The sequence below is a fragment of the Streptomyces sp. NPDC059897 genome, assembly GCF_042730865.1.
Classification (GTDB): Bacteria; Actinomycetota; Actinomycetes; order Streptomycetales; family Streptomycetaceae; genus Streptomyces.
This window is the reverse complement of the sequence record NZ_JBHWKQ010000026.1, coordinates 1-57,671: the sequence shown is the minus strand read 5'-3', so window position 1 is coordinate 57,671 and position 57,671 is coordinate 1. Positions and strand designations below refer to the sequence as shown.

43 protein-coding genes and 3 pseudogenes (1 of these 46 running past the window's edge) are annotated in these 57,671 nt (G+C 68.8%); 24 read left to right on the top strand and 22 right to left on the bottom strand.

What is annotated here, in order from left to right; all coding sequences use genetic code 11:
* On the top strand, positions 1-396 hold the 3' portion of the coding sequence (locus tag ACFV9W_RS26085) for an MFS transporter (RefSeq protein ID WP_385765010.1). 1,236 nt of this gene lie to the left of the window's left edge; only the last 396 of its 1,632 coding nucleotides appear in the window; its start codon lies off the left edge, out of view; its stop codon occupies positions 394-396.
* A gap of 30 nt (positions 397-426) precedes the next feature.
* On the opposite strand, the gene ACFV9W_RS26080 is transcribed toward ACFV9W_RS26085, so the two are convergent.
* A complete protein-coding gene (locus ACFV9W_RS26080; RefSeq protein WP_385765008.1) occupies positions 427-876 on the bottom strand; it encodes a cell division protein SepF in 450 nt (149 codons plus the stop codon).
* 329 nt (positions 877-1,205) lie between these two features.
* Between ACFV9W_RS26080 and ACFV9W_RS26075 the strand changes: the two genes are divergently transcribed.
* The 5 genes from ACFV9W_RS26075 (at position 1,206) to adhE (ending at position 8,794) form a co-directional block, all read left to right on the top strand.
* Positions 1,206-2,474: a DUF5685 family protein gene (locus ACFV9W_RS26075; RefSeq protein WP_385765006.1), complete on the top strand. Its 1,269-nt coding sequence runs from the start codon at positions 1,206-1,208 to the stop codon at positions 2,472-2,474.
* 214 nt (positions 2,475-2,688) lie between these two features.
* A complete protein-coding gene (locus tag ACFV9W_RS26070; protein ID WP_385765004.1) occupies positions 2,689-3,591 on the top strand; it encodes a S1 family peptidase in 903 nt (300 codons plus the stop codon).
* A gap of 162 nt (positions 3,592-3,753) precedes the next feature.
* Positions 3,754-4,686 carry a slipin family protein gene (locus tag ACFV9W_RS26065; protein WP_385765002.1) on the top strand — a complete coding sequence of 311 codons (933 nt, stop codon included), beginning with the start codon at positions 3,754-3,756 and terminating at the stop codon, positions 4,684-4,686.
* A gap of 230 nt (positions 4,687-4,916) precedes the next feature.
* Positions 4,917-5,999, top strand: a complete 1,083-nt coding sequence (locus ACFV9W_RS26060; RefSeq protein ID WP_385765000.1) for a S1 family peptidase — start codon at positions 4,917-4,919, stop codon at positions 5,997-5,999.
* Between the two features lie 167 nt (positions 6,000-6,166).
* A complete protein-coding gene (gene adhE / locus ACFV9W_RS26055) occupies positions 6,167-8,794 on the top strand; it encodes a bifunctional acetaldehyde-CoA/alcohol dehydrogenase (protein ID WP_385764998.1) in 2,628 nt (875 codons plus the stop codon).
* 49 nt (positions 8,795-8,843) lie between these two features.
* On the opposite strand, the gene ACFV9W_RS26050 is transcribed toward adhE, so the two are convergent.
* Both ACFV9W_RS26050 and ACFV9W_RS26045 read right to left on the bottom strand, forming a co-directional pair.
* The gene (locus ACFV9W_RS26050) at positions 8,844-9,074 is read right to left on the bottom strand and encodes a hypothetical protein (RefSeq protein ID WP_385764996.1); all 231 of its coding nucleotides are present in this window, start codon (positions 9,072-9,074) and stop codon (positions 8,844-8,846) included.
* A 50-nt stretch (positions 9,075-9,124) separates the two neighbouring features.
* The gene (locus ACFV9W_RS26045; RefSeq protein ID WP_385764994.1) at positions 9,125-10,213 is read right to left on the bottom strand and encodes an ABC transporter permease; all 1,089 of its coding nucleotides are present in this window, start codon (positions 10,211-10,213) and stop codon (positions 9,125-9,127) included.
* A 198-nt stretch (positions 10,214-10,411) separates the two neighbouring features.
* Between ACFV9W_RS26045 and ACFV9W_RS26040 the strand changes: the two are divergent.
* Positions 10,412-12,064, top strand: a pseudogene (locus ACFV9W_RS26040) (PHP domain-containing protein); the annotation flags it as partial.
* Positions 12,065-12,395: 331 nt separating this feature from the next.
* Here the strand turns inward: ACFV9W_RS26040 and ACFV9W_RS26035 are convergent.
* The gene (locus tag ACFV9W_RS26035; protein WP_385764992.1) at positions 12,396-13,277 is read right to left on the bottom strand and encodes a hypothetical protein; all 882 of its coding nucleotides are present in this window, start codon (positions 13,275-13,277) and stop codon (positions 12,396-12,398) included.
* A gap of 872 nt (positions 13,278-14,149) precedes the next feature.
* Between ACFV9W_RS26035 and ACFV9W_RS26030 the strand changes: the two genes are divergently transcribed.
* The 4 genes from ACFV9W_RS26030 to ACFV9W_RS26015 all read left to right on the top strand — a co-directional run bounded on the left by ACFV9W_RS26030 (position 14,150) and on the right by ACFV9W_RS26015 (position 20,980).
* Entirely contained in the window at positions 14,150-16,396 is a 2,247-nt protein-coding gene (locus ACFV9W_RS26030; protein ID WP_385764990.1) for a protein kinase, read from the top strand.
* A 1,593-nt stretch (positions 16,397-17,989) separates the two neighbouring features.
* Positions 17,990-18,253, top strand: coding sequence for a helix-turn-helix transcriptional regulator (locus ACFV9W_RS26025; RefSeq protein WP_385764988.1), 264 nt, complete (start codon positions 17,990-17,992; stop codon positions 18,251-18,253).
* A gap of 169 nt (positions 18,254-18,422) precedes the next feature.
* Positions 18,423-19,241, top strand: a complete 819-nt coding sequence (locus tag ACFV9W_RS26020) for a DUF6083 domain-containing protein (protein WP_385764986.1) — start codon at positions 18,423-18,425, stop codon at positions 19,239-19,241.
* Between the two features lie 290 nt (positions 19,242-19,531).
* Positions 19,532-20,980 (top strand): UvrD-helicase domain-containing protein, encoded by a 1,449-nt coding sequence (locus tag ACFV9W_RS26015; RefSeq protein ID WP_385764984.1) that lies wholly within the window; start codon positions 19,532-19,534, stop codon positions 20,978-20,980.
* Between the two features lie 98 nt (positions 20,981-21,078).
* On the opposite strand, the pseudogene ACFV9W_RS26010 reads toward ACFV9W_RS26015, so the two are convergent.
* Together ACFV9W_RS26010 and ACFV9W_RS26005 are read right to left on the bottom strand one after the other, a co-directional pair.
* Positions 21,079-22,153, bottom strand: a pseudogene (locus ACFV9W_RS26010) (NAD(P)/FAD-dependent oxidoreductase).
* The gene (locus ACFV9W_RS26005; RefSeq protein ID WP_385764982.1) at positions 22,154-22,555 is read right to left on the bottom strand and encodes a hypothetical protein; all 402 of its coding nucleotides are present in this window, start codon (positions 22,553-22,555) and stop codon (positions 22,154-22,156) included. It lies immediately after the preceding pseudogene.
* A 1,304-nt stretch (positions 22,556-23,859) separates the two neighbouring features.
* Between ACFV9W_RS26005 and ACFV9W_RS26000 the strand changes: the two genes are divergently transcribed.
* Positions 23,860-24,723 (top strand): hypothetical protein, encoded by an 864-nt coding sequence (locus ACFV9W_RS26000; RefSeq protein WP_385764980.1) that lies wholly within the window; start codon positions 23,860-23,862, stop codon positions 24,721-24,723.
* A 510-nt stretch (positions 24,724-25,233) separates the two neighbouring features.
* On the opposite strand, the gene ACFV9W_RS25995 is transcribed toward ACFV9W_RS26000, so the two are convergent.
* The 3 genes from ACFV9W_RS25995 to ACFV9W_RS25985 form a co-directional block, all read right to left on the bottom strand.
* Positions 25,234-25,761 carry a DUF6221 family protein gene (locus ACFV9W_RS25995; RefSeq protein WP_385764978.1) on the bottom strand — a complete coding sequence of 176 codons (528 nt, stop codon included), beginning with the start codon at positions 25,759-25,761 and terminating at the stop codon, positions 25,234-25,236.
* A gap of 36 nt (positions 25,762-25,797) precedes the next feature.
* The gene (locus ACFV9W_RS25990) at positions 25,798-28,308 is read right to left on the bottom strand and encodes a S8 family peptidase (RefSeq protein WP_385764976.1); all 2,511 of its coding nucleotides are present in this window, start codon (positions 28,306-28,308) and stop codon (positions 25,798-25,800) included.
* Between the two features lie 124 nt (positions 28,309-28,432).
* Complete coding sequence (locus ACFV9W_RS25985; RefSeq protein WP_385764974.1) at positions 28,433-29,419, bottom strand: AAA family ATPase; 987 nt, start codon at positions 29,417-29,419, stop codon at positions 28,433-28,435.
* Between the two features lie 362 nt (positions 29,420-29,781).
* On the opposite strand from ACFV9W_RS25985, the gene ACFV9W_RS25980 reads away from it, so the two are divergent.
* Positions 29,782-33,228 (top strand): DNA polymerase III subunit alpha, encoded by a 3,447-nt coding sequence (locus tag ACFV9W_RS25980; RefSeq protein WP_385764972.1) that lies wholly within the window; start codon positions 29,782-29,784, stop codon positions 33,226-33,228.
* A complete protein-coding gene (locus ACFV9W_RS25975; RefSeq protein WP_385764970.1) occupies positions 33,225-34,202 on the top strand; it encodes an ImpB/MucB/SamB family protein in 978 nt (325 codons plus the stop codon). Before ACFV9W_RS25980 ends, ACFV9W_RS25975 begins: the two co-directional genes overlap by 4 nt.
* Positions 34,203-34,340: 138 nt before the next feature.
* Here ACFV9W_RS25975 and ACFV9W_RS25970 read toward each other — a convergent pair whose 3' ends face one another.
* The 4 genes from ACFV9W_RS25970 to ACFV9W_RS25955 form a co-directional block, all read right to left on the bottom strand.
* On the bottom strand, positions 34,341-34,790 hold the full coding sequence (locus tag ACFV9W_RS25970; RefSeq protein ID WP_385764968.1) for a hypothetical protein: 450 nt from the start codon (positions 34,788-34,790) through the stop codon (positions 34,341-34,343).
* Positions 34,787-37,075, bottom strand: a complete 2,289-nt coding sequence (locus ACFV9W_RS25965) for a TniQ family protein (RefSeq protein ID WP_385764966.1) — start codon at positions 37,073-37,075, stop codon at positions 34,787-34,789. The genes ACFV9W_RS25970 and ACFV9W_RS25965 overlap by 4 nt, the downstream gene beginning before the upstream one ends.
* Positions 37,072-38,019: an ATP-binding protein gene (locus ACFV9W_RS25960; protein WP_385764964.1), complete on the bottom strand. Its 948-nt coding sequence runs from the start codon at positions 38,017-38,019 to the stop codon at positions 37,072-37,074. Before ACFV9W_RS25960 ends, ACFV9W_RS25965 begins: the two co-directional genes overlap by 4 nt.
* A 178-nt stretch (positions 38,020-38,197) precedes the next feature.
* Positions 38,198-39,037 carry a hypothetical protein gene (locus ACFV9W_RS25955; protein ID WP_385764962.1) on the bottom strand — a complete coding sequence of 280 codons (840 nt, stop codon included), beginning with the start codon at positions 39,035-39,037 and terminating at the stop codon, positions 38,198-38,200.
* Positions 39,038-39,077: 40 nt separating this feature from the next.
* Here ACFV9W_RS25955 and ACFV9W_RS25950 point away from each other — a divergent pair, with 40 nt between their 5' ends.
* Complete coding sequence (locus tag ACFV9W_RS25950) at positions 39,078-40,319, top strand: IS256 family transposase (RefSeq protein ID WP_385764960.1); 1,242 nt, start codon at positions 39,078-39,080, stop codon at positions 40,317-40,319.
* 24 nt (positions 40,320-40,343) lie between these two features.
* Here the strand turns inward: ACFV9W_RS25950 and ACFV9W_RS25945 are convergent.
* Positions 40,344-41,816: pseudogene (locus ACFV9W_RS25945) on the bottom strand (integrase); the annotation flags it as partial.
* Positions 41,813-42,463 carry a TnsA-like heteromeric transposase endonuclease subunit gene (locus ACFV9W_RS25940; RefSeq protein WP_385765110.1) on the bottom strand — a complete coding sequence of 217 codons (651 nt, stop codon included), beginning with the start codon at positions 42,461-42,463 and terminating at the stop codon, positions 41,813-41,815. The gene ACFV9W_RS25940 and the pseudogene ACFV9W_RS25945, both read right to left, overlap by 4 nt.
* 385 nt (positions 42,464-42,848) lie before the next feature.
* Here ACFV9W_RS25940 and ACFV9W_RS25935 point away from each other — a divergent pair, with 385 nt between their 5' ends.
* On the top strand, positions 42,849-44,672 hold the full coding sequence (locus ACFV9W_RS25935) for an OB-fold nucleic acid binding domain-containing protein (protein ID WP_385764958.1): 1,824 nt from the start codon (positions 42,849-42,851) through the stop codon (positions 44,670-44,672).
* Entirely contained in the window at positions 44,669-45,640 is a 972-nt protein-coding gene (locus ACFV9W_RS25930) for a hypothetical protein (RefSeq protein WP_385764956.1), read from the top strand. The genes ACFV9W_RS25935 and ACFV9W_RS25930 overlap by 4 nt, the downstream gene beginning before the upstream one ends.
* A gap of 104 nt (positions 45,641-45,744) precedes the next feature.
* On the opposite strand, the gene ACFV9W_RS25925 is transcribed toward ACFV9W_RS25930, so the two are convergent.
* On the bottom strand, positions 45,745-46,695 hold the full coding sequence (locus tag ACFV9W_RS25925; protein WP_385764954.1) for a lytic polysaccharide monooxygenase: 951 nt from the start codon (positions 46,693-46,695) through the stop codon (positions 45,745-45,747).
* A gap of 179 nt (positions 46,696-46,874) precedes the next feature.
* Complete coding sequence (locus ACFV9W_RS25920) at positions 46,875-47,564, bottom strand: response regulator (protein ID WP_385765108.1); 690 nt, start codon at positions 47,562-47,564, stop codon at positions 46,875-46,877.
* A gap of 154 nt (positions 47,565-47,718) precedes the next feature.
* On the opposite strand from ACFV9W_RS25920, the gene ACFV9W_RS25915 reads away from it, so the two are divergent.
* From ACFV9W_RS25915 to ACFV9W_RS25900, 4 genes are read left to right on the top strand one after another with little or no spacing between them, the layout of a single operon-like run.
* On the top strand, positions 47,719-48,702 hold the full coding sequence (locus ACFV9W_RS25915; protein ID WP_385765106.1) for a Bug family tripartite tricarboxylate transporter substrate binding protein: 984 nt from the start codon (positions 47,719-47,721) through the stop codon (positions 48,700-48,702).
* A complete protein-coding gene (locus ACFV9W_RS25910; RefSeq protein ID WP_385764952.1) occupies positions 48,699-49,253 on the top strand; it encodes a tripartite tricarboxylate transporter TctB family protein in 555 nt (184 codons plus the stop codon). The genes ACFV9W_RS25915 and ACFV9W_RS25910 overlap by 4 nt, the downstream gene beginning before the upstream one ends.
* 4 nt (positions 49,254-49,257) lie before the next feature.
* On the top strand, positions 49,258-50,766 hold the full coding sequence (locus ACFV9W_RS25905; protein WP_385764950.1) for a tripartite tricarboxylate transporter permease: 1,509 nt from the start codon (positions 49,258-49,260) through the stop codon (positions 50,764-50,766).
* Positions 50,763-51,239, top strand: a complete 477-nt coding sequence (locus ACFV9W_RS25900; RefSeq protein WP_385764948.1) for a GNAT family N-acetyltransferase — start codon at positions 50,763-50,765, stop codon at positions 51,237-51,239. Before ACFV9W_RS25905 ends, ACFV9W_RS25900 begins: the two co-directional genes overlap by 4 nt.
* A gap of 10 nt (positions 51,240-51,249) precedes the next feature.
* Here ACFV9W_RS25900 and ACFV9W_RS25895 read toward each other — a convergent pair whose 3' ends face one another.
* Positions 51,250-51,387 carry a hypothetical protein gene (locus ACFV9W_RS25895; RefSeq protein WP_385764946.1) on the bottom strand — a complete coding sequence of 46 codons (138 nt, stop codon included), beginning with the start codon at positions 51,385-51,387 and terminating at the stop codon, positions 51,250-51,252.
* 108 nt (positions 51,388-51,495) lie between these two features.
* On the opposite strand from ACFV9W_RS25895, the gene ACFV9W_RS25890 reads away from it, so the two are divergent.
* Positions 51,496-52,131: a class I SAM-dependent methyltransferase gene (locus ACFV9W_RS25890; RefSeq protein ID WP_385764944.1), complete on the top strand. Its 636-nt coding sequence runs from the start codon at positions 51,496-51,498 to the stop codon at positions 52,129-52,131.
* 4 nt (positions 52,132-52,135) lie between these two features.
* On the opposite strand, the gene ACFV9W_RS25885 is transcribed toward ACFV9W_RS25890, so the two are convergent.
* Positions 52,136-52,648: a DUF402 domain-containing protein gene (locus tag ACFV9W_RS25885; protein ID WP_385764942.1), complete on the bottom strand. Its 513-nt coding sequence runs from the start codon at positions 52,646-52,648 to the stop codon at positions 52,136-52,138.
* Positions 52,626-53,561 (bottom strand): GNAT family N-acetyltransferase, encoded by a 936-nt coding sequence (locus ACFV9W_RS25880; protein WP_385764940.1) that lies wholly within the window; start codon positions 53,559-53,561, stop codon positions 52,626-52,628. Before ACFV9W_RS25880 ends, ACFV9W_RS25885 begins: the two co-directional genes overlap by 23 nt.
* 71 nt (positions 53,562-53,632) lie before the next feature.
* Between ACFV9W_RS25880 and ACFV9W_RS25875 the strand changes: the two genes are divergently transcribed.
* The gene (locus ACFV9W_RS25875) at positions 53,633-53,998 is read left to right on the top strand and encodes a GntR family transcriptional regulator (protein ID WP_385764938.1); all 366 of its coding nucleotides are present in this window, start codon (positions 53,633-53,635) and stop codon (positions 53,996-53,998) included.
* A gap of 568 nt (positions 53,999-54,566) precedes the next feature.
* On the opposite strand, the gene ACFV9W_RS25870 is transcribed toward ACFV9W_RS25875, so the two are convergent.
* Positions 54,567-55,661 (bottom strand): DUF5925 domain-containing protein, encoded by a 1,095-nt coding sequence (locus ACFV9W_RS25870; protein WP_385764936.1) that lies wholly within the window; start codon positions 55,659-55,661, stop codon positions 54,567-54,569.
* 161 nt (positions 55,662-55,822) lie between these two features.
* On the opposite strand from ACFV9W_RS25870, the gene ACFV9W_RS25865 reads away from it, so the two are divergent.
* On the top strand, positions 55,823-57,244 hold the full coding sequence (locus ACFV9W_RS25865) for a xylan 1,4-beta-xylosidase (RefSeq protein ID WP_385764934.1): 1,422 nt from the start codon (positions 55,823-55,825) through the stop codon (positions 57,242-57,244).
* A gap of 8 nt (positions 57,245-57,252) precedes the next feature.
* Here the strand turns inward: ACFV9W_RS25865 and ACFV9W_RS25860 are convergent.
* On the bottom strand, positions 57,253-57,671 hold a 419-nt coding region (locus tag ACFV9W_RS25860), incomplete at its 5' end, for an IS5 family transposase (RefSeq protein ID WP_385764932.1).

The following is a 57,671-nucleotide window of genomic DNA, read 5'->3' as shown; positions in this document are numbered from 1 at the left end:
GGCGAGACCTCGTACCAGCTGGGCGCCGGCATGGGCATCGCGCTGCTCGGCTCCGTGATGAACGCGGCGTACGCGCCCGGGCTCGGCAATGTGCCGGGGGTCTCCGACGGCGCGTCGACCGCCGCGGGGCACTCACTGGGGGAGGCGTACCAGATCGCCGCGCGGCTCGGGGGCGCGGCGGGGGACGCGCTGCGGGATGCCGCACGCGCCGCGTTCGTGCACGGCCTGCACGTCACGCTGGTGGTCAGCGCGGTCCTGCTGTTCGTCGGGGCGCTCGCCGCGCTGCGGCTGCCCCGGCGGATGGAGTGCGAGACGCCCGCGGCGGACGACGCGGACGTGGCGGCGCCGCGGCGGGCCGCGTCACAGGCTGAGTCCTCGGCGTCCTCGGCCGCGTGACGTGCGGTTCGGGGGAGGCCCCCGAACCGCTCAGCTCTGGTTGAAGAAACCGTCCGCCGGGGCCTTGGTGTCACGGCCCGAGACGATCTGCGTGTCCGCGGGGCTCAGCAGGAACACCCGCGTGGCGACCCGGTCGATCGAACCCCGCAGGCCGAAGATCAGGCCCGCCGCGAAGTCCACCACGCGCTTGGCGTCGGCCGGCTCCATCGACGTGAGGTTCATGATGACCGGGACGCCGTCCCGGAACATCTCGCCGATGCGCCGCGCGTCCCGGAAGGTGTCGGGGGTCACCGTGCCGATCCGGCGGCCCTTCTCCTGGGCCTCCTCGGAGGCGACCTTCACGCGCGGGTCCGTGACCCAGGCCGCGTCGCCGGCGGCGGCGGGCTCGGGCCCCTCGTCGTAGTCGTCGTCGTAGTAACGCTCGTCATCGTTGTCGTCGACGAGGCCAAGCCAGGCACTCGCCTTGCGCACCGATCCCATGGACGCCTCCTCTCACAGCGGTTCCTCTGCGTTCCGCATGTCGTGCATCCCCAATGTTCGTCCATGATGCAGATGCGACGCCAAGGGGATAGTCGCCGCGCGGGGGTTTCGTGACGGTACTGGTGCACAGTCTGCGTGACGTTGTCCCCCAGTTCCCAAGGGTTGTACGGGATACGGCTGCTGATGGTGAGTGAAATATGATTCTTCACGGCGTATGGGTGACCTTCGGTGCGTACGGGTGAACGGGAGGCTCGCGCAAGGGGTCGATACGATGCCGGGGACGGCCACCCGAGTTGACGGGCCGTCATTCGGTGCACGGGGGAGTCTTCTTGTTCGGCATGGTTCGGCCCTGCTCTCATCGGCTCGGCGAGAGCCTCAGGACCCAGTGGATGGCGCACCTCTGCGGGCTGTGTCTGGCGCTGCGCGGCGACCACGGGCAGTTCGCCCGCGTCGTCACCAACTACGACGGTCTGCTCATCTCGGTTCTGACGGAGGCTCAGAGCGGGCGGGCGGGCGCGGGAGGCGGTGCGTGGCGGCGGCAGGCCGGTCCGTGCCCGCTGCGCGGCATGCGCGGCGCCTCCGTAGCCCAGGGCGAGGGCGCGCGGCTCGCCGCCGCCGTCTCGCTCGTTCTCGCCTCGGCGAAGGTGCGCGACCACGTCGAGGACCGCGACGGACTTTTCGCGCGCAGGCCGGTGGCCGCCGCCGCGCGGAAGGTCGCCGCGGGCTGGACAAGGGCCGGGGCCCGTACGGGATCTGACGTCGGGTTCGACACGGCGGTCCTGGTCGACGCCGTCGAGCGGCAGGCCGGAGTCGAGACGCTCGCCGGGCCCGGCAGCAGCGTGCTCGCCGTGACCGAGCCGACCGAGACCGCGACCGCCGCCGCCTTCGCGCACACCGCGACGCTCGCCGGGCGGCCCGCGAACGCCGAGCCGCTCGCCGAGGTGGGGCGGCTGTTCGGGCGGCTCGCGCATCTGCTCGACGCCGTCGAGGACCGGGAGGCCGATGCCGCCTCCGGGGCCTGGAACCCGCTCACCGCCACCGGCACATCGCTCGTGGTGGCGCGGCGCCTCGCCGACGACGCGCTGCACGGCGTCCGGCTCGCCCTGCGCGACGTCGAGTTCGTGGACGGCAAGCTGGCGCACCTGCTCCTCGCGCACGAGCTGGGCCGCTCGGTGGACCGGGCGTTCGGGACCGAGGGCTGCGCCACCGCCCACGCGCACTCCGGGTCGGCGTCGACGCCGCAGCACGGCGACGACGCGCCGTACGGCTCCGGGGGCCCGGGGTCGTACGGGCCCCACCATCCGTACGACGGCGGCAATCCGTACGGCGGCGGTGGCTCCGGCGGCTCCGGTGGGCCGGGCGGTCCCGGCGGCCCCGGGGGCGACCCGTTCGGGAAGTCGCCGAAGCCGGGGAAGCGGGGGCTGCTCGCCGGGTGCGCCGTCGCGATCGGGCTGTGCTGCACGTGCAAGGCGTGCTGCGCCAAGGAGTACGAGGGGGCCTGGTCCCGGAAGAAGCGCGAGGGCTGCTGCCGCAGCTGCGACGGATCGGACTGCTGCGACTGCTGTGACTGCTGCTCGTGCTGTGACTGCGGTTCCTGACGCACCGGTCGCGCACAGAGCGGGGGCGATTGCGGAGAAGTGGCGGAAGTCCGAAAGGCGCTCTTGTGCGCGGCGGCCGGACCGGCGAATACTCCCGTCAGCGATTGTCAGGGGCACGGCGGGTTCGGAATCCGGACAGCCGCCCGTCCCCTGACTGCGCCTCACGGGCCCCACCCCACGAGGGCCCCCGACTTCCCTACGGGAGGAACGAGCAGTGAGGATCAAGCGCAGCACCCCCCGCAGCGGCAGAACCAGATCGACCCGGCTGATCGCCGTCGGTTCCGGTCTGCTCGCCGTGGCAGCATTCGCGATTCCCTCCGCCAACGCGTCCGACGCATCGCAGACGTTCAGCGCCTCCGAACTCACCCAGACCCGGGACGCCGTCCGCACCGCGGATGTCGCCGGTACCGCCTGGGCCGTCGACTCCAAGACCAAACAGGTCGTCGTCACCGTCGACAGCACGGTCTCGCAGGCCGAGATCAGCAAGATCAAGAAGGCGGCCGGCGACACCGCGGGCGCCCTCAAGATCGAGCGCACGGCGGGCACCTTCAAGAAGCTGATATCCGGCGGTGACGCCATCTACGCGAGCAGCTGGCGCTGCTCCCTCGGCTTCAACGTCCGCAACAGCGCGGGGACCTACTACTTCCTGACCGCCGGTCACTGCACCGACGGCGCCGGGACCTGGTGGTCCAACTCCGCGCGCACCGCGACCGCCGGCACCACCACCGGGTCCAGCTTCCCCGGCAACGACTACGGCATCGTCAGGTACGCGAGCGGGGTCGCCCACCCCGGCACCGTAGGCAGCGTGGACATCACGCGCGCGGCCACGCCGTCCGTCGGCACCACCGTCACCCGCAAGGGCTCCACCACCGGCACGCACAGCGGCCGGGTCACCGCCCTCAACGCCACCGTGAACTACGGCGGCGGCGACATCGTCTCCGGCCTCATCCAGACCACGGTCTGCGCCGAGCCCGGCGACTCCGGCGGCCCGCTCTACGGCGGCTCCACCGCCTACGGCCTCACCTCCGGCGGCAGCGGCAACTGCTCCTCCGGCGGCACCACGTTCTTCCAGCCGGTGACCGAGGCGCTCAGCGCGTACGGAGTGAGCGTCTACTGATCCGGCCGCTCCACCCCGAGTCACGTTCCGCAGTCGCAGCCAGCAGTTGAGCCCCCGTCCGGCCATTTCGGCCGGGCGGGGGCTCTCCCTAAGCGCCCCTTACGGGATTACCTTCGAAGTACACGCCTTTTGCGCCCACTTCGGACCCTGGGGGGCCGTGAGATGGTCGAGGAACTGGTGGCGGCGGGAGTGGCCGTCGCATGTGCCGGCGGGGTCTACGTGATGTCCGCGGCGCGGGTCGTCAAACAGTACGAGCGCGGGGTGGTGTTCCGGCTCGGCCGGCTCACCAAGTCCGTGCGCGGCCCGGGGTTCACGATGATCGTGCCGTTCGTGGACCGGCTCCGTAAGGTCAATCTGCAGATCGTGACGATGCCGGTGCCCGCGCAGGACGGCATCACGCGGGACAACGTCACGGTGCGGGTGGACGCCGTCATCTACTTCAAGGTCGTCGACGCTGCCGAGGCCGTGGTGCAGGTCGAGGACTACCGGTTCGCGGTCTCGCAGATGGCGCAGACGTCGCTGCGTTCCATCATCGGCAAGAGCGACCTCGACGATCTGCTGTCGAACCGGGAGAAGCTCAACCAGGGCCTGGAGCTGATGATCGACAGCCCGGCCGTGGGCTGGGGCGTGCAGATCGACCGCGTCGAGATCAAGGACGTGTCGCTGCCGGAGACCATGAAACGCTCGATGGCCCGGCAGGCCGAGGCCGACCGTGAGCGCCGCGCCCGTGTCATCAACGCCGACGCCGAGCTGCAGGCCTCGAAGAAGCTCGCCGAGGCGGCCGGTGTGATGTCGGACCAGCCCGCCGCGCTCCAACTGCGCCTCCTGCAAACCGTGGTGGCGGTCGCGGCCGAGAAGAACTCGACGCTGGTGCTGCCGTTCCCGGTCGAACTGCTGCGCTTCCTGGAGCGGGCCACGCCGGGGGACGCCGAGCGCGCGGCGCGCTCCGCCGTCACCCAACTCGCCGAAGGGGCACTGCCGGGGCTGACCGAGGCATCGGCGCGGCCGCCCGGGTCCGAGGAGGAAGGGGCGGCGGAGGCCCCCGAATCAGCCGTGAACGGTGGGCAAGCAGGGGCGAAATCCGGACAGGACTAGACCTCACCCTCCGCCCACCCCCGGGTGCCCGGTGTGTTTGCAATGGGGATCGACGTGCGGTGCGGGGGCGCCCCCAAGGTGCGCGGGGCGTACGACGGTTGGCGAACGCGCGTCCGGAAGTCGACCTTGTGTGTTCCCTGTGACGGTCGGGATAGTGGCCAAGTCAGCCTCACGGATCCGGTCCGTCCCCACACGAACCGGTATCCCAACCCCCCACAGGAGGACGTGAGTTGAAGCACCGACGCATACCCAAGCGGCGTGCCGCCGTGGTCGGAGCGGGAATCTTCGCCCTGGCCGCAGCGGGCATCACCTTCCAGACCGCGAACGCCAGCACCGACGCTCCCGACCTGGCGCCCCGGACACTGTCGATCGCCAAGGCCGGAACTCTCGCCTCGAGCCTGACCAAGGACCTGGGCGCGGAATCGGCGGGCAGCTACTACGACGCCAAGACCAAGCAGCTCGTCGTCAACGTCCTGAACGACGACGCCGCGCAGACGGCGCAGGCCGCAGGCGCGAAGGCCAGAGTCGTGCAGAACTCCCTCGCCGAGCTCAAGGGCGCGCGCACGGCCCTGAAGCAGGACGCGACCATCCCGGGCACGTCCTGGGCCGTCGACCCCGCCACCAACAAGGTCGTCGTCACCGCCGACCGCACGGTCAAGGGTGCCGACTGGAACCAGCTCACCGGCGTCGTCGAGAAGCTCGGCGGCAAGGCCGAGCTCAAGCGCAGCCAGGGCGAGTTCAAGCCGTTCATCGCGGGCGGCGACGCCATCACCGGTGGCGGCAGCCGCTGTTCCCTCGGCTTCAACGTGACCAAGGGCGGCGAGCCGGCCTTCCTCACGGCGGGCCACTGCACCGAGTCGATATCCACCTGGGCGGACGCCGACGGGCAGGAGATCGGCACCAACGCCGACTCCAGCTTCCCGGACAACGACTACGGCCTGGTGACGTACACGGCGGACGTCGAGCACCCCAGTGAGGTCAACCTCTACAACGGTTCCTCGCAGCAGATCACCAAGGCCGCGGAAGCGACCGTGGGCATGCAGGTGACCCGCTCCGGCTCCACCACGCAGGTGCACGACGGCACGGTGAAGGGCCTCGACGCCACCGTGAACTACGGCAACGGCGACGTCGTCAACGGCCTCATCCAGACCGACGTCTGCGCCGAGCCCGGTGACAGCGGCGGCTCGCTCTTCTCGGGCGACTCGGCGATCGGGCTCACCTCGGGCGGCAGCGGCGACTGCACGTCCGGCGGCGAGACGTTCTTCCAGCCGGTGACGGAGGCGCTCTCCGCCACGGGCACGGAAATCGGCTGACCGGCCGACGCCTTTTGGGCCCCGCCCCCGGGAGACCGGGGGCGGGGCCTTCGTCTTTGGGTGCGGGACCTTGGTCCCACGGGCCGAGGACGTTCTCCGACACCTCAGTGGAACGTAAAGGTGTGGAATTGAGGCATCAGCGAAAAGGCACGAAAAGGGAGCCTGCCGTGGATGTCGAGGGTGTCGAGGGTGCCGAGGGTATCGAGGGGACGGTCGACGAACTGGTCGCTGGAGCGCGCGAAGCGCTCGCGGCGTTCGAGACCTACGACCAGGAACAGGTCGACCACATCGTCAAGAAGGCGTCGCTCGCGGCGCTCGCCCACCACGGCGACCTGGCGAAGGCCGCCGTCGAGGAGACCGGCCGCGGCCTGTTCGAGGACAAGGCGGTCAAGAACCTCTTCGCCTGCGAACACGTCGTGAACTCGCTGCGCGGCCTGAAGACGGCCGGTGTCGTCTCCCGCGACGAGCTCAACGGCATCACCGAGATCGCCGAACCGGTCGGCGTCATCTGCGCGATGACCCCCGTCACCAACCCCACGTCGACCACCGTCTTCAAGGCGCTGATCGCCCTGAAGACCCGCAACCCGATCATTTTCGCCTTCCACCCCAGCGCCCAGAACTGCTCCGCCGAGGCCGCGCGCATCGTGCGCGACGCCGCGATCGAGGCCGGGGCGCCGGAGAACTGCGTGCAGTGGACAGCGGAGCCGTCCATGGCGGCGACCGGCCTCCTCATGAACCACGAGGGCGTCTCCACGATCCTCGCCACCGGCGGAAACGCCATGGTCAAGGCCGCCTACTCGTGCGGCAAGCCCGCCCTCGGCGTCGGCGCGGGCAACGTACCCGCGTACGTCGCCAAGGACGCCAAGCTCCAGCGCGCCATCCACGACATCGTGCTCTCCAAGGCCTTCGACAACGGCATGATCTGCGCCTCCGAGCAGGCCGTGATCCTCGATGCGGAGATCTACGAGGACGGGATCGCCGAGCTGCGACGGCTCAAGGCGCACGTGGTGACGGCCGCAGAGAAGGCCAAGCTGGAGGAGTTCGTCTTCGGCGCCACCGCCCACGGCCACGACTGCGCGGGCGCGAAGCTCAACGCGTCCGTCGTCGGCAAGTCCGCGACCTGGATCGCCGAACAGGCCGGTTTCGAGGTCCCCGAGGACACCTCGATCCTCGTCGCCGAGTGCACGGAGGTCGGCCCCGGCGAACCGCTCACCCGCGAGAAGCTCTCCCCGGTCCTCGCCGCCCTCAAGGCGAACGACACCGGGCACGGCCTCGAACTCGCCGCCCAAATGGTCGAGTTCAACGGCCTCGGCCACTCCGCCGCCATTCACACCGAATCCCCGGAACTGGCCGAGGAGTTCGGGCGCCGCGTCAAGGCGGTCCGCGTCATCGTCAACGCGCCCTCCACCTTCGGCGGCATCGGCGACGTCTACAACGCCTTCGTCCCCTCGCTGACCCTCGGCTGCGGCTCCTACGGCCACAACTCGGTCTCCAACAACGTCTCCGCGGTCAACCTCGTCAACATCAAGCGGATCGGGCGGCGCAACACCAACATGCAGTGGTACAAGATCCCGCCGAAGATCTACTTCGAGCGGGGCGCCGTCAAGTACCTCGCCGAGATGGACGACGTGCACCGGGTCACCGTCGTCACTGACCGGACGATGAGCGACATCGGCTTCGTACGGAAGATCACCGACATTCTCAACTCCCGGCCCACGGCGGTGACCTTGCAGGTCATCGACAACGTCGAGCCGAACCCGGAGCTGGCGACCGTGCAGGCGGGCGCCGCCGCGATGCGGGAGTTCCGGCCCGACACGATCGTCGCGCTCGGCGGCGGCTCCCCGATGGACGCCGCGAAGATCATGTGGCTGATGTACGAGCGCCCCGAGGTCGAGTTCGCGGACACGAAGGAGAAGTTCTTCGACATCCGCAAGCGGGCCTATAAGTTCCCGCAGCTGGGGGAGAAGGCGAAGCTCGTCGCGATCCCGACCACCTCGGGGACCGGCTCCGAGGTCACCCCCTTCGCCGTCATCTCCGACCCGGCCGCCGCCCAGAAGTACCCCCTGGCGGACTACGCGCTCACCCCGAACGTCGCGATCGTCGACCCGACGCTGCCGATGAACCTGCCGCCGGCCGTCACCGCCGACTCCGGCTTCGACGCGCTGACCCACGCCACCGAGGCGTACGTCTCCGTGTACGCGAACGACTTCACCGACGGCCAGTGCCTCCAGGCGATCAGGCTCATCTTCGAGAACCTGGAAGCCTGCGTGAAGGACGGCGCGAAGGCCCCCGAGGCGCGCGAGAAGATGCACAACGCCTCGACCATCGCGGGCATGGCCTTCGCCAACGCCTTCCTCGGCCTCGTCCACGCCATGGCGCACACCCTCGGCAACACCTTCCACGTCGCCCACGGCCGCACCAACGCGCTGCTCCTGCCGCACGTCATCCGGCACAACGGCACCGTCGCGTACAAGGCGACGCCGTGGCCGAAGGCCGAGACGTACCGGGCGCCCGAGCGGCTCCAGGACATCGCCAGGATGCTCGGCCTGCCCGCCGCCACCCCCGAGCAGGGCGTGGAGTCGTACGCGAGGGCCGTCGAGGAGCTGCGCGAGCGGTGCGGCATCCCGGCGTCCTTCCAGGCGGCGGGCGTCGACGAGGCGGCCTTCCTGGAGGCCCTGCCGCAGCAGGCCATGAACGCCTACGCCGACCAGTGCGCGCCCGCCAACCCACGGATGCCGATGATCGACGACATGAAGCGGCTGATGCGGCAGGCGTACTACGGAACCACCGCGTAACACCGCCGCCCGGCGGCCCCGGAGCGAGCCCGTCGAGTCGTGTCCCCCGTCACGCCTCGGCGGGCTCCCGCGGTGCCAGGAACCGGCCCATCGGCAGCACCGCCCGCCCCCACGTCGACGCCATCACCTGCCCGGCCGGCAGATACAGCGCCCCGGCCGTCGCGGCGAGCCCGGACCAGCCCGCGACCCGGTTCCAGCCGACGAGGCCCGTGAAGCCGTTGCAGGTCATCGCGACCCACAGGCCGAGCGGACCGAGCTGGGCCTGCGCGGTCGGCTCCATCCGCTTGACGGAGCTGGCCTGCCCGGCCGGGCCCGAGCGGTGCGGAAGGTTTACGCGGAGGGCCCGGCGGTGGATCCGGCGCCGCCCACGGCGGGTCCGGCGTGGGACCCGGCGGTCGGCGCCGTCGCCCGCGCGCCCCGGCGCTTCTCGCGCAGCCCCGACACCAGCAGCGTCGCCGCGATGCCCACCACCGCCCACGCCGACAGGACGAGCAGGGACTGGGTGAGGTCGTTGCCCTTGAAGTAGGCGATGGAGCGGGCCGCCCAGGTGCCCGCGCCCGGCGGCAGCCAGGGGCCGATCGCCTCCCAGAACGGCGGCAGCATCGGCAGCGGGAAGGCGCCGCCCGCGCTCGGGTTGCCCGCGATGACGATGAGGAGCACCGCGAGGCCGATGCCGACGACACCCGTGAGTTCCTCCAGGGCCAGCGTGATCGCGCCGACCGCGAGGGTGATCAGGGCGCCGAGCCCGGCAAGCCCCCAGAAGGAGCCCGGCAGCGCGCCCAGGATCGAGTCGCCGATGATCAGTGAGCCGCCGATGCCGCCCACGATCGCGAAGACCGCGAGCGAGCCGAGCCGGATGGCGGCGCGCTGCGGGCTCGCCGGCTTGGACCCGGCACTGATCGACATGATCGACGCGCACAGATAGCCGCCGACGCACCAGCCGACGACGAGATAGAAGGCCGAGAGCCCGTCGAAGTCCTGCGCCGACGCCGGCGCCACGTCGACGGTCCGCACCGTGCGCTGCTGCTGGGCGTCGATCGTGGTGGCCAGGCCTTCGAGGGCGGACGCCAGGACGGTGCCCCCGCCGGACGCGACGTAGAGGGTGTCCTGCGCGCCCTTCGCCTTGAACACCAGGGCGCCGTCGATCTCCCGGTTCAGGACCTGGTTGCGCGCGGTCTTCGCGTCGCTGACCACCCGCGCGTCGAGCGGGGAGCCCGGCAGCTTGTCCAGCTGCTGCGCGAGCTGCTTCGCCGCCGCGGGCTGCGGCGCGACGACGCCGAACGGGACGTCCTTCGGTTTCGGATTGTGCAGCGCCCCCACGTAGGAGGTGATGAACAGGAGCTGGAGAGCCAGGACACCGATGACGAGGAGCGCGGCTCGGGGGGTGACGGCGTTCTTGAACTCTTCGGCGAACTTCATGCCTCAACGCTCGGGGGCGGCCCCCGCTCATGCAGTCGGGGAGGGCCGAACGGGTGGGGCGGGTTCCAGGTGGCGGGTTCCGGGTGGCCGTTTCGGCTCGCACAAATATTCGAACATGGTTTACGGTGAGGTCATCGGCCCTGATGAGGCTGGTGTGGCAGGTCGTACAGAGGGGGGAGTAGTGGCGAGGTGGTCCGGATGCGGGGCTTTACGCATCTGCACACCGCCTCAGGCTTCTCCCTGCGGTACGGGGCCTCGCACCCGGACGCGCTCGCCGAGCGGGCCGCCGAGCGCGGCCTCGACGCCCTCGCCCTGACCGACCGGGACACCCTCGGCGGCGCCGTCCGCTTCGCCAAGGCCGCGGGCAAGGCCGGCATCCGCCCGCTGTTCGGGGTGGACCTCGCCGTCGCCGCGCCGGCCGAGGCGGCCGAGCGCACCGAACGGCGGCGCGCACCGGCCAGGGGCGGCGCCTTCGTCGACGAGTCGGCGCAGCGCGTCACCTTCCTCGCCCGGGACGGTGCGGCCGGCTGGGCCGAACTGTGCCGGCTCGTCACCGATGCCCACCGCGACGCGGGGGACAACCGCAGGCCATTGCTGTCGTGGGGCGTACTGGGGGCGGACCACGTCGTCGTCCTCCTCGGCCCCGACTCGGACGTCGGCCGCGCGCTCGCCGCCGGACGCCCGGACCGCGCGGCCCGGCTCCTCGCGCCCTGGCGGGAGCGGTACGGCAGCGCGGCGCTGCGCGTCGAGGTGGTCTCCCACGGCCTGAGCGGCACCGGACCCGGCTCGCTGCGGCATGCCGCCCGCGCCCTCGGCTTCGCCGCGGAGCAGGGGATCCTCCCCGTGCTCAGCAACGCCGTCCGCTACGCCGACGCCGGACAGGGCCCGGTCGCGGACGTGCTCGACTCCGCGCGCCGCCTGGTGCCGATCGACCCGCGCGGCGCCCTCGACAGCGGCGAACGCTGGCTCAAGCCGGCCGCCGACATGAAACGCATCGCCGAGCAGGTGTCCGAGGCCGCCGGGTACCGCGAGAACACCGCGCGCCGCCTCCTCGCCGTCACCGAGGACACGGCCGCGGCCTGCCGCGTCGACCCCGAGGACGACCTGGGGCTCGGCCGCGTGCACTTCCCCGAACCGGACCTCGTCGGCGCCGCCCGCCGCACCCCCGACCGGGTGCTCCGCTCGCGCTGCGACGCCGCGATGCTGGCCCGCCGCTACGACTACAAGCGCCGGTACTGGGAGCGTCTGGAGGACGAGCTGGGCCTGATCGAACGCCTCGGCTACGCCTCGTACTTCCTCACCGTCGCCCAAGTCGTCGCCGATACCCGCGAGTTGGGTATCCGGGTCGCGGCGCGCGGCTCCGGCGCGGGCTCGCTCGTCAATCACCTCCTCGGCATCGCCACCGCCGACCCGGTCGAACACGGGCTCCTCATGGAGCGCTTCCTGTCCGAGCAGCGCATGGAACTGCCCGACATCGACATCGACGTGGAGTCCGCCCGCCGCCTGGAGGTCTACCGGTCGATCCTGGACCGCTTCGGACCCGAGCGGGTGGCCACGGTGTCCATGCCGGAGACCTACCGGGTCCGGCACGCCGTACGGGACGTGGGCCTCGCCCTCGGCATGGAGCCGGCCGAGGTGGACCGGCTCGCGAAGTCCTTCCCGCACATCCGCGCCCGCGACGCACGTTCCGCGCTCCGGGAGCTGCCTGAGCTGCGCGGCATCGACCCGGAGGCGCACGGCGGCAGCCGGATGTGGGACCTGGTCGAGGCGCTCGACGCGCTGCCGCGCGGGATCGCCATGCACCCGTGCGGAGTGCTGCTCTCCGACACGTCCCTGCTGCGCCGCACCCCCTGTAGGTTCCGGCTACGTGCGCGCAATCGCGCAGCGGCTGCCAGCAGATCCAGGAAGTGTGCGCACTTGCTGCCAATAGCTTGTCCGAGCTAGATACGCACTGGTTTGCCGACGTGTAGTGGTGGCGATTGCACTGCGCAGTGAGAGGCCCCGAGGCCGAAGCGGCAGCGACGGCCCAATCGATCTCACCTGCCGCCTCCGCCGTGGTCTGAAGCTGCTGCAACGTACGCTCACAGGCCCCGTCGGCCTCGCAACACCGTCGAGCGGACGATCAACCGTCTGAAGACAATCCCGGGCATTCACAAACCGCTACGGCAAGCCCGGACAACCTCTAGTCCAATTCGCCGCGGAGGGCGGCTTCTGCAACCTCTAGAGATGTGTCCAGGTCGGCTTCCGATGCCTCTATCTCTTCTGGACTGTTGAGATGAAGTTGGCACCACGGGCATGTCAGTGCCACAGCGACCGCGCCCTTGTCGGAGGAGGGCCCCACCGTCACCGTCGCCTCCCTGCCACAGGCTGGGCAGCCAGCACCGCCATTCACGGAAACGGTGTCTCCGTCAATATCGGGATCGGCCGCTCCGAAGAAGAAGCTGAAGCCGGACCACTTGGGTGGGAGTCGGATCTCGTTGGGCAAGGGCAGACCTTCGAGGCGATCCTCCAGGCGATGCCGAGCCTGACTCATGCGGAGTTGGACGTCCTGGAAGACTGCGTCCTTCTGCTCGTCCACTGCGTCCTTGACGGCCTTCGTCCACCGTCCCCAGAAGTCGTCCAGTGGCCTGCCGACATCGATGAGCAGCGTCTCGATCGTCCGGGCGAGGGGGGAGACCATCCCCTTGGCAAGGGTGCTGTCCGGGGTGGCGTGTACGGCGCCGTTGCGTATCTCGATCAGCAGGTCGAGATCGGTATCGGCCTTGAGAACACCTATCTTCCGAAGCCGTCTGATGGCCTCGGTAGCGCTGACGGTGCGGACCTTCTTCTTGTCCAACTGAACATGTCCGCCGAGATGCATGACCATGTCCGCGCTGTTGTGGCTGATCTCCGCGACGTAGACCGGGTTCTTTGCGGCAAGGATCGCCTTGGCGAGCTTCTCGACCGCCACGCCGGCGTGCAGAGCGAACTCGTCGTACTCCGGGCGGCCATGGTCGCTCATGGCCCTGTGGGCCGCCGTTCTGGCCCCCTGGTAGAAGCTCTCATACGAGAGCGAGTCGTCCATGACAGGACGGTAACCGCCGCTGTAGAACTAGACGAGCGATTTAAGAGATCAATTGGCCGCGCAGGCAGGCTACTCAGGGAGCGGCCGGCCATTGCCTGAGCGGGTGGGCGAAGGTGTTGAAGTCTTTGAGCGTCCTCAGGGCGCGAGGTGGCCAGGAGAACGTCTCCCGTACGGGCCACAACGGCTCTACGTGCGAGCCGTCGAATCCTCTCATTTCCTCTTGGGGTGGCACGTAGCAGGCCGACACTTCTGTTGAACGAACTCAACGATCTCTGGGCTGAGCCACTCGATCTCCCACGGTTCGGCCTCAAGAATCTCTAGCGGAGCGCCGTGCAGAACGCTCCTTGCCAAGTCCTCAATCGGGGGCAGGAGGCTGAGGGTGGCCGTCGTCGTTGACATCACGGCGGCCTGTGGTGCCTGTGTGGCGTGCCGCTCTTGCGACAGGGAAGAGGTGAAGGGAACTGTGCCCCGGCCGACCCGCTTGGAGATCACCTGTATCCGTGGACCCGTACGCCGGGCAGCACTTCCTCGAGAAGAGCTCGGCGCCGCACTCATCGGTTGGTGGACCGTCGTGTCGAGCGTGCAATGTCCGGCCCTTAGCCGTTCAGCAGAACTGGGGGCTGACGCATATGTAGCACCGGTCTTCCAGGTGACCAATGGATACCGATACTGACCAGGGATCAGGGTTCGTCGCCCCAGCGCCACAGCCGGGCCCCTTCGTCCCCCGGCCCCACCGGATTAAGCTGACTCTCCTTCTGCATGGGCGGAAGGCAGGTTGTGGGGGAGGATGCCGACTGGCCGCGTCGGTGCTGCAAGCACTGCTGTCATGGGCGCGGACCATGTCTGGCTGCGTGCGCAAGGGGGCGCAGACAATGGACGGCGAACAGGAGCAGCTCGGGGAGCGCGTGCTCGCGCAGGCTGCTGCGATCTTCTCTGCTCGAGCAGATGTCGGGGCGACCGAGTTGCTCCGCGCAGTCGAGAGGCTGGACTTCGAGCAGACGGAGGACGGGTACACGACGGAGACCAACTGGCACGACTACTACTGGGCAGCCGTCTTCTACGTGGACGCGGTGGACTCACCGAGCTTTGACGACGAGGTCTTGGACCACTTGCTGCCGACGATCGCCGAAGTGGCCGGTCAGAACGGTCGCGGCCATGTCGACCGAATCCTCGTGAAGCCGGCGCTTCCCGACCCGGACGCGAACTGGCGGCAGGCGATGGAGATAGGGCAGACGTCGGCGCTATTTCAGCCGCATGACATCCGCACAGATGGCAAACGGGCTCGCATCACCGAGGTCACCCGCATGCGGCTCTTCGACACCTTGCGCCTTCGGAACGTCGACTGGTCCGGAAGGCTGGAAGAGCCGGAGTTCCTCAAGCGGATCTTCGATCTGTCGGCGCTGGAAAGCTACGACACTCGCTTTCCCACGGCTGAGGGCGATATCTATCAGCACCGCGTCAACAACTTCGATTGGGAAGAGGACTGGGTCTTCACGGACGAGCGCTTCGGGCTGGGCCGCGGACCGGACGCGGTCCTCCTGCGGTTCCTCGCCGAGATGCTCCACCCCGTTGTGCGAACCGACTCCAACGAGCTGCAGGAGCTCCTGGAGATCGTCAACTCCCTTCTTGCGAGGGACGGTTACCAGCTCAAGCCCGTTGACTCCATCAGCGGTTATTCCATCTACGGAGGGCGCCGCATCCCGGTCCGGGCGCGCCCAATGATCCAGGGGTCGACCCAACTGACGCCCAATCGCGCGTCGGCTGCCGGAGGTGAGGCTCTGACCGCCCACGACCTGCTGCGCGCTCAAGCTGGAGGCAACCGCCAGGACTACCGCCTTGATCGGCTCCCCATGGAAGAGGGCGGTCAGGCACAAGTCTTTCGGGCAGTACATAAGTCGACGGGCGTCGAAGTCGCCTTCAAGCGCCGGAAGTCGCAGTGGGAAACGCCAGCCGCTCGGATGCGACGAGAAATTGAGGTCTCTCAGCTACTCGGGCGCCACCCCCACTACATGCCCATCCTCGACTCCAACCCGAAGGACGGGTGGCTCGTCATGCCCATGGCGCAGGGGACCGCGGAAGACCGGTGCGACGACCTTAAAGACCCTGTCCACCTGCGCGCCTTGGTCGAGGCACTGATGGATGTCCTGGAACTTGCTCATACTCATGACTGGCTCCACCGTGACGTCAAACCCTCCAACATCCTTATGTTGGACAGTCGTTGGACCCTCGCGGACTGGGGGATCGTCCGGCGGCCGAGAGGCCAGACGACGAAGGCGGGGCGCACCGGCGTCGAGATTGGGACGGAGGGCTTCGCGGCCCCTGAGCTCTTCGTCGCCGCGCACGAAGCCACTCCGGCTGCCGACATCTACGGCATCGGCCGGGTCATTGCCTGGGCGCTCAAAGGCGAGTATCCACAGATGAACATGCAACTCCTGCCCGGGCCCGGGCCTTGGAGGAACATCACCCGCAGTGCGACACATCCCGACCCCGTGCAGCGGCCACAGAGCATTCAGGACCTCCGCAGCCTGATCAACCGGGAGTTCACCGAACCGGCGGAGCCGCCGATCGAACAGGCCAAACGGCTGTGGGAACGGACGCGCGCCGGTGACCCGGCAGCGGTGACCGCCCTGCTCGAACTGATCGCAGACCACCCTGAGGACTATGAGCTTTATGCCCGCACGCTCACTGCGCTCTCGGCCGAACAGGCGGGGCCGTGGCTGTCCCGCAACGCTCAATGGAGTGATCGCCTCTTCAAGGCCTTGGCCGACCATGCCGATGGTCACGGCACGCATCGGGTCCAGTTCGCTGAGGCTGCCCGAGTCGTTGTCTGGCTGCACACCATTGCGAACTTCGCCGCGGCTAAGGAGGACTGGGACCTCCTCGAAGAGTCTGCCCGCACGATGTGCACCTGGGATGCCGCGTGGGATCAGTGGGGAGCCCAAGACCGCATCGCGCCTTGGCTGCGCTCATTGTCGGGCCAGGCGGCGCAGCTCGTAGCGACAGTCCTGCGAGATCACCCAGGCTCGGCGCGGCACTTTTCCGGCTTGACGCAGGACGGCACTGTGGAGCATCGGATCCGAGAGGCGATCCGTGCGGCCGTGCGGGTGCAGCGGCCGTAGGGGGCCGGCAATGCTCATGTCGGCATGACGTCGAGGAGTGCCGCATCTGCTCCGGGGATGGCTCCCCGTCACGATCTGCTGGTGGAGTCCCGCCCGGCGCGATGCCGTGCACCTCGACGGTCTGCGACGCACGCACGGCCGCGCGGACGACCGAAGCCCGGCACCGCCAGGCGTACGGCTGGCGGCTATGCCTGCGTCTGTGAGGGAGGCCGGGGCATCACAGGCGAGACGCACGCGCTCGAGGTTCTTGTTGCGGACTTCGCGGGCACGGACGAGGTGTGAGCGCCGAGGGCCGTCCTCTTTGTCGGATCCGTCGACGAACCAGGAGACCTCGACTCTGACGCGTGCCCGTGATCCTGTGGCGGCGATGCCTTCTCAATCATCAGTGACGGCGACCCCATGCCGCCGAGCGCCTGAACGCTCTGCGCCTCTTTTCGCGGCTGACTTCCGAGTACGCGGTGCGAGGGATCCGGCAGTTGCCATGCGATCTCTGCTTCCCCAGGGGGGCAGCACCAAGATGCCAGCAGACGTGCGTCTGCCAGCTGGTCGAGTAGGCAACTCAGCTGCTCGGGGGTCTGGCCGCATAGGTACGTGAGGGTCTCCTTCTCGGCTGCGCCGGTGCCGTGGGGGCGGGTGGAGGCGGCCAGGGCGAGGGCAGCGAGTTGGACGGCACTGGACAGCGTGCGGGGACTGGGATGCGGGAGCGGGTGAAGCGCCCAATGTGCGGCCCGGACACGCTGCTGACGGTGGGGTTGCGCCAGCATTGCCGCGTCGAGCAGGCGGGCCTGCACCGGGCGTCGGGCGCTGCGGCGCAACCAGTGGGCGCACTCCAACTCATCCCAAAGGTCCGCGCGTTGGTGCAGGCGCATGCCGCGCAGCAGTCCGTTCGGCAGGCGTACCTCGCCGCGACTGTCGGTACGCAGTGCGCACTGCAGAGCCAGTAGGCGGGCGCCGGGGGAGCAGGACTGAGGGAGAGCTGAGGCGAGATAGGCAAGCATCCGGCGCACCCGCGCCTGAGCGTCTGCGTGCATGGCTGTGGCGTCACGTGGCGGCTGAGCCAGCCGGGAGCATGGGTTCGACACGGCCGAGCGGTGTGTGTTCTCGGGGACGACCGCTGTGTGCGCAGTGGCGGCGGCACACGCGGTGCATACGTCGGCCAGGCGCCACAGGCGGCCGCCCTGTCTTGCGGTGAGTGCGAGTCGGACCGGTCCGTGACAGCCACGGTGGCGCCGATGCCAGCCACAGCCGCGCTCCCGGCACTGGCAGGTCCGCAAGTGCATCGGCAGTACATCGTGCCGGGCGTGCCGTGCCAGATGCGACAGGGCTGCCGAGCGCACTGTTTTGGCCTCCAAGGCCTCCCGTGGAAGTGGGCATTGAGGGCAGGCCAGTACCGGCCCGTTCCGGTGCGGGCGCACCTCCACGGTCCACACGCGCCGCGCCGTGTCAGGGGTCGAGAGCCTCATCGGGCCCGCCGTCTCCGTTCCTGTCTGTGCTGCGGGCCAGATCCCGCTTCGGAGAATGTCACCCCTTCCCTAGCAAATAGTGCAGAGGTCTACACTGACAGGGCAGAGGTCTGCACCATCGGATGGTGGGGTGACGATCTTTCCGCCCGACCCCGACCTCACGGCGCTGCGCGTCGAACTCGCGCGCCTGCGGGGTGAACGCGGGTGGACCTACGACGAACTCGCGGGCCGCACCGGCCTGTCCCGGCGCACTCTCATCGACCTGGAACACGGCCGCACCACTGGCACCATCACCACCTGGCACACGCTCGCCCACGCCTTCGACGTCCCCCTCGACCGGCTGCTGGGTGCCCTGTGTTCCGACCACACCCCACCCGGCATCCCGCCGAGCTGACCCATCCAGGCGGGCGCCGCGAGAGCCCAACTGGGATCACCCGAAAAGGCGAGGACTGTGCGCACACCAGTTCCCGAAGTGGTCGTGTGTTTCCTCTTATTGCTCCGAACGCGGGACCCCTGCTGATCCTGCGTGGCCTTTGCCTGCGGCGCCTGTCACCGTCGCGGCCATGCGTTCCCATCCCGCACGCCGCCCGGGCGCCCAGCAGCGCCCCGCGCGTCCCACGTCCGGCATGACCGTCCACGGCCCCGGCGCCCCACCGCGGGCCGGTCGTTGCCGCCAGTGCGCCAACCCGATCACCTGGCACTCGTGCGGCAACCAGCGGCTTATCGCGCTGCACCCGACCGAACTGCCCACCCCGCATGTCCCCACGCACTGCCGCTGGCATCTCAGCAGCGGCATCGCCCACCCCCACTCCGGCGGCCAGGCCTGGTGTCGCATCCCGCACGTCGTCCTCTGTCCGGCCAGCACCCCCACCACGGACGCCAGCCGCCCCCTTCAAGACCTGCGCCGTCAACTCGCCGTGCGCAGTCGCCGACTCGTCGACGCCACCTCCTGCACCACACCCTCTGCCTCCGAAGCTGCCCCACCCCCTGGCGAGGTTCGCCCGGTCGTCCAACTCCTCCATGGCCGCTACCTCGGCGATGCTGCCCTTGCACATATCCGGTGCGTTGCCCGCATCGGACACGGCCACCAGCGCTGCGTCCACTGCGTGCTGAGCTCGCGCGCTCCGGCCGGGGACTGGACGCTGGCGCCCCTCCGACATCAACGTGGCGCAGCGGACCCCCCGGCCCGAGTCCTGGCTGTCTACGACCTCACCCGCGTCCCTGCCGACGAACAGCAGCGCTGGCGTGCCCAGCTCTGCCCCGAGCACGCCGATGTCCGTGCGGACCTGAACCGCAGCGGCTGGCAAGTCTTCAACCCGCTGCGCCATGCCGCTCATATCCGCAGTCGCCTGCCGCACGCCGACAGCCATCCCTCGGCGTGACCACGCGCTGCCACGCCTTGGTACACATGCTGCCCGCCCCGCCCCCCCCCCCCCGAGAACTCCAGCAGGCCGCCGACACCTAGGGGCGGAGGGTGTGTCCGGGGCTACGGGCAGAGTCGTGCCCGGCCCTGTGGGAGACCGCTACAGCTGCCCCCTTCATGACCGAACGCGCCCACCCGGCGGAACGCGCTTCAAAGTGGCAGCGCGCCCTCTCCAGGACAGCACCACCCCACGTGGATCTTGACCGGCGCCCACGCACTGGAACACTCCCAGCCCCAAGGACTCGCCCCATGAACCCCACTGACGAACAGAGCGCCGCCGCCGACGCCTTCGCCCAAGACAAGCATCTGGCTCTTCAGGCCGGTGCCGGCACGGGGAAGACCAGCACCTTGGCCATGCTCGCCCACCGCACCGGCCGACGCGGCCGCTACCTCGCCTACAACCGGGCCATCGCAGCCGACGCCCGCACTCGTTTTCCTGCCACGGTCACCTGCAGGACCGCCCACGCCCTCGCCTTCGCCGGAATCGGCCATCGCTACACCCGTCGTCTAAATGCACCCCGCCGCCCTGCCTGGCAGACCGGTCACGCCCTCGGCCTGACCAAGCCTCTGCGATTCGGTAAGCGGGAGATCTCCCAAAGAGCCCTCGCCAACGCCGTTCTGCGCACAGTCGCCCACTACTGCCACACCGCTGACGTGACTATCACCAACCGTCATGTGCCGCGTCTGCGCGGTCTGGAAGATGCGGACCATCACGCTGAACTCTCCAGCCACTTGCTCCCGTTCGCCCAGCGGGCGTGGATCGACCTCCAGCACTTCGACGATGGCGCCGTCCGCTTCGATCACGACCACTACCTCAAGATCTGGGCGCTGACCCGGCCGACCATCGGCGCGGACTACCTCCTGCTGGACGAGGCCCAGGACACCAACCCAGTCGTCGAGCAGGTTTTCCTCAACCAGCGCGAGCACGCCCAGCTCGTCCTGGTCGGCGACTCCGCCCAGGCCATCTACCACTGGCGCGGCGCCAAAGACGTCATGTCCGATTTTGACGGCACCCACTTCACCCTCTCCAAGTCCTTCCGCTTCGGCCCTCACCTCGCCACCGAGGCCAACCGCTGGCTCGCCCTTGCCGATGCACCGCTCCGCTTGACCGGAACCGACACCGTTCCCACCGAAATCGGCCCCGTCCAGCGGCCCGATGCGGTGCTGTGCCGCACCAACGTCGGGGCGATGGCTCAGGTCATGCACCTCATGTCCGCAGGGTTGCGCGTCGCCCTGGTCGGCGGCGGCCAGAACCTGAGCACCCTGGCTCAAGCCGCCAAGGACCTCAAGGAAGGTCGCCGCACCCACCACCCCGAACTGGTCCTCTTCACCACCTGGAGCGACCTGCAGGACTACGCCACCCACGACCCCAGCGGCCGCGACCTGCAGCCGCTCGTCGACCTGGTCGACACCCACGGCCCCGACGCCATCCTGACAGCGGTCGCCCGCCTAGCCCCGGAAGAGACCGCTGAGATCACCGTCTCCACCGCCCATAAGGCCAAGGGCCGGGAATGGGCCCAAGTGAAGATCGCCGACGACTTTGAGCCGCTTTCACCCGGCACCCCCGGCGACCTCCCACCCGCCGTCAGTGACAGCGAAGCTCGCCTGGCGTACGTCGCTGTCACCCGGGCCCGTACTCGCCTTGACCTTGGAGGGCTGTCCTGGCTCGATACCCACGAGAACACCGGCCAGTCGTAAAGTTTCTCCGGGCTGGATGGGGAGGACCGATCAGCGTCGGATGCCAATCTCTACACCGTTGTTCCGACCTCCGCCCACGATGCGCGTGCAGGGATGGCCTACCTCCATGGGCGGAGGGCCTTTGGCGGCAGTCCGATGGCCAGGGCTCCGGTCAGCCGGTCCGCCGTACGGTAGAGGGCGACGAAGCGTCGATCGGCCAAGTCGCCCTCCACCAAAGCAACTTCATCGTGCTCTCGAGGAGTGTCATAGTCCTGGATCCGCATGTCGTACTGGTCTGACCAGAAGTAGGGCACCGGCCCGAACGGCTTGCGGGCGTCAGCGCGCAGGAGATTGCGCGCGGCGGCCATGCCCTGTTCAGCAGCGTTGGTGCGATGCTCGATACGCATAGTGGTGCCGAACAGCGGATTGTGCCACTGGGCGACATCCCCGGCCGCGTACACGTCGTTCGCGGCGGCCAGGTATTGATTGCATACGACACCGTCGCCTATGGGGAGGCCGCTGCCGGTCCGCCAGTCGGTGTTCGGGAGCGAGTCGGCGGCCACCAACACCGCGTCGCCCTCGATCAGCTCGCCGTTGCCGAGTCGCACTCCCGCGGCCGACGCTTCGGTGACCGTGACGCCTGTGCGCAGGTCGACGCCATGATCCAGGTGAACCTGCGCCAGCGTCCTCCCCACCGGCTCGCCCAGCACGTGCGCCGACGGCACGGATGCCGGTTCGAGCAGGACCACGGAGCAACCCCGACGCCGTGCGGTGGCGGCCGCCACCGCCTCCAGGAAGCCCGCGCCCACCACGATCAGGCGTCTACTCGGCCTGAGTTCGGCGCGCAGGGCCAGGGTGTCGTCCGGGGTGCGCAGAACATGGGCTCCTTCGCCGGGCAAACGAGGAGGACGGACGCCGGTGGCGATGATGAGACCGTCGTACGGTGCCTGTGTCCCGTCCGACAACTGAACCACGCGGTCCGCAGGATCCAGGCCGGTCGCGGCGGCGGGGGTACGCCGCTCCAGACCGAGCGCGTCAAGGGCCGTCGGCGACCGGAGCGCCACCCGGCCGACGCGCCACTCGCCGGTGAGTAGTTGCTTCGACAAGGGGGGCGGTCGTACGGCGGATGCGGTTCGTCCCGATGAGGGTGAGGTCGCCGTGATAGCCGTCTCGGCGCAGCGCCTGAACACTCAGCTAAAGCCCGAGGTCCTTGATGGAGGTCAGCACGTCGGCCCAGAGTGCGTCCGGCGACGTCAAGCTGCTGTCCGCGCGAATCAGCGAGACCGTCTCCGTGAAGCCGTCGTACTTCTCCTCTTCCGAGAAGAGGGCTTGTTGCCAGTCGTCTCCGCGGGCTCGCCAAAGAGCAACAGTCGCCTTCTCTGCCGCACGCGCATAAACGCCCAGATCGAACTGGTAAGTCTCGCAGAGCACCCACCCGTTTCGCCTGTGCTTATCTATGCGTCCGGTGTCAAGGTTGCAGATCCCGACTTTCGACGCCTGCATGGCATAGTGAACCATGAGATAGATCAACGCAGGTTGGTCTCCGCGAAAACCACTCGTCGCACAGTTTGAGCAGCCGCCCTGGCCGGAGCTCACGATGCTGGAATATCGAGGCCTGACGAACTCGCCGCACTCCATGCATGCGCAGAGCCAAGATACCCTCGTTCCGGGGAAAATGGCGAGAGGCCAATAACCTCGCTTTATCATATTGGCCTTCGCCCTCTCGGGGATGACCGCCTTCATGGAGCAGAACTTGCACCGAGAACCACGATAAGCGGTCCCGGCATAGCGGGGCTTGACGAACTCGCCACACTTCATGCACACGCACGGCCAAGGCGCACTGGTCCCGGGAAAGTCGGCGATAGGCCAAAGGTCCTGAGCGACCATTACCGCCTTTGCCTTAACCGGGTCCACGTTCTTGCGCCCGCAAGACCAGCACCCACCGTTCCCTCGATTTACCACGGAGTTATAGGTCGGCTTCACGAAGCGACCACAAGTCATGCAGACGCTAAGCCACGGAGTACTGGTGTTCTTGAAGCCCTCGACAGGCCAGACCCCACGTTCGATCATCCGGCCTTTCGCTTCGCCTGCGGCGGTCTTTCTCGCTGCGATGGCGCAGTACTTGCACCCCCCTTGCCCACTAGTGACTACGCCTGCATATGTCGGGGTGACGAACTCCCCGCATGCCATGCAGACGCATAGCCACGGAGTCAAGGTGTTCGGGAACTCCGAGACCGGCCATACCCCTTGCCTGATCATTCGCTCTTTCGCTGCGACTGGGTCAAGGCGCTGACTTTTCGCCCTCTTCTTGGTCCCGCAACTCTTACAGCCGCCCGCCCCTTTGTTGACGACGTTGTTGTATCTGGGGGTGACGTAATCACCGCATTCCATGCAGACACACAGCCACTTGACTTGGGTGTTCTTGAACTCCGATATGGGCCATAATCCGCAGGAGATCATGTTCCCCTTGGCGTCTTCTGGGTTGATTCGTGCCATGCCGCCTCGATCGGTCCTGAGGGTGGGTCCAGTGGGGCCACAGAGTGAAAATAAAACCGCATGATTCATGAAAGGTCAATAAATGCAGGTCAGTTAGGGGTGTCCGGGAGAGTGTCGGTTCAGTCGGAATGAGAACATCCGTATAGCCCTGCGGAGTGTGCGACATCCCGTGGGTTTTTCTGAGCCTCCCTGAGTCTTCGACCTCGCGGCCATGCGCTACGCGGACTCCGCACGAGTCCTCATGGGGCAGGACGCTGAACAGGGGGGCAGCCAAGGTGAGGTCAGAAGCCGCCGTGAGTGGATCTTCCGCGCTGTAGTCCCTGTTCGCGCTGGCGTCGCCGCAGGAAATGCGTACATCTGGCTTTCGACCTCACCTTGGCTGCGCCCCTCCTATGGTGGTCGCCATGGACTGCTTGTTCTGCGGCGAGAACCGGAAGATGACCAAGGAACACATCCTCCCCCGGTGGATGAGGGCGGAGTTCCCCGAACTGGCCAAGAAGCCGGTCTACTCAGGCAGTCGCTTCGAGTACGACAGCCCCGCCGGTAACGGTCCCAAAGAGCGGATCGAAGGCGGCCGGAAGCAGGGCGGCCCTTTCACCAGTCAGGCGCCCGTAGTCTGCGGAAGCTGCAACGACGGATGGATGTCCGGCCTTGAGACGGCCGTGCGCAAGCCCCTGGTGCAGATGATCAAGGGCCTGCCGGTCGCCCTCACCCCCGAGCATCAGAAGACGGTGGCGCTATGGTCGGCGATGAAGCTGATGGTTGCCTACTTCGGCAAGCACTACGGCGGCAAGCGGCCGCCGCTGGAGGTCATCGGGATCGAGGACCCGCGGGCTCTCTATCGGAATAAGGCTTTGGGGTCTCGGATGGTCATGGCTCTGGCCCGCTACCAGCCGGCGCCCACACAGCGCGAGCCGTTCCACAGGATCGTCTTCGAGCGGATGGACCACGGTGGCGGAATGCACAGCTATCAGTCGGTGCTCAAGGTCGACTCGTTCGTGGCGAAGCTGATTCGGGTTGCGGAAGGCCTGCCGATGCACCCGTTGCCGTCTGCCCTTCACGACACGCTGGTAGTGCACCCGGAATCGGGGCCAGTCCAGTGGCCGCCCCGCTGTGACGTATTCGCCGGTGAGGAGTGGGAGAGGTACGCCTACCTGCCGGATGAAACCGGGGTGCAGCCACGGCGAGGTCAAAAGTCACCGTCAGACGTCCCTGAATCCGCGGGCCTCTTCGGGTGTGAGCAGTTGTGGCACAGAAAGTACCGCTGAGATTGATCACGGTCTGGGCGGTTTCGGAGCGAGCGGGTCGTCCGGGCGTCGGATGCGGACTCGGCGAGGGCAGGGGATGTCGTCGGCGTCTTGGAGGCCGACGAAGTCGGCGTGCGTCTGGGCTACGGCTTCGGGGTACGCCCCCTGCTTCTCGTGCATGCGATCGCTTTTCAATTTCAGACCGATACACCGTGGGGCCATCTGCCGAAGCGGTACGGCGAGGCACCTACAGCCGGCTGCGGTGTGGGCCATCGACAGCACGTGCGAGCAGGGCTGCAAAATCGCTATGAATCGCTAGGAAGCGGGGTGGGGGATCCAGTCAGAAGTTGTTGCCCTCTCGGGCGTGTAATCGTTTCTGAGCGACCAGAGATCTCGGGTTAGTGATCTTGAGTGGCGACGGCTGGGGGCAGGGCTTCTTGGCGGCTTGGTGCCGGGAAGCACACGAGCATCAAGGAGGCCCTGCTGTCTCAGACGGGGCACAGGGCTCGGAACAGTTCGTGCGGACGGCGATCACAGGTGTTCACGCAGTGTCCAGGTGATGTCGTAGTCCGCATGGTTGCGGTAGGGCATGGCGAGTGCCTGCACTGCGTGGCGGAGGGCATCTCGTGCGGGGCCCACAGCGGTCTGTTCGTACAGGTCCAGCACCAGGCGTCGAGCCTCGACTTTCGCTATGACCGCCGTCGGACTCCACGTGGCGATATGGTCGGCGACATCGCGCGACGGGCATGCGACAACCAGTTCGTTGTGGTCGTCGACCACCCTCTGGCTACGGGCCGGCCAGTGCCGCCAGTCGGTGATCCAAGCGGCCCCGGCCGTTTCCTCCTCCTCGTCGAGGCGAGCAAGGAGGAAGGTCACGAGCGGTTCGTGGTCGTGGTCATCAGGATTGGCCGACCAGCGGCGTGGGGCGAGAGCCGGGTCGTCGTCAGGGCAATAGGTGAGCCAGCCCGTCTCGCCGCGGAACAGGACGCCGCCGCCGGGTGGCACGTAAGTCACGCACAGATCGGCGGCGCACAGGGCCCCGTATTTATTGCTGGCCACACCCCGTCCTTTGACTGGCCTCGGAGTTGCCGGTCATCAGCTGATCTCCGTCTGTACCGGCGTGCTTGCGGTGATGTCGCTGCGAGCCTGTGGGGCGCCGGGAACCGGGATGTCGAGCTGGTTTGCGATCGGCGTGTACAGGTCGGTCTCCACCTCTGGCGTAGTCAGGGACACCAGGAGCGCATACCGGACGGGGAGGCCTACTCGGTCGGCACGGTTGTGGGTCTTCCACCACCCGCCGGAGGGGAAGACGGCCAGGACGCCGCACTCGGCCAGCTCGGTCGCGGAGCCCTGCCAGATGTCGGAGTGCAGGGATCCCTGGTTCCGGCCTTGGGGGCCGACCAGCCAGTTCGTGTCGCTTTCGAACGCCTTCGCGTGGGAGGGGGCGTCGGTCTCGGTCTCGGCCTGCACGGCGATGCGCCGCTCAAAGCCGTCCACGGTCTCCTGGGGTGACTTGATGGCGAAGCGGAGCCGGTGGGAGGCGTAGGTGTAGCGGCCGCGCATGCCCCGGCGGCCCGGGTTCGGCTCGATGAAGTATGACAGCGTCACCCGCAGCTCGACTGTGGCCGCGCCCAGATCCCTCAATTGCTCCAACGGCCAGGGGAGTTCGTGGAGCTGCAGCTCGGCCAGGCGTGCGCCGCCGCTTCGGTCCCGGCGGAAGGGGACCAGCTTGTTCTGCACGATGAGGGTGACGGAATTTGAAGCGCTGGACAGCACCCGCTCTTCGGTGGGGACGCCCCAGCCGTACCGACGAATGACCTGTCTCATCAGCTGCTTCTTTGTCAGCTTGGGGGTGCCGGTGCGCTTGTACAGCCCGTCCCCCTTCATCGCGGAGGTCCAGCGTGCTTCATGGACCAGGAGGGCGCGGACGGCCTCTGCCGACAGGTCCGGATAGGCGGCATGGGCCAGTGCGGCGAGTCTGGCTGCCTGGGCCGTGGCGGCGCTGGTCGCGTTCGCGGACGAGATCAGCCGGTACGGGTTCTTGTCGGTCGTGGTCACTCTGACCACATCGTGCGAATCCAGCAGCGACTCTCCCGGATCGACCAGGAGGTTGCCGCCCTCCATGACGATGTCCGGCTTCACTGCGGACGTTCCGGTCAGCGCGACGGACGTCCGGCTGAAGGGCGAGAGTTCACCGGGTGCAGCGAGTGCGCGGAACCCTGCGAACGACGGGTCTGCCGGTACCTCGGCGAGTTCGGTGAACGCGCCGACGGCCAGGATGTTGTGTGCCTGGGCCGGTTCTTCGATGCGCGACGTGTCGCACATGGTCAGGTGGTCCAGGCGCCCTTCGGGCGTACGAATCTGCTGCGGGGTCAGGTTCCGGATGTTGCCGGCGCTGACCACGATCAGTCGAGAGGCGGCCGGGTCCGGAGCCCCCATCAGTTCGATGCGGTCGTCGTGGGCGGTGACGTCGGTTCCGGCGGCGAGCGCGTCCAGGGCGGCGGACCACAGGGTTGGCGTGCCGTCGACGCCGTTCTCGCCCTCCCCGGACTGGCGGGTGACGGCCATGGAGAAGACCCGGGCACGCGGCGGGCCCGTGCTCACCCCTTCGATCTCCGCCGTCGCCACGGCATTCGCGGTCACCTCCGCATACGTACGCGGATGGGGCGCGATCTTCGGTGTGCCGTCAAGGATCTTCACGGACTCCAGGCCGTGCCGGAGCACGACGGGCTCCCGGCTCTCCAGGGAAGCAGCGAGATCCCCGTAGAGGGCGATCCCCGCCATCTCGGTGCCATGCCCGTGCCGGTCGGCCGGCGTCTGCAGGGGGAGAGCGCTGTGTGCGCGCTCGTGCAATGAGGTTTTGAGGAGGGGGTGTTCCTGGCTGACGCCAGTGTCCAGGACGCAGACGACAGGGGCTTCAACAGGTGCCGGTTCCACACGCTCGATGAGGTCGTCCACCAGGTCCTTCTGGATGGAACGGTCCACAGCGTGCAATTGCTGGGCGAAACTGGGCCGGCGGATCTCCACCGGGCAGGCGTTGGTGACCAAGAGTGCCTGGAGCTCCTCGCCGGACGCCTCCACGTGGGCGACGAGGCGTTCCCCGACGGCGATGGCCATCTCGGTCATCGGCCACTGCCGCTCCGCCGCCACTTCCCGCAGGGTCGTGACAGGGTCGGACTCGACGATCTGCGGGTCGAACCACAGCTCCCACCAACGGCGTTCCTCCAGTGACGGCAGTGGGCCATCCTCCTGCCACAGGTGCTCGAAGAGGGCCCGCTGGATCGTCTCCATGTTGGCGACTAGAGCCGCCTGCTTGGCCGCACCGCTTCCAGTGTCCTGAGTGAACTGCTGGATGCGGCGGGAGAAGGCCGGGACCTTCTCGTACGGCAGCCACACGAGGGCATCCTCGGGGCGCTCGTCGGTCTTCGGATGCACGCTCATCAGCGTCAGGCCGGAGTTGTCGAGAGCCTCCAGCTTGAGATCCTGCCCGGGTGCGGCCTCGATCCGGATGGCGAAACCGTCCGCCCGATAGGGCTCGGGGACGTCGTCGCGGGCCTCTACTGCCTCTGCGTCGGCCTGCTCAAGACCGTCAATCAGGCGGGACACGTGGCCCTGCCGGTCAGGACGGTCCGCAGTGCTTCCGCTGGTGCCCGGTCGTGGGGGCTTAGGGGTCAGGGCGCGGGCCAGCCAGGGAACGAGGAGGTGTGGGGTGCGGGGTGACGTGTGTGGCTCAGGCATGGTGCAGGGCGTGCCGCTCTCCCAGAGCATTCAGCAAGAGACGATCGTCGATCATGTCGGCACCCCCCAAGATGGCCTGCTTGGCGGCGGACTCGGCAGCCTTCACCAGTTCCGCATGGCTCAGCCCGGCCACACGCTCAGTCACAGAGGGCCACCGTACTGCGTCGGTGTCCATTCCGGCGAGCCTCCGGCGCATCACCTCCACCGCCTGTTCCGGTGTCGGCGGATCGTACGGGATCACCAGATCGAAGCGCCGGAACAAGGCCCGGTCCAGGATCTCGTGATGGTTGGTGGCCGCCACGACGAGGCTCTCCGACGGCGCTTCGTCCAGGAACAGCAGGAAGGAGTTGAGGATGCGCCGCGCCTCGCCCACGTCGTTGCCGACGGCACGCTGGGCGCCCAGCGCATCGAACTCGTCGAAGAGGTACACCGCACGTGTCTGCGCCACGGCATCGAAGACCTGCCGCAGCTTGGAGGCGGTCTCGCCCATGAAACGGCTGATCAGCCCGTCCAGACGGATGGTGAACAGCGGCAGGGACAATTCCCCCGCCAGCGCCGCCGCCGTCATGCTCTTTCCGGTGCCGGGAGGACCGGAAAGCAGGATCCGGTGCGCCGGCGTGAAGCCGAAACGCTCCAGCCGGGCGCGTTGCCGCTGCTCATGCAGGACCCGGTCCAGGGAGGCCCGAAGTTCCGCTCCGAGGGTCATGTCGTCGAGCCGGAGCTCGTGGTACCCCGCGCTGAGGAGGTTTGCCAGTTCCCCGCGGGGCTGGACCACCGGGGTGGGGCCGACCGCGCCCACGGGTTTGGCGCCCTGCTGCCGCATCAACTCGACAAGATCGCGCAGTTCGATCGCGAACTTGCCGTGCCCTTGCCGCGCGGACTTGGCCGCGACCTGGAGGGCAATGCTGTAGAAGCGGTCGTCATCCGCCTCGGCGTGCGCCCGGACGAGGGCCTTCAAGTGTTCAGCGCTGGCCGCCATCCGCGTCACACCTCCCCGAGTTTCCGGTGTGCTGCCCACCGTAGCCGCTTCCACTGACACCGCATCGTACGAGGATCTCGGCTCGCGCACCCAATGAGCGCCCAGACGCGCAGGGGCAGCGCCGCTCCTGGGACATGCGGCGTCCGGACAGAGCAGAGCCCTGCCGGGCCACGGCGTCTCGCACCCGGGCTCAAGACGCCGTCTTGCCAGCTGACAGGACGTGGGACGCCTCACTCAATAAATCGACCAGCCGTTCGAACATAAGTCGCCACCCCGAGTCGGACGGGGTTAGAGTTATCGAACGAGCGTGCGATTGAACGTCGGGCGGATGTGTCGAGGGGGCTGTTCAGTGGAGGTGTGGCATGACGGGTTTTGCCCACCTCCACGTCGCCTCCGGCTACTCCGCCCGCTACGGCGCCGCTCACCCCGAACAGCTGGCGCGACGGGCCGCCGAACGCGGAATTCCGGCGCTCGCGCTCACCGACCGGGACACGGTCACCGGCACCGTTCGATTCGCACAGGCCTGTGCCCGCGAGGGAGTCCGGCCGATCTTCGGTATCGATCTCGCCGTGGAGGCGCTCGCCCCGCCACCGCCCGCCCAGCGCCGTCGCGCACCAGCGCGCGGGGGCGCGCACGTGGTCGAGCCGCCGCTGCGGTTCACCCTTCTGGCGCGCAACCGGGAGGGGTGGGCCCGGCTGTGCCGTATCGCATCAGCCGCCCACGCCCGCGCCGAAGCGGCTCCGGTGGCGCCGTGGGAGGCGCTGCGGGAGTTCGGCGGTCCCGGCCTGATGGTGCTGCTCGGTCCGCTCTCGGAGCCCGTGCGGGCGCTGATGGCGGGCCGGGAGGACGTCGCGATGAAGCTGCTCGCTCCCTGGCTGGAGATCTTCGGCAGCGGGGTGCGGCTGGAAGTCATCGCCCAGAGGCGTTTTAGCGTCGGCCCGGGGTCCTTGCGCCTGGCCGCCCGGACCCTCGCCCTGGCCGACCGCACTCGCACCACCGCGGTCCTCTCCAACGCCGTCCGCTACGCCGACCCGGACCAGCACCGCCTCGCCGACGTCCTGGACGCCGCACGGCTGCTGCGCCCCATCGACCACCGCCGCCTGGACAACGGGCAGCGCTGGCTCAAGGACGCGGTCGGCATGGAACAGGTCGCCCGCATGATCGCCGAATGTGCGGGGGACGGGCCGGTGCGGGCACGGCAGCTGCTGGCGGACACCGCCGCCACGGCCGCCGCCTGCACCGTGGATGCCCGGGCCGATCTCGGCCTGGGCCGGCGTCATCTGCCGGAACCTGAACTGTTCGGCGCCGCGCCCCGGCCGGACGGCGCGGCCCAGCTGCTGCGCCGCCAGGCCGAGGACGGTCTGGCCCGGCGCGGCCTGGAACGCGACCCGGACGCCCTGGCCCGCCTCGACGAAGAGCTCACCGTGATCTCCCGGCTGCACTACGACTCCTACTTCCTCGCCGTCGGCCAGGTCGTGGCCGACATCCGGGCGAAGGGGATCCGGGTTGCCGCCCGCGGTTCGGGCGCCGGGTCGATGGTCTGCCACGCGCTGGGCATCGCCACGGCCAACCCGCTCGAACACCGGCTGCTGTTCGAACGCTTTCTGAGCGTGCGCCGGGGCTCGCTTCCGGACATCGACATCGACGTGGAGTCCGCCCGGCGCCTCGAGTGCTACGACGCAATCTTCGAACGGTTCGGGAAGGAACGGGTGGCGGTCACCGCGATGCCGGAGACCTACCGGGCCCGCCGGGCCCTGCGCGACACCGGCCTCGCCCTGGGGATCGCCCCCGCGGAGGTCGACCGGATCGCGAAAAGCTTTCCGCACCTGCGGGCCTGCGACATCACCAGCGCCCTCGCCGAGCTGCCGGAGCTGCGCCAACTGGCCGCCGAAACGCATCGGTTCGGGCCGCTGTGGGAGCTCGCGGAAGGGCTCGACTCGCTGGTCCACGGCATGGCCATGCATCCCTGCGGTGTGGTCATCAGCGACGCCACCCTGCTGGACCGGCTTCCCGTGCAGCCCACACCGCAGGGCGACTACCCCATGGCCATGGCCGCGAAGGAGGAGATCGAGGCGCTGGGCAACATCAAGCTGGACGTCCTGGGCGTACGGATACAGTCCGCGATGGCCCATGCCGTCACGGAGATCGAACGGAGTACCGGAAACCGCATCGACCTGGACGACCAGCGGCAGGTGCCGCTCGACGACGTCTTCGCGTTCAAGCTCATCCAGGAGAGCCGGACGCTCGGTCTGTTCCAGCTGGAGTCGCCGGGCCAGCAGGACCTCCTGTCGCGGCTGCAGCCCCGCGACCCGCAGGACGTCATCGCGGACATCAGCCTCTTCAGGCCGGGACCGGTCGCCGGCGGCATGCCCGAGCGGTACATCGCCGCCCGGCACGGCGACGCACCCTCGTACGCCCACCCGGACCTGGAGCCGGTACTCGCCGACACCTACGGCGTCACGATCTGGCACGAGCAGATCATCGAGACGCTGGCGGTGATGACCGGCTGCGACCGCGCCCTTGCCGAGATCGCCCGGCGCGCGCTCGGTGACAAGGACCGGCTGCCCCGGATCAGGGACTGGTTCCACCGCGAGGCGCGCTCCCGCGGCTACAGCGACGAGGTCCGCGAGGAGGTCTGGAAGATCATCGAGGCGTTCGGCGCCTACGGCTTCTGCCGGGCGCACGCGGTCGCCTTCGCCGTGCCCGCCCTGCAGAGCGCCTGGCTCAAGGCGAGATTTCCGGCGTTCTTGCTGGCCGGACTGCTCGAACACGACCCCGGCATGTGGCCCAAGCGTGTCCTGGTCGCGGACGCGCGCCGAGGCGGCGTGCCGATCCTGCCGGTCGACATCAATCACTCCAAGGTGCGCTACACCGTCGAACAGGCCGCCGCCGAGCAGTGGGGCGTACGGCTCTCCCTGTCCGAAGTGCGCGGAATCAGCGAGGAAGAAGCCGTCCGCATCGAGGAAGGGCAGCCGTACGGCTCGCTGTCGGACTTCTGGCAGCGTGCCCGCCCCAGCAGACCGATCGCCGAACGCCTCGTGGAAATCGACGCACTGGGCTCCCTGCACGACGGCCGCCTCACACGACGGGACCTGCTCCTGCAGATCACCGAGCTCCACCGGGCCTCCCGCTCCCGATCCGCCGCGGATGGCCAACTTGCCCTGTCCACCGGCCCTGTTGGCGGGCAGGAGCCCAGCGGCCTGCCGGACATGACCTCCCGCGAAACCATGAGCGCCGAACTGAACACCATCGGAATCGACGTCTCCAAGCACCTGATGGAGCACCACCACCGGCTGCTGCGCGAGATCGGCGCGACCGACGCGGCGCACCTTGCGGGCCTGCGCGCGGGACAGCAGGTTCTCGTCGCTGGCGTACGGGCCTCCACCCAGACCCCGCCGATCGCCAGCGGCAAACGCATCATCTTCGTCACCCTGGAGGACGGCTCCGGCCTGGTCGACCTGGCCTTCTTCGAGGACTCCCACCCGGCCTGCGCACACACCGTCTTCCACAGCGGGCTGCTCCTGGTCCGCGGAACGGTCCAGGTGCGCGGCACCCGCCGCACCGTCGTCGGCACCATGGCCTGGGACCTAGACGAGATCGCCGCCACACGCCGCGACAGCGGCCCCGAAGCGGCCCTCGCCCTGCTCGGCGCCACACGCCCGCACCCGACCCCCGCCCAGCCGCAGCGCACGCTGGCCGACGGCACCACAGGCGCCCGTCTGCACCCGTACGCCGACCTGCAGCCGGCCGGGAGCCGTTCGGCCGACCTGAAGAAGTTCGGCCACACGAGCCCGGGGAGTGCAGGATGACCACACGTCGGCGGCACATCGCCCACCTGCACCTGCACGGGCATCTGACGGAGGAGCAGTACGGCCATTCAATCGAACTGATGTCTGGCATAACTCCCCACATTCAGGCTGTACCGCCCAATGCCATTCAGCTGGATCTGACGTCGGCTCTCCGCTACTTCGATCTGTCGCCCTACGACGTGGTCCAGCTGGCGATGATCAGGTTGAAGGCGCTCTACGACATCGACAGCAGCGCCGGCCTTGCCGGTAACCGCATGCTGGCCGCCATGGCCGCCGACACGTCCGCACCGGGAGTCACCACCTGGGTCCCCGCCGAACGAGCCGCCCAGTGGCTTTACCCCCGCCCGGTCACCGCCCTGCCCGGCGTCGGCCGCGCCACGGCCACGACGCTCAGCAAGTTCGGCCTGCACACCATCGGCCAGGTCTCGGATCTGCCTCCCGCCACCCTGCAACGTCTCCTCGGGGCGGCTCAGGCACGGTTGCTGACCGAACGAGCCCTCGGCCACGACCCCCGCCCGGTTCTCCCTGCGGAGCCTGCGGCGCACTTGAGCGCCGACCTCGTCCTGGAACGCGACTGCCTCGATCCGGCACAACACCATCGCGCCGCCCTCGGCCTCGCAGACCAGCTCGGCCAACGCCTGCGCACCGAAGGGCAGGTGGCCGGACGTATCACCCTCACAGTGCGGTACGCGGACCACAGCTCCACCACACGCACGCGCCCCCTGCCCGAGCCCACCAGTCACTCACCAGTGCTGGCGGCCACCACACTGGGGCTGCTGGCCGGCCTTGGCCTGCAGCGCGCACGCGTGCGCGCCTTCACCCTCCGGGTCGATGCCCTTCGGCCCGCCGGCGAGGCTCACCGGCAGCTCTCCCTGGACCCGGGCGATTCCCGCGCCCGCGCTCTTGAAGCCGCGGCCGATCGGGCGCGCAGGCGCTTCGGGGCGGATGCAGTGCGCCCGGCAACCCTGGCCTGACGAGCACTGGCCAGGACGGCGAGGTGCCGGGCAATCGACCTTGGACAGTCAGCGAGGCCCACGGGCTTTTCGTGGGGTGCGGACTATTCGCATGGAGCGGGGTGGGGGCGCGGCAGTTGAGGGGAATCAGCCCCATGGTCACCGATCGAAGGTGTCCAGAAGGGTGAGGAGCTTTTGAGCCTCTGTCAGGAGCTCTCCGCCCTCGGGCGTCACGGTGAGCGGATCCACCCGGTCGATGATCGTGAACCCGACTGCCTCCTCCATCCTGTTCAGCTGATAGTAGGCGCTGCTGTCGGCAAGCCCCTGGGAGCGGCATGCATCCGCGATGTCGTGATGGCCCGGGAGCAGGAGGATGTTGCGCAGACGTGCGACGTGGTTTCTCAGGCGGGTGACTGCCTCCATGGCAGGCGAGAGAGGTACGTCGAGTCGTGCGAATGGGCTGTATACGGCGAAGAGCGGCTGAGTCGGGATGTTCGCCCTCTTCAAGAGATGGGATACGTAGGCGTTGTGGCAGCGGAGCTCCTCTGCGATCTCCTTTGTGGTGCGGTGGCGATCCACATACTGATGGCGCAGCCATTCGTCTGTCACCAGTGCCCCGTCGCGCCCCGCAGGGGCCCCTTCCTGCGACGTCTAGGGATCCCCACCTTTTCCAGATGGTTGCCGACGGTCGAGGCCGAGCACCCCACGAGCCGGGCGATCTCCGGTGTCGACCTGTGCTCGACGACATACAGGCGGTGCAGATCCTCACGGGTGGGAGCGTGCCACGGCTCCCTCCTGGTCCTCTTCGTCTGGCGCCGAGGGATGTCCAGCTCTTTCAGCCGAAGATAGAGGGTGCTCGAGGAACAGCCGACCATTCGTGCAACCTCGCGCCCGGATCTCTGTTCGGTGACGTAGAGGCGATAGAGCTCCTGGCGCGAACGGAAGAGCGTCTCGTTCCGGTCGGGCTGGCTTGGGGCGGGAGGCGTCGGGTTATTCCAGGTGATGGTGCGGAACGGCGATGTCTCCGGCGGAACGGGAAGGCCAGACGGTGCAGTTCGTTCCACATAGAGGCGCAGCTGGTCGTCTCTAATACCGAGCCTTCTGCACGCCTCCTCGAGCGGGAGACGTAAGGCGAGGGTTTCGCCGACCTTGTCTGATCCCGGCACCTTGGGAAGCGTGTGGCTCGGGGAGGGGCCAGCGCTCCACGAGGTGGGCGGCTCCCACTGTAAGGGTTCCACGATGTTCTGGGCCTGGAGGTTCTTCTCTGTCTGCTGATGGATGAACGACCGGAGGTGCTCGTCGATGAGATGGGAGGTGCGCCAGTGCACGATCGGACTGCGGGAGGAGCAGCCAGGTTCCGCACCTAGGAGAAGACAGCGGACAAGCCATTTCACCTGGTCGAGCAGGCTCTCTCGGTAGATGCGTCCCACCTGGCGGCAGTATTCTTTGAGCGGCGCAGGATCCACCTGCACGTCTCCATTGGAGAAGAGCAGTCGCCGCCGACGGTAGTCGATGGGTGAACCATGGGCGTCCAACTGGACTGCCAGCGTGAAGAGTTCTGTGGCCAGCCACCTCTCTTCGTCTTTTTCGATCAATGGCGTTGTGGTTCGCCAGTTGCTGAGCGCGAGATCGTTGTGCAGGATTCTTGCGGCTTGCTGGTAGGTGGTTTCCGACCCGGGGATGAGGAGCAGGGCGGCGGTTGTTCGTCGAAATGACGCCAGCAGATGCCCGGTTGGCGCCCTGGGCAGATGGCGCATGGTCCAACCCGGCCAGAGCATGGAGGGGACGGCGCCTGCGCGGCGCTCCAGTGCGCCCTCGGTGAGCGCGGGCCACGCGGGCTCCGGTGTCGTGGCCCCGTAGCGGATCTGGGTGGCCCAGGACACCTGCTCGCTGAGGCTGGCCATGGCGCGAGACGCAAGCCGCGGCCCGGCGCCCTTGCACAGCTTGTGCACCCAGGTGACGGCGTAAGTGGTACTGGTTTCGGACGTCTCAGTGTCCGCCTGGATGAGCCAGGGAAAGATCGTGTCGTGGCCCGAGTCTTCCAGTGCTGCGACGGCTATGGTGATGCCCGCCGCCATGCTGTGCCTGGGCGGGAAAACACGGCCTTTGGAAGCGTGGGTCGGAAGGGTCTCGTCGCATTCGGCCAGGGCTTCCTGCACCAGCGGCGGCAGATCAAGCGAGTCGTTCTCCAAGGCGCGCACAACTCGTTGCGCAAGGATGTTGACCTCTTGGGACCAGACCTGTACGTCCGGTTCCTTGCAGGACTTTCCCAGCACAGTGCGGTCGATCACTCGCTGTGCCGTGAGGGCCAACCCGTCCGCGGGGAGCGACCGCGAAGGGGAGCCGCCCAATGGAAACGCGCAGCGCATGTCGCCCGTACCGCGGATGCAGATGCCTGGGCCGCCTCGGACTCGGCGCTTGTTGATGAAGGGGGCCCTGGCACATCGTGGGCAGCGGTCAAGGAGCAGCAGGTGGTGACGCGTGCACGCGAAAGCCCACGGCAGTCGCCATGACAGCTGCCACCTCCCGTCGGTCTCCAGCAGGCACTGCGGGCAAAAGCTGCTCATGGCGTTGACCTGCTGCATCCCGGCTTTTCCCCTGCTGAACTTCCGGTCGGGGGCGATGCGGACGAGGCGCCCGTTCCACGGTTCAAGGGTCATGGAGGTCAGAGCTGTTTCGCTGACCCCTGTGCGTTTCGACAGGACCTGTTGCTCACCCGGGGTGAGCGTTCGCACCATGAGGTCGAACCTCGTGTTCTGCAGGCCCAGATGGTCAAGGAGGTCCACTTCTGCAGCGTCCAGCCGGTGAGCATACGCAGCCAGCCAACTGTCGAGCGCCTCGCCGTCGAGGGGCGCCGTCCAGATGGGGATACGGCCTGGAGGCCACGGCGTCACGAGGCTCTCCGTGACTTACGGGCCCTCTTGGGCCTCGCGGTGATCAAGTTGGCCTTCATCGCCGCCTCCAGCTCCAGACGGGCCTCCTCCGCGGCGGCATCGTTCCTGACGCCGTCCATCAACTCGATGTCGAGCCGTTCCTGGCCGGAGCGGATGGCGCGATAGCAGCCGCGGTTGATGAGATTCATGAGGGACGCGAAGTGCCCTGTCGAACGGGCGAACAGGTAATTGATCAGGTCGTCTGCGAGCATCCCGGGGTACTTGTCGGCCAGCACCAGCTGCTTCTCGATGGTCAGGAGCAGTATCCGGAACTCAACCCGGCCCTTCTCGTCGTCGATGCAGAACGGCCGCAAGGTCAAAGGTGTGGTTCTGCGCCCGAACTGGGCCTTGAGGGCCTCAGTTGCCGATCTGCCTTCGCGCATGATGTTGCGGTCCTGCACCCCCACGCCGACATAGATCAGAGTGACCGGAAAGGTGTTGGACAGGAACTTCAGGTGGTTGACCATCCGGGTCGGGCTGGAGTTGGGCGAGGCCAGGAAGTGGATGTCGTCAATGATGAAGACAGAGGTCCTGAGGCTCAGTACGGCATCGACTGCCCGGGCAGCCAGGGTGTCCGTGTCACCAGAGGTCGGCAGGTCGAAGAAGCGGCAGATCGCCGCGTTCAGACCACGGATCTGCGTGTTGCCTGTCAGGGCCATATAGGCAACAGGGACCCGACGGTTCCCGGACTCGGTGGTCTCGCCGCGGAGCTCGACCTGTTTTTGATGGAAGCCGCGAGCGAAGTCCAGCACCGCAGTGCTCTTCCCGATGCCGGGGTAGGCATCGAGCAGGGCCGCCGGCTTGGCTTTGTCGCCGTCCTGGCGGTTCGACTCGACGAGCTCAGCAGCTCGAATTGCAGTTCTCTGAGCGGAGTGGTCTTGATCGGCCCGATGTTCGCGTGCCATACGTGCCGGTCGTCGTTGTAGTGACGGAGGTCCGCGGAGGACATGGCAGCCATCTGCTCGCGGGAGAGCAGAGCGGGCTGACGGCGGGTCCGGCCACTGACGATCTCCAGAAACCCTTCCAGCCGCGTGGGCGAGTACTGGCGGTCGCCGCCTTCAAAGGGCTGCGCGGCAACCCGACTCACCGGGTCTCCCAGGCGCCCTCATAGAAGTCCTCCTCGTCGAAGTCGTCTTCCTTCGTGCTCGCTCCGGGCAAACCCGCGCCGCATTCGTCTTCGGCGTCGTCATCTCCACCCGGAACCTCCTGCAGGGCGGGATCGCCGGAGACGGGAGGCCAGGGAGCCTCCTCGGCGACCGGATCATGGGCGTCGAAGTGCAGTGCTGTCACCCGAGTGACGGTCGGGAGATCGGCGACCTGGTCCGCGAGGTCGTCACCAACGATCCGGAACCGCTGTTGGGACAGGCGAACAGCCATGCGTCGCTCGGCACGGTCTGCTGCCAGGCCGACGCCCCAGCGGTCCAGCAGCTCTATCAACGCGCTTTTGGTGTCAGGGAAGCGATGTGTCCTCGCTGCGATCCTCCGTGCGTACTGAAGAGCTTCGAGGCTGGCCGGGCCATTCAAATCCGCGGCATGCTCCCAGATCAGAGCGTGCCACTTGTGTGTCTTCGGGTGCTGGAAGTAGACCCTGCGGATGTCGTCGCGGTCCACGGCAATGGGCCACTTCCCCGGGTGCCGGCCTCTATAGGGACTGTGCTGGTCGTAGAGCCCTTCGAGCCCTGGCCCGTTGTATCGCAAGTGGTTCACCTGCACGCCATAGTGCTGAATGGTCGACCACTCTTCCTCCAGGAACTCGAGCGCCAGGCCCGGACGGGACGGAACGCGCAGCGGGCCGGCCCGCATGATGATGGCGTCCCGCCGGGTGGTGTAGCCGGTCGAGGGTGTGGAACGCGCGGGCGTCCGCTCGGGGCGTGCACCTGTTAACGGTGACTGCTCCCTGAACAAGGTCGGGCCATCGCGCAAGTCTCCTTGGTGAACGGGCAGTTCAACCGAGGAGGACGCGATGGCCCTGTCCCAGTCTGACCTGATGCGGCTGCTGGAGTCGATACGTACGGCCGACGGAGTCGAGGCAATCAGGGTGGTGTGCGAGCGCATCCTGCAAGAACTCATCGAGGCCGAAGCAACCGAGGCCATTGGCGCCGCCCCGCGCGAGCACTCCAGCGAGCGCACGACCTGGCGCAACGGGCACCGTGAGCGGCTGCTGACTTCGCAGGCCGGCGACCTCGACCTGAAGATCCCGAAGGTGCGGACCGGCTCCTTCTTCCCCTCGCTCCTCGAGCGCCGTCGGCGGATCGACCGGGCCCTGTTCGCCGTGGTGATGGAGGCCTACGTGCACGGCGTCTCGACCCGGTCGGTCGACGACCTGGTCAAAGCCCTCGGCGCGGACAGCGGGATCTCTAAATCTGAGGTGTCGCGGATCTGCGGCGAACTCGACGAGGAACTGAGCGCGTTCAAGGAACGGCCGCTGGACCACACCGTGTTCCCCTACGTCTTCCTGGACGCGACCTACTGCAAGGCGCGGGTGAACCACCGGATCGCCTCTCAGGCGGTGGTCATCGCGACCGGCATCTCCGCCAGCGGGCACCGCGAAATCCTCGGACTGATGGTCGGCGACAGCGAGTCGAAGCCGTTCTGGACCAGGTTCCTGCGCAGCCTGCGCGCCCGCGGCCTGGACCACGTCCAGCTCGTGATCTCCGACTCGCACAGCGGCCTGGTCGCCGCGATCCGCACCGTGTTCCTCGGCTCGGCCTGGCAGAGGTGCCGGGTTCACTTCGTGCGCGACGTCTTCTCCGTGATCGAAAAAGGGTCCGCGGAGATGGTCGCCGCGACCATCCGCACGATCTTCGCGCAGACCACCGCCAACCAGGTCCGCACTCAACTCGACGTCGTCGCGGACATGCTCGGACGTCAATTCCCACAGGTCAAGACGATGCTGCTGGAGGCGGCCGGAGACATCACAGCGTTCGCGGACTTTCCGCCGGCGCACTGGAAGAAGATCTGGTCCACCAATCCGCTGGAGCGGCTGAACCGGGAGATCAAACGACGGGCCGACGTCGTCCAGGTCTTCCCCAACCCCACCGCTCTGGACCGGCTCGCCGCCGCGGTCCTGGCCGAACTCCACGACGAATGGCAGGTCTTCGACCGCCGCTACCTCTCCGAAGGCTCCATGGCAGGGCTCTTCACCGACCAGCCCACCCCACCGCGACAGGTTCCCGCACAAACGGAACCCCATGAGCTGGACTGACTGCACCACTTCGTGGGACACCATCCGCATGATGCCGTGTTCGTACATCTCCAGCGGGCTGACTTGAAGCCCGGGGACCTCCGGGATCCTCAAACCGCGATGAGGGCGGCGATGGTAGATCCGAGTGATCCACTCGCGGATTATCGCCTCGAGCTCGTCAACGAAGAAGTAGGCCTCTTCCTCTACCTTTTCGCCACGGCTGTAGACATCCGGCCCCTTGTAGCCGGGCAGCCCCGCCAGCAACCCTTCGTTGAGCGTACGGAACCACCGCTCGACCGGCTTGTCAGTGGGAGTGTGAGGCCGTGCCGGCTGCAGGCTGATGTCCAACTTCGCGCACACACTCTCGATGTGCTTGGACACATAGACCTTTCCGTGGTCGTACACGATGGATTCCGCAGCGACCGAGGGCAGCAGAAGGCTGCCATCGGAGTCCGCCAGCTTGTCCGCGTCCACCACCACCGCTGAGGGCACCCCGCAGTAGGGCAGTGCCTCGTCCGCACTGGCTCGCCCCGTCGGCTCGCGCGACTTGACGGCTTCGTACAGCACCCCGGCGACATCGACCGACTTCGTAGACACAGGAGTCACTCGGAGCCCGCAGATACAGCGGCTGTACAGGTCCATGGCCACTGTCAGTTCGCATCGCACCCAACGGCATGTGATCGGTTCCATGGCGAAGACGTCGAGACTGTTGGTGTCGAGGATGACGTATTCGCCCGGCCGGGTGGCACGCAACTTCCCATAGACACCCTGCGGCCTCTGAGCGATGGAGCGCTTCCCCTTGGTGCTGCCCTCGAATGCGTTGGTGCCGCGGGCCAGTTCCCGCAGCAACTCGTACGCAGTCGTGCGTCCAGGAAGGCGGACCGAGCCCACCCCGTGCTCCTTGGCCAGACGCTCTTCGAGCTCCAACAAGAGCAGGCTCCGGACCGGCCGGCTGCTCTTGCTGTGCTCAGCGAGCATGGTGCGAGCCATGTCCAACCAACGAGGGTCAACCCGGTCGAGTATGTGCGTCGCCTGGCGCCTGCTCACCAGACCGGCGGGTCCCTCTTCCTTGACCTGGCTCACCCACCGGCGCACGGTGGCAGGGTCCACACCCAGCTCTTGAGCCTTCGCCGCATACCGTTGCATCAAAGGAACACCGGGAACGTACTGTGGCCGGGGCTCTCCTGGGAGGGCCAATGCAGGAGACCCCCACTTGTATCCGAAACGAACCTCCTGCACGTGACGGAACCGGGCCGTGACGTCGTCGTCCTCTTCATCAAGAAGATTCCCAAAGAGCGTTGCGGCGCTGGGGTCTTCCTGCCGTGGAGAGCTGACCAGGAACTCCGTGGAAGGGTGACTGATGAGGAGTGAGAGATCGACCTGCCTCCATTGAGGCCGGCCATCCCGACCTGTGTGCTGCAACAAGACACGCCGGCCATCGAGTTCAGCGATCACGAACTGTTCGCCGTCGTACAACAAAGGGAGCCCGACCCGAAGAGGAGTGGTCCACCGATTCATTGAGACCTCCGCAAGATCCATGATCCAGAGAGATTCGTGGAAAGGTCCGTGACAAGCTTCCTTTGCCACAGCAGCGCCAGGATCGCCGGACGGGCCTCGTGCGGCTCCCGACCCAGGAGAGTTGCCAGCCGTTGTGCGGCCGACGCCAATTGCTCACCGTCTTGCACGGTCTTCCACGCCAAGTCGATCTCATCAGCGGGGAAGACGTCAGGGCGCCGATAGGCCGCAAGGAAACGAACGTTACTCATCAAAACCGGGTCCTCGCCCGACCAGATCTCGTACTTCCAGCCGTGTTGCTGAAAGAGCTCACCGGGCCAGGCGAGCGCCCGCGAGATGTCGGCGCGCTCAAGTAATTCGGCGGGCTTGACGTTGACAACCTGGACTGCCCCTGCAGCCTTGACCAGCAGAAAGTCCGGCACGTGATGACGTGTTCGACCATCTACCCGACCGGAGACCCGGAAGGGTTGGGCATAGATGTCCTGGACCTCGGGGTCGAAGTCGGCCAGCACCAGTCGGCCCAACTCCAACTGGCTCTCGTACAAGACGTGCCCGCCGGTAGTCATGGCCGAATACTTGCCGGAGAAGTGAGCATGGCCCTTTACTGAGCGAACTTGTCTCCAAGGTGTCGAACCTTGGAAATGTGTCAAGCGCAGCTCACTGAAGGGAATTTTCTGGACCGGTGCCCTGTTGTCGAGGTACCGGAGGGACGCTTGGGGTGAGAATCTCTTTCTTTCGACACTCGAAAGGGTTTCCATGCGCCTGACGGTAGAAGCAGTCGTCAGGGACTGGAAGGCGGGTCGAGGAAGTGACCGGAAACGCCCGAGAGTATTCCATGGGTTGCGTGCCCCTGTCGGATTCTGTGTATTAGCTGTGTGGGACCTTCGGGCTCTGCGCACTGTCCGCTGAACGGTCTGGGTGCCCGCGACTCTGTCACGCAGGGTGTGGACAGTGCGCACCAATGGCGAGATTGTGAAACTGCTGCGCATTAGCTTCATTCATTGCGCACGGCGGCCCGGACCCTACACCCCCGTCGTGCCGACCAGCACCGAGGGCTTCCCCATGTCCCAGTTCGACAAGGAGGACGTGGAGGACCTCGGCCTGCTCAAGCTCGACGTCCTCGGGGTGCGGATGCAGTCCGCGATGGCGCACTCCGTCGCCGAGATCGAACGGGTCGGCGGCCGCCGCATCGACCTGGACGACCCGGCGCAGGTGCCGCAGGGCGACCCGAAGACGTATCAACTCATCAAGTCCTCCCAGACGTTGGGCTGCTTCCAGACCGAGTCGCCGGGCCAGCGCGATCTGCTCGCGCGGCTGCTGCCCGAGACCTTCCACGACCTGGTCGTGGGCATCTCGCTGTTCCGTCCTGGTCCTGTCGCGGCCAACATGGTCGACCCGTTCATCAAGGCGCGGCACGGCAAGCAGGCGCCCGCGTACCCGCACCCGGACCTGAAGGAGGCGCTGGAGGAGACGTGCGGCGTGGTCGTCTTCCACGAGCAGATCATCAAGATGCTGCACGTCATGACCGGGTGCGGCCTCGCCTTCGGCGACTACACGCGGCGGGCCCTTTCGAAGGCGGACCAGGTCGGCCGGGTGCGCGCCTGGTTCGAACAGCGGGCCCGCGAGCGCGGCTACGAGGAGGAGGTCGTGGCGCGGACCTGGGAGATCATCGAGGCGTTCGGCGCCTACGGGTTCTGCAAGGCGCACGCCGTCGCGTTCGCCGTGCCCTCGTACCAGTCGGCGTGGCTGAAGGCGCACCATCCGGCCGCGTTCTACGCGGGGCTGCTCACGCACGACCCCGGCATGTACCCGAAGCGGCTGCTGCTCGCGGACGCGCGGCGGTGGGGGGTGCCGGTGCTGCCGCTCGATGTGAACGCGTCCGACGCGGCCTATCGAATCGAACTGGTGTCTGACATAAATGGTGGAGAGGGGGCATCTTTGGTGCACGGACTCCGGCTCGCGCTCGACGACGTGCGCGGCATGAGCGAGGCCGAGGCGGAACGGATCGTCGCGGGCCGCCCCTACGTCTCGCTCCAGGACTTCCTCTCCCGCGCCCGCCCGTCCCGCCCGGTCGCCGAACGGCTCGCCCAGGTCGGCGCGCTGGACGCCTTCGGGAAGAACCGGCGCGACCTGATGCTGCACATCGCCGAATCGCAGCGCGCCCAACGAGGCGGCGCACAAGGCCAGTTGGCGCTCGGCGAGACGGGGGAGGCCCCCGCCGAGGTGGCCCCGGCCCAGCTCCCCGACCTCGACGACGCCGAACGGCTCGGCGCCGAACTCGGCGTGCTCGGCATGGACACCTCGCGCCATCTCCTGGGCGACCACCGGGAGCTGCTCGACGAACTGGGGGTGGCCTCCGCGCACCGCCTCAAGGACCTGCCGCACGGACAGGTGGTCCTCGTCGCCGGGGCGAAGGGCGCCGTCCAGACACCACCGGTCCGCTCCGGCAAACGCGTCATCTTCACGACGCTCGACGACACCTCGGGCCTCGTCGACTGCGCGTTCTTCGAGGACAGCCACGACGCGGCCGCGCACACCGTCTTCCACTCCTGGCTGCTCCTCGTACGCGGCGTGGTGCAGCGCCGCGGCGGCGGCAGCGGCAAGGCGCTCTCGGTCACCGGATCCGCCGCCTGGGACCTCGCCGAACTCGCCGAACTGCGCCGCACGGGCGGCCTGTCCGCGGTGACGGACCGGCTCACCGAGGAGCGCCCCGCCGCCGGCGGGACGGCGGACGGCGGACGCAGCATCCGCCTGGAGACCGGCTACGACCTGCACCCCTGGGCCGACCTCCAGCCGCCCGGCGAATCCGTCAAGCAGAGCCGCAAGTTGTGGCACCAGAGCCCGGGGAGCGCGGGATGACACAGGTCTTGTACGTGCACTTCCACGACCTGGTGGACGAGAAGCTCTACCTGCGGCTGCTCGGCCTGCTCGCCGAGTTCACGCCCATCGTGCAGGCGCTGCCGCCGGACGCCGCGCTCGCCGACGTCACCGGCGGCCTGCGCTATTTCGGCACGGACGCGCCTGCCCTCGCCGAGCGGATCCGGGCCCGCACCGGCGGCCTGTACGGGCTCCGCTCCACCATCGGCGTCGCCGCGAACCCGATGCTGGCCCGCATGGTCGCCGTCGACGGCCCGCCCTCGGCCGTGCGGGAACTCCCCGACGACCTCGACGCGGTCACCGCCTTCCTCGCCCACAAACCCGCCGCCGCGCTGCACGGCGTGGGCCCCGCGACCGCCCGCACCCTGTCCTCGTACGGCCTCGACAGCGTCGGGAGGATCGCCGCCGCGCCGCTCGGCACCCTGCAACGGATCCTCGGCGCCGCGGCGGGGCGCAAGCTGTACGACGCGGCCCGCGGCCTCGACCCGACCCGCGTGGTCCCGGCGGCCCCGGCCCGCTCGATCCGCGTCGAACACGACTTCCCGCAGGACGAGTTGGACCGCGACCGGCAGCGGGCCGCGCTCCTCGCGCTCACCGACCGGCTCGGCCTGCGGCTGCGCGCCGAGGAACAGACGACCCGCTCCCTCACGCTCACCGTGCGCTACGCGGACCGCAGCACGACCACGCGCACCCGCACCCTGCGGGAGGCGTCCGCCCACACCCCGACGCTGACCTCGCTCGCGTACGAGCTCCATGAGCGGCTCGGGCTGCAACGCGCTCGCGTGCGGTCCTTCACGCTGCGGGCCGACACCTTGATCCCGGCCGAACTCGCCTCCCGCCAGCTCCTGTTCGACCCGGCGGACGAGCGGGACCGCCGCATCGAGGCCGCCGTCGACTCCGTCCGTGGCAAGTTCGGCCTTGCCGCGGCGCGGCCGGCCGCAGCGGCCTGAGGGGGGAGGGGGGCACCAGGCATTTCAAGCCCCTGCGGCGATTGAGCAGCGGGGTCCGGGGCAGAGCCCCGAGACGTCAACCACGGCGACCGGAACGATGCGGCTCAGCGGCCGTGACGCCCACCCGCGGCGCGACGACGCATCGACGCGAACAACCCCGCCGCACCAATAGCCAGCGCCGCCGCGCCGCCCATCGCGATGTACGGGGTGGTGGAGTCGCCACCCGTCTCCGCGAGGTTCTGCGAAGCACCCTGCGCGGCAGGCGCGTTGGCGTCACCCGCGGCGGGCGACGCCGACTCGTGGGTCTCGTGCGCGTCGTCGCCCATGTCCATCCCGCTGTGGTCGACCGTCGACTTGTCGGCGTCCGCGGCGATCTGCTGGTCCGAGGGCTCGGACGCCGCGGAGGCCGTGGACGCGCCGCCGTACGTCACGTCCGAGCAGGAGTAGAACGCCTCCGGGCTGTCCGAACGCTGCCAGATGCCGTAGACCAGCTGGCGGCCCGTGCGGTCCGGGAGCTTGCCGGAGAACGTGTAGTAGCCGCCCGACGCCGTCGGGTCCGTCTTCGTCGCGACCGGGTTCTCCAGGTCCAGGTCGGACCACTTCAGCGGCTTCGACGGGTCGTAGCCCTGCTTCGTCATGTAGAGGTTGAAGGTGCCCTTGTGCTGGGCCGTCACCTTGTACTTGAAGGTGTACGAGCCCGCCGAGACCTTCGTCGCGGGCCAGTCGTCGCGGGCCAGGTCCATGCCCTTGAACTCCTCGGAGTTCGCCGAGCACAGCTTCCCGTCCGGGATGTTCTCCTGGTGCTTGCCGGCCGCCTCGCCGTCCCGGATGCCGTTCCAGTCGTACAGGGCCTGCGGGCCGCCCTCGGCGACCGCCGCCTTGCACGCCGCCGACGTGGGGCTCTCGGCGCCCTCCGCGTAACAGGCGGCGACCCGGCTGGCCGGATCGCCGAGCGTGCCGTGCGCTGCCGCCGGCGTCGCGGACAGGGCGGTCAGCGCGAGGGGGAGCGCGCCGACGGTGGCGAACGCGGCGATCTTGCGACGGGATGCGGGCATGAGGGTGCTCCTTGCTCGAGTGCATTGGGGGTTGCGGCAAGGAAGTTAGCCCGAAAAAACGCCCTGTCAGGCCCCTGGGAGCGCTCCGAGTGGATCTTTATGGCCCCCTTAAGACGCCACTCAGACTCCCCTCAGGACACCCCCTCGCGGCACCCCTCAGGACGCCCCCACCGCACCCTTCAGGACACCCACCGATACCGTCGCTCGGGCCGCCCCGTCCCGCCGTACCGCAGCGACACCCGCGCCCGCCCCGTCCCCGCGAAGAACTCCAGATAGCGGCGCGCGCTCACCCGCGACAGCGTGCCCGCCTCCTGGGCGCACTCCGTCGCCGAAAGCCCCGCCGGATGCGCCCGCAGCGTCCGCTCCACCAGATCCGCGGTGTGCGCCGCGAGCCCCTTCGGCAGCTCCCGCGAACCCGGTGGCCGGGCGCCGAAGATCTGGTCGACGTCCTCCTGGCGGGCCTCGTCGAGATCGTCGAGGCGGGTCCGCAGCGCCGCCACATGCCGCAACTGCTCCTGCAGCGCCGCCTGGTTGAACGGCTTGATCAGATAGTGCAGCGCCCCCGCCCGCAGCGCGGCCCGCACCACCTCCGCGTCCCGCGCCGCCGTGATGAACAGCGCGTCCACCGGCGTACGTCCCGCGTCCCGCTCCTCCGCGGCCCGCAGCGCACGCAACACCTCGATGCCGTCCATGTCCGGCAAATACACGTCGAGCAGCACCAGATCGGGCCGCAGCGCCTCCGCCGCGCGCAGCGCCTCCGCGCCGCTGTGCGCCACCCCGGCCACCACGAACCCGTCCATCGCGGACACGAACCGGCTGTGCAGCTTCGCGACCATGAAGTCGTCGTCCACGATCAAGACCTTGATCAAGACCTTTGTCACTGGCGCAGGTTAGGCACGCGACCACAAGGACCACAACGTCCGTTGCTTGCGGAAGGGAGACAGCTTGTTAACGCGTGGGCAACATGTGGGCCACCTCACAACCAGCCCGCCGTCAAAACGACCCAAGAAGTAGGTGGCACACGTGCGCCTGCGCACACCCCTCGCCCTGTTCGGGGCCGCACTGCTCGTCCTGGTGGGGCCGCCGCTGCTCACCACGGGCAGCGGCGCCGACACCGGCACCCAGATCCCCGGCCTGCGCCTCATGGTCCCCAACACCCCCGGCGGCGGCTACGACATCACCGCGCGCACCGCCGCCAAGAACGCCGAGGACGCCGGACTCACCCACAACATCGAGGTGTTCAACCTGCCCGGCGCCGGCGGCACCGTCGGCCTTTCCCGCCTCGTCGGGGAACACGGCAACGGCAAGCTGGCCATGTCCATGGGCCTCGGCGTCGTCGGAGCCGCCCGCTCCAACCACTCCCCGAAGACCCTCGCCGACACCACGCCCATCGCCCGGCTCACCGAGGAGCCCGATGTCGTCGTGGTCGCGAAGGACTCCCCGTACAAGAACATCAAGCAGCTCATCGACGCCTGGAAGAAGAACCCCGGCAAGCTGCCCGTCGGCGGCGGCTCCTCGCCCGGCGGCCCCGACCACCTGGCGCCCATGCTGATGGCGCGCGCCGCCGGCATCCAGCCCAAGCAGGTCAACTACGTCCCGTTCGACGGTGGCGGCGAACTCCTCGCCTCCATCCTCGGCAACAAGGTCGCCTTCGGTGTCTCCGGCGTCGGCGAGTACCTGGACCAGATCAAGAGCGGCGAACTGCGCCTCCTCGCCGTCACGGGCCCCGAACGCGCCCCCGGCCTCGACGGACCCACGCTCAAGGAGTCCGGCTACGACGTCGACTTCACCAACTGGCGCGGCATCGTCGCCCCGCCCGGCCTCTCCGGCCCCGAGCGCGACAAACTCACCCACCTCGTACGGAAGCTGCACGCCTCCAAGGAGTGGAAGAAGTCGCTCAAGACCAACGGCTGGGACGACGCCTTCCTCGTCGGCGACGACTTCGGGACCTTCCTCGACGCCGAGGACAAGCGCGTCGTGTCCGTACTGAAGGAGCTTGGCCTGTGAACCCGGTAGAGCCCGCGACCGCCACCGACACCGACACCCGTCCGGGCGAGGGCACCCGCACGTCGTGGCTGCGCGCACACTCCGAACTCGGCGTCTGCGTACTCCTGTTGGTGCTCGGCGTGCTCGTCCTCACCGACGCGCTCACCATGAACGTCGACATCGCCCAGCGCGGACCCGTAGGCCCGAAGACCGTGCCGGTCGTCGTCGGCATCGGGCTCCTCGCCGTCGCCGTCCTCCTCGCCGTCGACGTCCTGCGCGGCGGCAGGGGAGAGGCCGAGGCCGGCGAGGACATCGACCTGTCCGAACCCGCCGACTGGCGCACCGTGCTGCTGCTCGCCGGCGTCTTCCTCGCCACCGCCGTCCTCATCGAACCGCTCGGCTTCCCGCTCGCGGGCGCGCTGCTGTTCTGGGGCGCCGCCTACGCGCTCGGCAGCCGCCACCTCACCCGCGACCCCCTGATCGCCGCGGGCCTCTCCCTGCTCACCTTCGTCCTCTTCAACAACCTGCTCGGCGTTCCCCTGCCGGGCGGCCCCCTGATGGGAGTGCTGTGACCCGATGAACGCCCTCAACTCCCTCCTCGACGGCTTCGGCACGGCCCTCACGCCCGTCAACCTGCTCTGGGCGGCGATCGGCGTCCTGCTCGGCACCGCCATCGGCGTCCTGCCCGGCATCGGCCCCGCCATGGCCGTCGCCCTGCTCCTCCCGGTGACGTACGGACTCGAACCCACCGGCGCGTTCATCATGTTCGCGGGCATCTACTACGGCGCCATGTTCGGCGGCTCGACGACCTCGATCCTCCTCAACACCCCCGGCGAGAGCGCCGCCGTCGTCGCTGCTATGGAGGGCAACCCCATGGCGAAGGCCGGACGCGGCGCACAGGCCCTCGCGGCCGCCGCCGTCGGCCACTTCGCCGGCGGCATGATCGGCACGATCCTGCTGGTCGCCCTCGCCCCGAAGGTCGCCTCGCTCGCCGTCGACATCGGCGCGCCCGACTACTTCGCCATCATGGTCCTCGCGTTCATCGCGGTGACCTCGGTCCTCGGCTCCTCCCGCGTCCGCGGCCTCGCCTCACTGCTCATCGGCCTCACCCTCGGCCTGGTGGGGCTGGACCAGATGACGGGCCAGCAACGCCTCACCTTCGGCTCCCTCCAGCTCGCCGACGGCATCGACGTCGTCATCGTCGCGGTCGGCCTCTTCGCCATCGGCGAGGCCCTGTGGGTCGCCGCCCACCTGCGCCGCACCAGCGGCGAGGCGATCCCCGTCGGCCGCCCCTGGCTCGGCGGCTCCGACGTCAAGCGCACCTGGAAGTCCTGGCTGCGCGGACCGTTCATCGGCTTCCCGTTCGGCGCGATCCCCGCCGGCGGCGCCGAGATCCCCACGTTCCTCTCCTACGTCACCGAGAAGCGCCTGTCCAAGCACAAGGACGAGTGGGGCAAGGGCGCCATCGAGGGCGTGGCCGGACCCGAATCGGCGGCCTCCGCATCGGCCGCGGGCACACTCGTCTCGATGCTCACCCTCGGCCTCCCGACGACCGCGGTCGCCGCCGTCATGCTCGCGGCCTTCCAGCAGTACGGAATCCAGCCCGGCCCGCTCCTCTTCGAACGCGAACCCGAACTGGTCTGGGGCCTCATCGCGTCCCTCTTCGTCGGCATGGTGCTGCTCCTCGCCCTGAACCTCCCCCTGGCCCCCGTCTGGGCGAAGCTGCTGCGCATCCCCCGCCCGTACCTCTACGCCGGAATCCTCTTCTTCGCGGCGGTCGGCGCGTACGCCGTCGGCGGCGAGGCCATCGACCTCGTCATCCTGCTGATCATCGGCCTCATCGGCTTCGGCATGCGCCGCTACGGACTGCCCGTGCTGCCCGCCGTCATCGGCGTCATCCTCGGCCCGAACGCCGAGCAACAACTGCGCCGCGCCCTCCAGATCAGCGACGGCAGCGTCAGCGGCCTGGTCAACACACCGTTCTCCGTGACCGTCTACGCCGTCGTCCTGCTCATCGTGGCGTGGCCGCTGCTCAAGAAGCTGGTGGTGCGGGGGAGGAGAAGTGACGTAGACAGGACGGCATGACCAACGACAGCGGAGAACCCGCGATCCGCCGGGCGACGGCCGCCGACGTGCCCGCCGTCAAGGCGGTCACGGACGCGGCGTACCACCACTACATCGCCCGCATCGGCGTCGTACCGGCACCCATGGAGGCCGACCACGCGGCGAACGTGGCGGCGGGCCTGGTGCACGTCACGGGCGACCCGGACGTCACCGGCCTGGTCGTGGTCGAGGCCCGCCCCGACCACCTCTTCCTCGACAGCATCGCGGTCCACCCCGACGCCCACGGGCAGGGGGTGGGTCGCCGCCTGCTCGCCTTCGTGGACGAGCACGCGCGCGTACTGGGCCTCCCCGAGGTGCGGCTCTACACAAACGCCCTCATGTGGGAGAACCAGGAGCTGTACCCGCGGTACGGATACGAGGTCGTGGAGCGCCGCACGGACGGCCCCTACGACCGGGTCCACTACCGCAAGCGGCTGGGTCTGAGCGGCATCTGAGCGGCCCCGCTCACTCGTCGGGCCACCAGGTCTTGCGGACGTCCTTGCGCACTTCCGGACGCTCGCGCTTGGCCTCGGCCGCGTCCTCGCGCAGCCGGCGCCTGATGCTGCTCGATCCGGTCGGCTTGTGCATGGTCACTCGGCGCATGATGCCTCCTGTACCTACACGGGTTCCAACGTGGTGCCGTTGTAGACCTGTTCCCGGAGGGTCCCCCTTCGAAGCGCAATTGTCAGTGGCGGTTGTCACGATGGGGGCATGACGACATCTGGGGGAACGACCGAAGGGCCGACCCAAGGGCCGACCCAAGGGCCGATCGACTGGGACGCGGCCGCCGACAGCTTCGACGAGGAACCGGATCACGGGCTGCGGGACCCGGAGGTCCGTGCGGCCTGGGCCGGAAGGCTCGCGGAGTGGCTGCCGCGGACGGCCGGTGACGTGCTCGACCTCGGCTGCGGGACGGGCAGTCTGTCACTCCTCGCGGCCGAGCGCGGGCATCGGGTGACCGGAGTGGACAGCGCGCCGGCCATGCTGGAGCACGCCCGCCGCAAGCTCGCGGGCCGTGACGCGGAGTTCCTGCTCGGGGACGCGGCGGAGCCGCCGGTGGAACAGGGGGCGTACGACGTGGTGCTGGCCCGGCACGTGCTGTGGGCGCTGCCCGACATGGGGGCCGTGCTGCGGCGCTGGGTGTCGCTGGCGCGGCCCGGCGGGCGGCTCGTCCTGGTGGAGGGGGTGTGGGGCGAGGTGAGCCCGGCCGGGATCCCGGCGGCGCGCCTCGCGGACGCGCTCGCGCCGCTCGTCGCGGACGTCCGCCGCGAGCCGCTGTCCGGGGACGCGCGGCTGTGGGGGCGGGAGGTCGCGGACGAGCGGTACGCGGTGGTCGCCGTTACGTGAGCGGTCAGCGGTCAGCGTGGCTGAGCAGGGCGGTGAAATCGCCCTGCTTGGCGAGAAGTTCGAGGTCGTCGAGGGCCTGGACCGCGTTCCGCGCGGCCTCCGGGTCCCGCTCGGCGAGGCCGCTCTCGGCGAACTCGTCCTCGTCCAGGCGGATCACCTGGCTGCCGTCCGCCGACACCCACAGGTCGAGGTCGAGGTCCTCGCAGCGGATGTCGCCGTTGGCTGTGCGCACGGCGGGGCGGGCGATGTCGCAGTACCAGCCCTTGAGGGAGCCGTCCGCCGCGCGGACCTCCTTCACGGAGTACCAGCGGTCGCGCCAGTAGTGCTCGGTGAAGACGTCGCCGGGGGCGAACTGCACGAAGCCGAAGTCCCGTACGCCGTCGCCCGCCCAGGGGGCCCGGACCGAGACGCGGGTGCCGTCGTCGTGGAGGAGCTCCACCGGGTAACTGATCTTCGTGCGGCCCGCCTTGATCAGGTGTACGTGCAGCGTGTTGTCAGTGGGTGAGGGTGCGGACATGGCGGATCTCCGTCGCGTCGAGTACGTAGCCGAACCACTTGTTGATCGCGAGCATCGGCTCGTTGCCGGTGTCGTTTCCCGTGTACGCCACCGTGATGCCGGCGGCGCGGGCCCGGTGCAGGGAGTCGTTCTTGGCGAGCTTGGCGAGGCCCCGGCCGCGGAAGGCGCGGGCCGTGCCCGTCATGCCGGACACATAGCGGCCCTCGCCGTCCGTGAGGGCGGCCGTGAACGCCGCGGGGGTGCCGTCCACGAGCACGACCGTGGTCAGCTCGTGGTTCAGCAGGGGCTGACGCCACGTCTCGCTCAACCACTGTTCGTAGTCGCCGAGTTCGGACTGGATGTCGCCCGGTTCGTCGGAGGTGGCCTCGGCGTCCAGGTCGAACAGGGGCCGGGGGTCCGCCGCGTGGTCGGAGGCGGTGCGCAACTCCACGTTCGGCGGCAGCGCTTGGCGGCGCGGGAGGGCGCCGCTCGTGAGGTCGAGGCGGAGGAAGTGGGCGCTGCGGCTCGCGCGGTAGCCGCGGGCGGCGGCCCAGGCCAGGTTGCGCGGGGCGTCCAGGGCCCAGCAGTGCACCTCCGTGGCGCCGTGCCGGGCGAGGTGCTCCTCCGCCGTGCGCAGGAGGAGGGCCCCGGCACCGCGGCCGGTGCGCTCCGGGTGGACGTACACGTTCGCGTAGCCCTGGCCCGGCCGCGGGCTGTCGTACGCGAGGCCGACCTGCGCGGTGCCGACCACCTCGCCGTCGCCGGTCTGGGCGATCAGCTGGCGGTAGTGGGCGCCGGGGTGGGCGTGCGCGGCGTCGTGCGCGACGGAGGCCGGGGTCGCGAGCATGGCGGGCAGGCAGGCGCGGCGGATCCGGGCGAAGGCCTCGGTGTCGGCCCGATCGCCGAGGTCCAGCGCGCGCACGATGACGGTCATGGGGGCGCACGCTACGCGCCGCGCGCTACCGGGTGCCTCCTATTTTTCGGTGCTGCGGGAGAATCGACCGCGTGACCTTGAAGATCCGCATTGACGACAGTGGGGCGCCGTACGAGCAGGTGCGGGCCCAGATCTCCGAGCTCGCCCGGTCGGGGGTGCTGCCCGTCGGGTACAAGCTGCCCACGGTGCGCGGGCTCGCGGAGGAGCTCGGGCTCGCCGCGAACACGGTGGCCAAGGCGTACCGGGCCCTGGAGACGGACGGGGTGATCGAGACGCGGGGGCGCAATGGGACGTTCGTCGCGGCGGCGGGGGACGCGGCGGAACGGGAGGCGGTGGCGGCGGCACAGACGTACGCGGAGCGGGTCCGCCGCCTGGGCCTCTCGGAGGACGCGGCCCTGTCCGCCGCGAGGGACGCTCTGCGCGCGGCGTACGCGTAGGCGGTCGCCGTCTGCCGTAACGGTTTCGGGGCCATGCCGGGGCCGGCGCCCGTCGTGATGAGTGCGCGGCACCGGGGGCCGCCTTGCCCACCCTGCCGCCCAAGGCGGCAGATTGCCCAAGGCGGCGGCGGCCGACCGCAACGGGTGGGTAGCTGTGGTGGCGGTGGTTGGCCCAGGGTGGTGGAGGTCGGCCGTAATGGGTGGGTGGCCGTGCTGGCGGCAGCTCGCCGCAGGCGGTGGTGGCACGCCGTGAGGCCTACGCCCCCGGAGGGGGCGGGTGGGTGGGAGATGGGCGGGCGCCCGGGCGATTGCCCGCGGGGCGATGCGCCAACTCGGAGCCTCGTGGCGGGTGGGCAGATCAAGCCCCGCTCCGGGACGAGACCCGCGGGGTTCGGGGCAGAGCCCCGAGTCCGTAACGCCGGTGCCGCAATGACAGCCCCGCCGGCGTTTGAGGCGCGGGGCTCGGGGCGGAGCCCCGTATCCGTAACGCCGGTGCCGCGAAATCAGCCCCGCCGGCGTTTGAGGCGCGGGGGCCGGGGCGGAGCCCCGTGGCGTAGGCAGCGACGGGCTACAGGTACAGACCCGCCTCCGCCCCGCCCCGCGGGTCCGGCACAGACGTGGGGGAGATGCCCCGCCGCAGCGCGTACAGCTCAGCCAGCGTGGCGCCCTCCCGGCCCACCCCCTCCTCCGTCCCCAGCCACTCCGTGGCCTCACGGCGCGTCAACGGCGAGACCTCGATACGGGCGAGGCAGCGACCGGGCCGGACCACCGCCGGGTGGAGCCGCTCCAGGTCCTCGTTCGTGGTGACCCCGACCAGGACATTGCGGCCCTGCCCAAGCAGCCCGTCCGTCAGATTCAGCAACCGCGACAACGCCTGCCCCGCCGTGTGCTTCGCCTCCCCGCGGATCAGCTCGTCGCAGTCCTCCAGGAGAAGCAGCCGCCAACGCCCGTTCGCCGAACCGTCGTCCTCGCCGATCGCGATGTCCATCAGATAGCCGACGTCCGAGAAGAGCCGCTCCGGGTCCAGGACGCAGTCCACCTGGCACCAGTCCCGCCAGGAGCGGGCGAGCGTGCGCAGGGCCGACGTCTTGCCCGTGCCCGGCGGCCCGTGCAGCAGGAGCAGCCGGCCCGCGATGTCCTCGGGCCGCGTCTTCATCAGCTCGTCCATGGCGTCGGCGACCGGCGCCGTGTAGTTGGGCCGGACCTCCTCCCACGTACCGGCCGAGATCTGGCGCGTCGTACGGTGCGGGCCGCGGCGCGGGGACACGTACCAGAAGCCCATCGCCACGTTCTCCGGCTGTGGCTCCGGCTCGTCGGCCGCGCCGTCCGTGGCCTGCTTCAGGACCTTCTCCGCCAGTTCCGCGCTCGTCGCGGTGACCGTGACATCGGCGCCCCGGTTCCACCGGGAGACGAGCAGCGTCCACCCGTCGCCCTCGGCGAGCGTCGCGCTGCGGTCGTCGTCGCGGGCGCAGCGCAGCACCCGCGCGTTCGGCGGCAGCAGCGTCGCCGCGGAGCGCACCCGGTCGATGTTGGTCGCTTGCGAGAAGGGCTGCTCGCCCGTGGCGAAGCGGCCGAGGAACAGCGCGTCGACGACGTCGGAGGGTGAGTCGCTGTCGTCGACGCCCAGCCGGACCGGCAGCACGTCGAAGGGGTTCGCAGACATGCCGCCATGATCCGCCACGAACGGGGCTCCCGCACGCAATTTCCGCAGCGCGCCCCGCTTCGCACCGGCCGACACGCGCACCCCGGACGTCGAACCTCGTTACGAGTCCGTGGCAACGGAGCTGGTCCTTCCGTCAACTCCCCTCGTTACCCTTGTCCTTGATGGGACGTCATGGGTGGGAATCGGGGGCGCGGCGATGGCGGCTCATCGCCCTGCTCGGCGTGGGGATGGCCGTACTGGCCCTGGTGCTGACCGTGATCAGCACGCTTCCGGACGGCAAGCCCACCACCGCGGGTACGACCCCCGACGGTGACCGGGTGCACGGCACGCCCGGTGAGCCGCCGAAGGAGCTGGGGCCGCAGGTCGGCTGGGGGTTCACGCACACGCAGTTCTCCGCCGACGAGGGGGCGTCCGCCGCGACCGAGCGCGCGGAGAAACTGCTGGGGGAGCGGCCGGTGCCGCAGAACCAGCACATCATGGGCTGGGGCGCGAGCAACCCCGAGCCGGTGAAGGGGCGTTACCAGTTCGAGGAGATGGACCGGCGGATCGACTTCGTCCGCAAGTCCGGCGGCACGCCCGTGGTCACGCTGTGCTGCGCGCCCGACTGGATGAAGGGCGGCAAGGCGGGCGTCGGGAACACCGACTGGAGCAAGGCCAGCCTGGAGACCGCGCCGTCCCCCGAGCACTTCAAGGACTACGCGAACCTCGCGGCGACGGTCGCCAAGCGGTACCCGTACGTACGGCACTTCATCGTCTGGAACGAGTTCAAGGGTTTCTGGAACGACGACGAGGGCCGCTGGGACTACGAGGGCTACACGAAGCTCTACAACATGGTCTACAAGGCGCTGAAGAACGTCCGCGAGGACATCATGGTCGGCGGCCCGTATCTCGTCATGGACAGCCTCCATCCGAAGCAGACCGACGGCGGGTCCGATGCGGTGAAGGGTGCCTGGGGGCGGATGGACCAGCGGATCGTCGACGCCTTCGAGTACTGGAACAAGAACAAGGCGGGCGCCGATTTCGTCGTCGTCGACGGGTCGAGCTACACGAACGACGACGAGATGCTGCCCGACGAGTTCGCCGCCACCGACAAGTTCACCGACGTCAGCAAATGGATCGAGCGGCAGACCGACGACCTGCCGCTGTGGTGGGCCGAGTACTACGTGGAGCCCGCCGACAGCAGGGACGAGCGGCAGGGCTGGAGCGAGCCGCACCGTGTCGCCGTGCAGGCCTCCGGGATGATCGCGATGGCCGTGGGAGGGGCGACGTCCGGGTTCTACTGGAACCCCGAGGACGAGAAGGGCGCGAGCTGCGCCGGCTGCCTGTGGCGGCCCACCGATCGCGCGTCCGGCGGGCGAGCGCTGCCGATGTACGGGCTGGTGTCGCGGTTCAACGAGGAGTTCGGCCCCGGCACGAGGTTCGAGAAGGTGTCCGTGGCCAAGGACGACGTGCCGAACGTGCGGGTGCTCGCCGACGACGAGACGGTGCTCGTCGTGAACACCCTGAAGCGGCCGATCAGCGCGAAGATCGACGGTCAGCGGTTCGACATGAAGGGCTACGAGGTGAAGTGGCTGCGGCGTTAGACGTCATTTCACTTGGCCAGTCTGCGGTGACATATGAGGGCCGCGGCGATAGCGGTGAAGGCCAGGAAGTGTTCCGGCTTGCGCTCGTAGCGGCGGTGCAGACGGCGGCAGCCGGACAGCCAGGACACGGTCCGCTCCACGACCCAGCGATGCCGGCCCAGGTGCCGGGACGACTCGATGCCCTTGCGGGCGAGGCGGTGCCGGATGCCACGGGATGCCAGCCACCGCCGCAGATGGCGATAGTCGTAGCCCTTGTCACCGTGCAATTTCCCCGGTCGTCGGCGTCGCGGGCCGCGACGGGAGCGGATGGGCGGGATGCCACGGACCAGTGGGATGAGGGCCTGGCTGTCATGGAGGTTGGCGGCGGAGATGCCGATCGACAGGGGCAGGCCCTGCCGGTCGACGATGAGGTGGATTTTCGATCCCT

Bases quoted from the DNA above. Each gene is read 5' to 3' on its own strand.
- ACFV9W_RS26080 (WP_385765008.1), bottom strand. From the start codon at position 876: ATGGGATCGGTGCGCAAGGCGAGTGCCTGGCTTGGCCTCGTCGACGAC.
- ACFV9W_RS26065 (WP_385765002.1), top strand. From the start codon at position 3,754: ATGGTCGAGGAACTGGTGGCGGCGGGAGTGGCCGTCGCATGTGCCGGC.
- ACFV9W_RS26050 (WP_385764996.1), bottom strand. From the start codon at position 9,074: ATGGAGCCGACCGCGCAGGCCCAGCTCGGTCCGCTCGGCCTGTGGGTC.
- ACFV9W_RS26045 (WP_385764994.1), bottom strand. From the start codon at position 10,213: ATGAAGTTCGCCGAAGAGTTCAAGAACGCCGTCACCCCCCGAGCCGCG.
- ACFV9W_RS26035 (WP_385764992.1), bottom strand. From the start codon at position 13,277: ATGGACGACTCGCTCTCGTATGAGAGCTTCTACCAGGGGGCCAGAACG.
- ACFV9W_RS26030 (WP_385764990.1), top strand. From the start codon at position 14,150: ATGGACGGCGAACAGGAGCAGCTCGGGGAGCGCGTGCTCGCGCAGGCT.
- ACFV9W_RS26020 (WP_385764986.1), top strand. From the start codon at position 18,423: ATGCGTTCCCATCCCGCACGCCGCCCGGGCGCCCAGCAGCGCCCCGCG.
- ACFV9W_RS26015 (WP_385764984.1), top strand. From the start codon at position 19,532: ATGAACCCCACTGACGAACAGAGCGCCGCCGCCGACGCCTTCGCCCAA.
- ACFV9W_RS26000 (WP_385764980.1), top strand. From the start codon at position 23,860: ATGGACTGCTTGTTCTGCGGCGAGAACCGGAAGATGACCAAGGAACAC.
- ACFV9W_RS25985 (WP_385764974.1), bottom strand. From the start codon at position 29,419: ATGGCGGCCAGCGCTGAACACTTGAAGGCCCTCGTCCGGGCGCACGCC.
- ACFV9W_RS25980 (WP_385764972.1), top strand. From the start codon at position 29,782: ATGACGGGTTTTGCCCACCTCCACGTCGCCTCCGGCTACTCCGCCCGC.
- ACFV9W_RS25975 (WP_385764970.1), top strand. From the start codon at position 33,225: ATGACCACACGTCGGCGGCACATCGCCCACCTGCACCTGCACGGGCAT.
- ACFV9W_RS25960 (WP_385764964.1), bottom strand. From the start codon at position 38,019: ATGGCACGCGAACATCGGGCCGATCAAGACCACTCCGCTCAGAGAACT.
- ACFV9W_RS25950 (WP_385764960.1), top strand. From the start codon at position 39,078: ATGGCCCTGTCCCAGTCTGACCTGATGCGGCTGCTGGAGTCGATACGT.
- ACFV9W_RS25930 (WP_385764956.1), top strand. From the start codon at position 44,669: ATGACACAGGTCTTGTACGTGCACTTCCACGACCTGGTGGACGAGAAG.
- ACFV9W_RS25925 (WP_385764954.1), bottom strand. From the start codon at position 46,695: ATGCCCGCATCCCGTCGCAAGATCGCCGCGTTCGCCACCGTCGGCGCG.
- ACFV9W_RS25905 (WP_385764950.1), top strand. From the start codon at position 49,258: ATGAACGCCCTCAACTCCCTCCTCGACGGCTTCGGCACGGCCCTCACG.
- ACFV9W_RS25900 (WP_385764948.1), top strand. From the start codon at position 50,763: ATGACCAACGACAGCGGAGAACCCGCGATCCGCCGGGCGACGGCCGCC.
- ACFV9W_RS25895 (WP_385764946.1), bottom strand. From the start codon at position 51,387: ATGCGCCGAGTGACCATGCACAAGCCGACCGGATCGAGCAGCATCAGG.
- ACFV9W_RS25890 (WP_385764944.1), top strand. From the start codon at position 51,496: ATGACGACATCTGGGGGAACGACCGAAGGGCCGACCCAAGGGCCGACC.
- ACFV9W_RS25885 (WP_385764942.1), bottom strand. From the start codon at position 52,648: ATGTCCGCACCCTCACCCACTGACAACACGCTGCACGTACACCTGATC.
- ACFV9W_RS25880 (WP_385764940.1), bottom strand. From the start codon at position 53,561: ATGACCGTCATCGTGCGCGCGCTGGACCTCGGCGATCGGGCCGACACC.
- ACFV9W_RS25870 (WP_385764936.1), bottom strand. From the start codon at position 55,661: ATGTCTGCGAACCCCTTCGACGTGCTGCCGGTCCGGCTGGGCGTCGAC.
- ACFV9W_RS25865 (WP_385764934.1), top strand. From the start codon at position 55,823: ATGGGACGTCATGGGTGGGAATCGGGGGCGCGGCGATGGCGGCTCATC.